Origin of the sequence: Pseudomonas sp. Irchel 3H3 (assembly GCF_900187635.1) — a bacterium.
In the GTDB taxonomy this organism is placed as follows: domain Bacteria; phylum Pseudomonadota; class Gammaproteobacteria; order Pseudomonadales; family Pseudomonadaceae; genus Aquipseudomonas.
The window spans coordinates 1-57,168 of record NZ_FYEC01000003.1; the positions used below are offsets into that span (position 1 = coordinate 1).

Annotated in this window: 53 protein-coding genes and 1 tRNA gene; 23 read left to right on the forward strand and 31 right to left on the reverse strand. The window is 59.9% G+C overall.

Annotated features, from left to right (window positions below):
- The first annotated feature begins 801 nt into the window (after positions 1-801).
- The 6 genes from gcvH to CKW24_RS04630 all read left to right on the forward strand — a co-directional run bounded on the left by gcvH (position 802) and on the right by CKW24_RS04630 (position 7,997).
- Positions 802-1,185: a glycine cleavage system protein GcvH gene (gene gcvH / locus CKW24_RS04605; RefSeq protein WP_095165658.1), complete on the forward strand. Its 384-nt coding sequence runs from the start codon at positions 802-804 to the stop codon at positions 1,183-1,185.
- Between the two features lie 11 nt (positions 1,186-1,196).
- On the forward strand, positions 1,197-4,049 hold the full coding sequence (gcvP, locus tag CKW24_RS04610; RefSeq protein ID WP_095165660.1) for an aminomethyl-transferring glycine dehydrogenase: 2,853 nt from the start codon (positions 1,197-1,199) through the stop codon (positions 4,047-4,049).
- A gap of 204 nt (positions 4,050-4,253) precedes the next feature.
- Positions 4,254-5,630 (forward strand): L-serine ammonia-lyase, encoded by a 1,377-nt coding sequence (locus CKW24_RS04615; protein WP_095165661.1) that lies wholly within the window; start codon positions 4,254-4,256, stop codon positions 5,628-5,630.
- Between the two features lie 42 nt (positions 5,631-5,672).
- Positions 5,673-6,797, forward strand: a complete 1,125-nt coding sequence (gcvT, locus tag CKW24_RS04620) for a glycine cleavage system aminomethyltransferase GcvT (protein WP_095165663.1) — start codon at positions 5,673-5,675, stop codon at positions 6,795-6,797.
- A gap of 401 nt (positions 6,798-7,198) precedes the next feature.
- On the forward strand, positions 7,199-7,411 hold the full coding sequence (locus tag CKW24_RS04625) for a cold-shock protein (RefSeq protein ID WP_003175786.1): 213 nt from the start codon (positions 7,199-7,201) through the stop codon (positions 7,409-7,411).
- A gap of 97 nt (positions 7,412-7,508) precedes the next feature.
- The gene (locus CKW24_RS04630) at positions 7,509-7,997 is read left to right on the forward strand and encodes an RDD family protein (protein ID WP_095165665.1); all 489 of its coding nucleotides are present in this window, start codon (positions 7,509-7,511) and stop codon (positions 7,995-7,997) included.
- A 188-nt stretch (positions 7,998-8,185) separates the two neighbouring features.
- On the opposite strand, the gene nadA is transcribed toward CKW24_RS04630, so the two are convergent.
- The 19 genes from nadA to CKW24_RS04725 all read right to left on the reverse strand — a co-directional run bounded on the left by nadA (position 8,186) and on the right by CKW24_RS04725 (position 23,440).
- Entirely contained in the window at positions 8,186-9,244 is a 1,059-nt protein-coding gene (nadA, locus tag CKW24_RS04635) for a quinolinate synthase NadA (RefSeq protein ID WP_095165666.1), read from the reverse strand.
- 273 nt (positions 9,245-9,517) lie between these two features.
- Positions 9,518-9,593 (reverse strand) — tRNA-Lys (locus tag CKW24_RS04640).
- Between the two features lie 63 nt (positions 9,594-9,656).
- Positions 9,657-10,349 carry a 7-cyano-7-deazaguanine synthase QueC gene (gene queC / locus CKW24_RS04645; protein ID WP_095165668.1) on the reverse strand — a complete coding sequence of 231 codons (693 nt, stop codon included), beginning with the start codon at positions 10,347-10,349 and terminating at the stop codon, positions 9,657-9,659.
- Position 10,350: 1 nt separating this feature from the next.
- Complete coding sequence (gene queE / locus CKW24_RS04650) at positions 10,351-10,998, reverse strand: 7-carboxy-7-deazaguanine synthase QueE (protein WP_095165669.1); 648 nt, start codon at positions 10,996-10,998, stop codon at positions 10,351-10,353.
- 167 nt (positions 10,999-11,165) lie between these two features.
- On the reverse strand, positions 11,166-11,987 hold the full coding sequence (gene ybgF / locus CKW24_RS04655; protein ID WP_095165671.1) for a tol-pal system protein YbgF: 822 nt from the start codon (positions 11,985-11,987) through the stop codon (positions 11,166-11,168).
- 6 nt (positions 11,988-11,993) lie between these two features.
- Complete coding sequence (pal, locus tag CKW24_RS04660) at positions 11,994-12,491, reverse strand: peptidoglycan-associated lipoprotein Pal (RefSeq protein WP_003178634.1); 498 nt, start codon at positions 12,489-12,491, stop codon at positions 11,994-11,996.
- A 52-nt stretch (positions 12,492-12,543) separates the two neighbouring features.
- Positions 12,544-13,824, reverse strand: coding sequence for a Tol-Pal system beta propeller repeat protein TolB (tolB, locus tag CKW24_RS04665; protein ID WP_174244593.1), 1,281 nt, complete (start codon positions 13,822-13,824; stop codon positions 12,544-12,546).
- Between the two features lie 17 nt (positions 13,825-13,841).
- Positions 13,842-14,921, reverse strand: coding sequence for a cell envelope integrity protein TolA (gene tolA, locus CKW24_RS04670; protein ID WP_095165674.1), 1,080 nt, complete (start codon positions 14,919-14,921; stop codon positions 13,842-13,844).
- On the reverse strand, positions 14,921-15,373 hold the full coding sequence (gene tolR, locus CKW24_RS04675) for a protein TolR (RefSeq protein ID WP_162530237.1): 453 nt from the start codon (positions 15,371-15,373) through the stop codon (positions 14,921-14,923). The genes tolA and tolR overlap by 1 nt, the downstream gene beginning before the upstream one ends.
- 23 nt (positions 15,374-15,396) lie before the next feature.
- A complete protein-coding gene (tolQ, locus tag CKW24_RS04680) occupies positions 15,397-16,092 on the reverse strand; it encodes a protein TolQ (RefSeq protein ID WP_034149144.1) in 696 nt (231 codons plus the stop codon).
- Positions 16,082-16,549 (reverse strand): tol-pal system-associated acyl-CoA thioesterase, encoded by a 468-nt coding sequence (ybgC, locus tag CKW24_RS04685; protein WP_095165676.1) that lies wholly within the window; start codon positions 16,547-16,549, stop codon positions 16,082-16,084. Before ybgC ends, tolQ begins: the two co-directional genes overlap by 11 nt.
- 137 nt (positions 16,550-16,686) lie before the next feature.
- Positions 16,687-17,748, reverse strand: coding sequence for a Holliday junction branch migration DNA helicase RuvB (gene ruvB, locus CKW24_RS04690; RefSeq protein WP_095165677.1), 1,062 nt, complete (start codon positions 17,746-17,748; stop codon positions 16,687-16,689).
- The gene (gene ruvA / locus CKW24_RS04695) at positions 17,749-18,360 is read right to left on the reverse strand and encodes a Holliday junction branch migration protein RuvA (protein ID WP_095165679.1); all 612 of its coding nucleotides are present in this window, start codon (positions 18,358-18,360) and stop codon (positions 17,749-17,751) included.
- A 119-nt stretch (positions 18,361-18,479) separates the two neighbouring features.
- Positions 18,480-19,004 (reverse strand): crossover junction endodeoxyribonuclease RuvC, encoded by a 525-nt coding sequence (gene ruvC, locus CKW24_RS04700; protein WP_095165681.1) that lies wholly within the window; start codon positions 19,002-19,004, stop codon positions 18,480-18,482.
- 190 nt (positions 19,005-19,194) lie between these two features.
- Positions 19,195-19,941: a YebC/PmpR family DNA-binding transcriptional regulator gene (locus CKW24_RS04705; RefSeq protein ID WP_095165683.1), complete on the reverse strand. Its 747-nt coding sequence runs from the start codon at positions 19,939-19,941 to the stop codon at positions 19,195-19,197.
- 113 nt (positions 19,942-20,054) lie between these two features.
- Positions 20,055-21,830, reverse strand: a complete 1,776-nt coding sequence (gene aspS / locus CKW24_RS04710) for an aspartate--tRNA ligase (protein WP_095165685.1) — start codon at positions 21,828-21,830, stop codon at positions 20,055-20,057.
- 107 nt (positions 21,831-21,937) lie between these two features.
- On the reverse strand, positions 21,938-22,159 hold the full coding sequence (locus CKW24_RS04715) for an FmdB family zinc ribbon protein (RefSeq protein WP_010457489.1): 222 nt from the start codon (positions 22,157-22,159) through the stop codon (positions 21,938-21,940).
- A gap of 177 nt (positions 22,160-22,336) precedes the next feature.
- Positions 22,337-22,672: a ribbon-helix-helix domain-containing protein gene (locus tag CKW24_RS04720; protein ID WP_095165686.1), complete on the reverse strand. Its 336-nt coding sequence runs from the start codon at positions 22,670-22,672 to the stop codon at positions 22,337-22,339.
- A 294-nt stretch (positions 22,673-22,966) separates the two neighbouring features.
- Entirely contained in the window at positions 22,967-23,440 is a 474-nt protein-coding gene (locus tag CKW24_RS04725) for a Dps family protein (protein ID WP_095165688.1), read from the reverse strand.
- A 380-nt stretch (positions 23,441-23,820) separates the two neighbouring features.
- On the opposite strand from CKW24_RS04725, the gene CKW24_RS28575 reads away from it, so the two are divergent.
- Positions 23,821-24,426, forward strand: a complete 606-nt coding sequence (locus CKW24_RS28575; RefSeq protein WP_095165690.1) for a cold-shock protein — start codon at positions 23,821-23,823, stop codon at positions 24,424-24,426.
- Positions 24,427-24,521: 95 nt separating this feature from the next.
- Here CKW24_RS28575 and CKW24_RS04735 read toward each other — a convergent pair whose 3' ends face one another.
- Together CKW24_RS04735 and CKW24_RS04740 are read right to left on the reverse strand one after the other, a co-directional pair.
- Complete coding sequence (locus tag CKW24_RS04735) at positions 24,522-24,728, reverse strand: SlyX family protein (protein ID WP_095165691.1); 207 nt, start codon at positions 24,726-24,728, stop codon at positions 24,522-24,524.
- A 3-nt stretch (positions 24,729-24,731) separates the two neighbouring features.
- Positions 24,732-25,157: an HIT domain-containing protein gene (locus CKW24_RS04740; RefSeq protein WP_095166122.1), complete on the reverse strand. Its 426-nt coding sequence runs from the start codon at positions 25,155-25,157 to the stop codon at positions 24,732-24,734.
- Between the two features lie 910 nt (positions 25,158-26,067).
- Between CKW24_RS04740 and CKW24_RS04745 the strand changes: the two genes are divergently transcribed.
- Positions 26,068-27,366: an OprD family porin gene (locus CKW24_RS04745; protein WP_095165693.1), complete on the forward strand. Its 1,299-nt coding sequence runs from the start codon at positions 26,068-26,070 to the stop codon at positions 27,364-27,366.
- A gap of 247 nt (positions 27,367-27,613) precedes the next feature.
- Here CKW24_RS04745 and CKW24_RS04750 read toward each other — a convergent pair whose 3' ends face one another.
- Together CKW24_RS04750 and CKW24_RS04755 are read right to left on the reverse strand one after the other, a co-directional pair.
- A complete protein-coding gene (locus CKW24_RS04750) occupies positions 27,614-28,450 on the reverse strand; it encodes a mechanosensitive ion channel family protein (protein ID WP_095165695.1) in 837 nt (278 codons plus the stop codon).
- A 136-nt stretch (positions 28,451-28,586) separates the two neighbouring features.
- Positions 28,587-29,072, reverse strand: coding sequence for a YajQ family cyclic di-GMP-binding protein (locus CKW24_RS04755; protein ID WP_095165697.1), 486 nt, complete (start codon positions 29,070-29,072; stop codon positions 28,587-28,589).
- Positions 29,073-29,216: 144 nt separating this feature from the next.
- On the opposite strand from CKW24_RS04755, the gene CKW24_RS04760 reads away from it, so the two are divergent.
- The 3 genes from CKW24_RS04760 to CKW24_RS04770 are packed head-to-tail and all read left to right on the forward strand — an operon-like array spanning position 29,217 to position 32,800.
- Positions 29,217-30,134: a putative 2-dehydropantoate 2-reductase gene (locus CKW24_RS04760; protein WP_095165699.1), complete on the forward strand. Its 918-nt coding sequence runs from the start codon at positions 29,217-29,219 to the stop codon at positions 30,132-30,134.
- A 45-nt stretch (positions 30,135-30,179) separates the two neighbouring features.
- Positions 30,180-32,216, forward strand: a complete 2,037-nt coding sequence (locus CKW24_RS04765; protein WP_095165700.1) for an ATP-binding protein — start codon at positions 30,180-30,182, stop codon at positions 32,214-32,216.
- A 2-nt stretch (positions 32,217-32,218) separates the two neighbouring features.
- Positions 32,219-32,800, forward strand: a complete 582-nt coding sequence (locus tag CKW24_RS04770; RefSeq protein ID WP_095165702.1) for a cob(I)yrinic acid a,c-diamide adenosyltransferase — start codon at positions 32,219-32,221, stop codon at positions 32,798-32,800.
- 96 nt (positions 32,801-32,896) lie between these two features.
- Here CKW24_RS04770 and CKW24_RS04775 read toward each other — a convergent pair whose 3' ends face one another.
- The 4 genes from CKW24_RS04775 to secA all read right to left on the reverse strand — a co-directional run bounded on the left by CKW24_RS04775 (position 32,897) and on the right by secA (position 38,662).
- A complete protein-coding gene (locus CKW24_RS04775) occupies positions 32,897-33,841 on the reverse strand; it encodes a Nudix family hydrolase (RefSeq protein WP_095165703.1) in 945 nt (314 codons plus the stop codon).
- Positions 33,838-34,470 carry a glutathione S-transferase family protein gene (locus CKW24_RS04780; protein ID WP_095165705.1) on the reverse strand — a complete coding sequence of 211 codons (633 nt, stop codon included), beginning with the start codon at positions 34,468-34,470 and terminating at the stop codon, positions 33,838-33,840. Before CKW24_RS04780 ends, CKW24_RS04775 begins: the two co-directional genes overlap by 4 nt.
- A gap of 100 nt (positions 34,471-34,570) precedes the next feature.
- The gene (gene argJ, locus CKW24_RS04785) at positions 34,571-35,788 is read right to left on the reverse strand and encodes a bifunctional glutamate N-acetyltransferase/amino-acid acetyltransferase ArgJ (protein WP_095165707.1); all 1,218 of its coding nucleotides are present in this window, start codon (positions 35,786-35,788) and stop codon (positions 34,571-34,573) included.
- Between the two features lie 138 nt (positions 35,789-35,926).
- The gene (gene secA, locus CKW24_RS04790) at positions 35,927-38,662 is read right to left on the reverse strand and encodes a preprotein translocase subunit SecA (protein ID WP_095165709.1); all 2,736 of its coding nucleotides are present in this window, start codon (positions 38,660-38,662) and stop codon (positions 35,927-35,929) included.
- Positions 38,663-38,969: 307 nt separating this feature from the next.
- Here secA and CKW24_RS04795 point away from each other — a divergent pair, with 307 nt between their 5' ends.
- Positions 38,970-39,425 carry a DUF721 domain-containing protein gene (locus CKW24_RS04795; RefSeq protein WP_095165711.1) on the forward strand — a complete coding sequence of 152 codons (456 nt, stop codon included), beginning with the start codon at positions 38,970-38,972 and terminating at the stop codon, positions 39,423-39,425.
- Positions 39,426-39,548: 123 nt separating this feature from the next.
- On the opposite strand, the gene CKW24_RS04800 is transcribed toward CKW24_RS04795, so the two are convergent.
- The gene (locus CKW24_RS04800; protein WP_095166124.1) at positions 39,549-41,036 is read right to left on the reverse strand and encodes a helicase HerA-like domain-containing protein; all 1,488 of its coding nucleotides are present in this window, start codon (positions 41,034-41,036) and stop codon (positions 39,549-39,551) included.
- A gap of 191 nt (positions 41,037-41,227) precedes the next feature.
- On the opposite strand from CKW24_RS04800, the gene CKW24_RS04805 reads away from it, so the two are divergent.
- Positions 41,228-43,117, forward strand: a complete 1,890-nt coding sequence (locus tag CKW24_RS04805; protein WP_095165712.1) for a methyl-accepting chemotaxis protein — start codon at positions 41,228-41,230, stop codon at positions 43,115-43,117.
- Positions 43,118-43,135: 18 nt separating this feature from the next.
- Here CKW24_RS04805 and CKW24_RS28230 read toward each other — a convergent pair whose 3' ends face one another.
- On the reverse strand, positions 43,136-43,309 hold the full coding sequence (locus CKW24_RS28230; protein ID WP_177440587.1) for a hypothetical protein: 174 nt from the start codon (positions 43,307-43,309) through the stop codon (positions 43,136-43,138).
- A gap of 71 nt (positions 43,310-43,380) precedes the next feature.
- Positions 43,381-44,229 carry a formyltetrahydrofolate deformylase gene (gene purU / locus CKW24_RS04810; RefSeq protein WP_095165714.1) on the reverse strand — a complete coding sequence of 283 codons (849 nt, stop codon included), beginning with the start codon at positions 44,227-44,229 and terminating at the stop codon, positions 43,381-43,383.
- Positions 44,230-44,575: 346 nt separating this feature from the next.
- On the opposite strand from purU, the gene mvaT reads away from it, so the two are divergent.
- Positions 44,576-44,950 carry a histone-like nucleoid-structuring protein MvaT gene (mvaT, locus tag CKW24_RS04815; RefSeq protein WP_005790963.1) on the forward strand — a complete coding sequence of 125 codons (375 nt, stop codon included), beginning with the start codon at positions 44,576-44,578 and terminating at the stop codon, positions 44,948-44,950.
- 99 nt (positions 44,951-45,049) lie between these two features.
- On the opposite strand, the gene sbcB is transcribed toward mvaT, so the two are convergent.
- Positions 45,050-46,477 carry an exodeoxyribonuclease I gene (gene sbcB / locus CKW24_RS04820; RefSeq protein ID WP_095165716.1) on the reverse strand — a complete coding sequence of 476 codons (1,428 nt, stop codon included), beginning with the start codon at positions 46,475-46,477 and terminating at the stop codon, positions 45,050-45,052.
- A 185-nt stretch (positions 46,478-46,662) separates the two neighbouring features.
- Between sbcB and CKW24_RS04825 the strand changes: the two genes are divergently transcribed.
- The 9 genes from CKW24_RS04825 to CKW24_RS28340 all read left to right on the forward strand — a co-directional run bounded on the left by CKW24_RS04825 (position 46,663) and on the right by CKW24_RS28340 (position 57,164).
- Positions 46,663-47,388: an RDD family protein gene (locus tag CKW24_RS04825; RefSeq protein ID WP_095165718.1), complete on the forward strand. Its 726-nt coding sequence runs from the start codon at positions 46,663-46,665 to the stop codon at positions 47,386-47,388.
- Positions 47,385-48,365, forward strand: coding sequence for a stage II sporulation protein M (locus tag CKW24_RS04830; protein WP_095166126.1), 981 nt, complete (start codon positions 47,385-47,387; stop codon positions 48,363-48,365). Before CKW24_RS04825 ends, CKW24_RS04830 begins: the two co-directional genes overlap by 4 nt.
- On the forward strand, positions 48,352-49,893 hold the full coding sequence (locus tag CKW24_RS04835; protein ID WP_095165720.1) for a DUF4129 domain-containing protein: 1,542 nt from the start codon (positions 48,352-48,354) through the stop codon (positions 49,891-49,893). Before CKW24_RS04830 ends, CKW24_RS04835 begins: the two co-directional genes overlap by 14 nt.
- On the forward strand, positions 49,890-51,050 hold the full coding sequence (locus tag CKW24_RS04840; RefSeq protein WP_095165722.1) for a DUF4350 domain-containing protein: 1,161 nt from the start codon (positions 49,890-49,892) through the stop codon (positions 51,048-51,050). Before CKW24_RS04835 ends, CKW24_RS04840 begins: the two co-directional genes overlap by 4 nt.
- Before the next feature lie 141 nt (positions 51,051-51,191).
- Complete coding sequence (locus tag CKW24_RS04845) at positions 51,192-52,337, forward strand: site-specific integrase (protein ID WP_095165724.1); 1,146 nt, start codon at positions 51,192-51,194, stop codon at positions 52,335-52,337.
- Positions 52,337-54,016 carry a hypothetical protein gene (locus CKW24_RS04850; RefSeq protein WP_095165726.1) on the forward strand — a complete coding sequence of 560 codons (1,680 nt, stop codon included), beginning with the start codon at positions 52,337-52,339 and terminating at the stop codon, positions 54,014-54,016. Before CKW24_RS04845 ends, CKW24_RS04850 begins: the two co-directional genes overlap by 1 nt.
- Positions 54,013-55,893 (forward strand): integrase, encoded by a 1,881-nt coding sequence (locus CKW24_RS04855; protein ID WP_095165728.1) that lies wholly within the window; start codon positions 54,013-54,015, stop codon positions 55,891-55,893. Before CKW24_RS04850 ends, CKW24_RS04855 begins: the two co-directional genes overlap by 4 nt.
- On the forward strand, positions 55,890-56,330 hold the full coding sequence (locus CKW24_RS04860; protein ID WP_095165730.1) for a TetR family transcriptional regulator: 441 nt from the start codon (positions 55,890-55,892) through the stop codon (positions 56,328-56,330). Before CKW24_RS04855 ends, CKW24_RS04860 begins: the two co-directional genes overlap by 4 nt.
- Positions 56,331-56,609: 279 nt before the next feature.
- Complete coding sequence (locus CKW24_RS28340; RefSeq protein WP_256585400.1) at positions 56,610-57,164, forward strand: hypothetical protein; 555 nt, start codon at positions 56,610-56,612, stop codon at positions 57,162-57,164.
- Positions 57,165-57,168: the final 4 nt, after the last annotated feature.

Consider the following 57,168-nt stretch of genomic DNA (forward strand, 5'->3'; position numbering starts at 1 on the left):
ACACCGCGCATGCTCTAGCGATCAGGTCGGCTCTAAGGCCGCCTCGCTTTGTTTTTGATCCTGGGCGCCCCGTTAACCACGCTGGCCGGAGTCCGATATTGATTTGGGGGGTAAACCGGCAGGACGCCGGTTTAGCCGCACTGGGCCAGGGAGGGCCCATTGCGGCGGCCCCCCAAATCAATGTCGGAGTACGGGCATGCCGAGCCTAAGCGAGGCACCGAGTGGTGGGGTAAAAGCGTTTTGCTTACTTTTGCGCTGTTCAAAAGTGAGCCGCCGTCAGGCGGAACCCATATCAGCCGTTACCGCAAGAATGGATATGTACTCGGTCTTATACCTATGCTCATCGCGGGCAAGCCCGCCCCCACAGTGATTGAGGTTGTTCGCAACCCCTGCATACACCCACCAGGGTGGGAGCGGGCTTGCCCGCGATGGACGCAAGGACACCGCGCTGAATCAAGCTTGGCGTGTCATCGATGGCAACCATTGCTCCCATAGATCACCTACCGCAAAAGCGACCTCCACCTGTACTGAAAGCGCTACAGCGGAACGATATCGCTACACAGGCTTTCCGCCAGCATTGTGCAAGGCTTTGATCCTCATGGGCTTTTTTCCTCGTGTCAGACTGTAGCGATATCGCTACAGCTGCGCTTGTTCCCCTTCTCGCAATAATCCGTAACTTATTGATTAGTAACAAATAAAAAATACTGGCCGCGATTTTGCTAGGTAACCCTCCATAAAGCAGGGCTATGCCCGAGCATTCCATCGCGTCCACCAGACCTGTCTGGCCCCTGAGGAGTTTCCATGAGCGAGTTGCGTTTTACTGAAGATCACGAATGGCTGCGTACCGAAGCTGACGGCAGCGTTACAGTCGGCATCACCGCCTTCGCCCAGAATGCTCTTGGCGACGTGGTTTTCGTACAACTGCCTGAGCTGCAGTCCTACGACAAAGGCGCTGAAGCCGCCACCGTGGAATCGGTAAAAGCCGCGAGCGGCGTGTACATGCCGCTGGACGGTGAAGTGCTGGAAGTGAACCCGGCGCTGGACAGCAGCCCTGAACTGGTCAATGAAGATCCGCTGGGCGAAGGCTGGTTCTTCCGCTTCCAGCCAACCGATGCATCGGCTGTCGCCAAACTGCTGGATCAAGACGCCTACGACCGTCTGATCAAAGCCAACGCGCAAGCCTGAGGAGCGCTGACATGACTCAAGTAAGCCTGACCACTGCCAACGAATTCATCGCCCGCCACATCGGCCCGCGCGCCGGCGACGAGCAAGCCATGCTCAATAGCCTGGGCTTCGACTCCCTGGAAGCCCTGAGCGCCAGCGTCATTCCCGACAGCATCAAGGGCACCAGCGTGCTTGGCCTGGAAGACGGCCTGAGTGAAGCCGATGCCCTGGCCTTGATCAAGTCCATCGCCAGCAAGAACCAACTGTTCAAGACCTACATCGGCCAGGGCTACTACAACTGCCACACGCCATCGCCGATCCTGCGCAACCTCCTGGAAAACCCGGCCTGGTACACCGCCTACACCCCGTACCAGCCAGAAATCTCCCAGGGTCGCCTGGAAGCCCTGCTGAACTTCCAGACAATGATCAGCGACCTCTCCGGCCTGCCGATCGCCAACGCCTCGCTGCTCGACGAAGCCACCGCCGCTGCCGAGGCCATGACCTTCTGCAAGCGCCTGAGCAAGAACAAAGGCAGCCACGCCTTCTTCGCCTCCGTGCATTGCCACCCGCAAACCCTCGACGTGCTGCGCACCCGTGCCGAGCCGCTGGGGATCGAGGTGGTGGTGGGCGACGAGCGTGAACTGAGCGACGTGACGCCCTTCTTCGGCGCGCTGCTGCAATACCCGGCCAGCAACGGCGACCTGTTCGACTACCGCGAGCTGACCGAGCGCTTCCACGCCGCCAATGCCCTGGTCGCCGTAGCGGCCGACCTGCTGGCTCTGACTCTGCTGACTCCGCCGGGCGAGTTTGGTGCCGACGTCGCCATCGGCAGCGCGCAACGCTTTGGTGTACCGCTGGGCTTCGGTGGCCCGCACGCGGCGTACTTCTCCACTAAAGATGCGTTCAAGCGCGATATGCCGGGCCGTCTGGTCGGTGTCTCGGTCGACCGCTTCGGCAAGCCGGCCCTGCGCCTGGCGATGCAGACCCGCGAGCAACATATCCGCCGCGAGAAAGCCACCAGCAACATCTGCACCGCCCAGGTACTGCTGGCCAACATCGCCAGCATGTACGCCGTGTACCACGGCCCGCAGGGCCTGACCCAGATCGCCCAGCGTATTCATCACCTGAGCGCGATCCTGGCCAAGGGCCTGAGCGCCCTGGGCCTGGTTGTCGAACAAGCGCATTTCTTCGACACCCTGACCCTCAACACCGGCGCCAACACCGCCCAACTGCACGACAAGGCGCGGGCGCAGCAGATCAACCTGCGGGTGATCGACGCCGAGCGCCTGGGCCTGTCCCTCGACGAAACCACCTCGCAAGCCGACGTGGAAAACCTCTGGGCATTGCTGGCCGACGGCAAGACCCTACCGGACTTCGCTGCCCTCGCCGCCGCCGTGCAAAGCACCATCCCGGCCGCCCTGGTTCGTCAATCGCCAATCCTCAGCCACCCGGTGTTCAACCGTTACCACTCGGAAACCGAGCTGATGCGCTACCTGCGCAAGCTGGCCGACAAGGACCTGGCACTCGACCGCACCATGATCCCGCTGGGTTCGTGCACCATGAAACTCAACGCCGCCAGCGAAATGATCCCGGTGACCTGGGCCGAGTTCGGCGCACTGCACCCGTTCGCCCCGGCCGAGCAAAGCGCCGGCTACCAGCAACTGACCGACGAGCTGGAGGCGATGCTCTGCGCCGCCACCGGTTACGATGCGATCTCCCTGCAACCGAACGCCGGTTCCCAGGGCGAGTACGCCGGCCTGCTGGCGATCCGCGCCTACCACCAGAGCCGTGGCGATGATCGCCGCGATATCTGCCTGATCCCCTCCTCCGCCCACGGCACCAACCCGGCCACCGCCAACATGGCCGGCATGCGTGTGGTCGTGACCGCCTGCGATGCCCGCGGCAACGTCGACATCGAAGACCTGCGCGCCAAGGCCATCGAACACCGCGAGCACTTGGCGGCCTTGATGATCACCTACCCGTCCACCCACGGTGTGTTCGAGGAAGGCATCCGCGAAATCTGCGGGATCATTCATGACAACGGCGGCCAGGTGTACATCGACGGCGCCAACATGAACGCCATGGTCGGCCTCTGCGCCCCGGGCAAGTTCGGTGGCGACGTGTCCCACCTGAACCTGCACAAGACCTTCTGCATCCCCCACGGCGGTGGCGGTCCGGGCGTCGGCCCGATCGGCGTCAAGTCGCACCTGACCCCGTTCCTGCCCGGCCACGCCGCCATGGAACGCAAGGAAGGCGCGGTCTGCGCCGCACCGTTCGGCAGCGCCAGCATTCTGCCGATCACCTGGATGTACATTCGCATGATGGGCGGCGCCGGCCTCAAGCGTGCTTCGCAGTTGGCGATCCTCAATGCCAACTACATCTCCCGCCGCCTGGAAGAGCACTACCCAGTGCTGTACACCGGCAGCAACGGCCTGGTGGCCCACGAATGCATCCTCGACCTGCGCCCGCTGAAAGACAGCAGCGGCATCAGCGTCGATGACGTCGCCAAGCGCCTGATCGACTTCGGTTTCCACGCCCCGACCATGTCGTTCCCAGTGGCCGGCACGCTGATGATCGAGCCGACCGAAAGTGAATCCAAGGAAGAACTCGACCGCTTCTGCGACGCCATGATCCGCATCCGCGAAGAAATTCGCGCGGTGGAAAACGGCACCCTGGACAAGGACGACAACCCGCTGAAAAACGCCCCGCACACCGCAGCGGAAATCGTCGGCGAGTGGACTCACCCCTACAGCCGTGAACAGGCGGTGTACCCAGTGGCGTCGTTGATCGAAGGCAAGTACTGGCCACCGGTTGGCCGGGTCGACAACGTGTTTGGCGACCGCAACCTGATCTGCGCCTGCCCGTCGATCGAAAGCTACGCTTAACCCAATGAGGGGGCGGGTTTACTCGCCCCACTTCTAAAGGACATCACAAAACCCTGTGGGAGAGAGCTTGCTCGCGATGACGGACTGACATTCGCCGGATGTCGACTGAACGACCGCTATCGCGAGCAAGCTCGCTCCCACAAGGATCAGTGCCAGTTCTCAGAATCTGTGCCGCCCCTCATAACAAGAAACCGGAGAACAACCATGTCGTTAAGTGTGTTCGACCTGTTCAAGATTGGTATCGGCCCTTCCAGCTCCCACACCGTCGGCCCGATGCGTGCCGCTGCGCGGTTTGTCGAAGGCCTGCGGCGGGACAACCTGCTGGCGGTCACCACCTGCGTCAAGGTCGAGCTGTATGGCTCACTCGGCGCCACCGGCAAGGGCCACGGTAGTGACAAGGCGGTGTTGCTCGGCCTGGAAGGCGAACACCCGGACACCGTAAACACCGAGAACATCGCTGCGCGCCTGCACGACATTCGCAGCAGCGGGCGCTTGAACCTGCTCGGCGAGCACCCGATCGACTTCAATGAAAAGCTGCACCTGGCGATGATTCGCAAGCCACTGGCCTATCACCCCAACGGCATGATCTTTCGCGCCTTCGATACCGCCGGCCTGCAAATCCGCAGCCGCGAGTACTACTCGGTCGGTGGCGGTTTTGTGGTCGACGAAGACGCCGCCGGCGCTGACCGGATCGTCGAGGACGCCACGCCACTGACCTTCCCGTTCAAAAGCGCCAAGGACTTGCTCGGGCATTGCACCACCTACGGTTTGTCGATCAGCCAGGTCATGCTCACCAACGAAAGCGCCTGGCGCCCCGAGGCTGAAACCCGCGCCGGGCTGCTGAAGATCTGGCAAGTGATGCAGGACTGCGTCGATGCCGGTTGTCGCAACGAAGGCATCCTGCCGGGCGGGCTCAAGGTCAAGCGCCGTGCGGCGGCCTGGCACCGGCAACTGTGCAAGAACCCGGAGTCGTCACTGCGCGACCCGCTGTCGGTGCTGGACTGGGTCAACCTGTATGCCCTGGCGGTCAACGAAGAAAACGCCAACGGCGGGCGCGTGGTAACGGCCCCCACCAACGGCGCGGCCGGTATCGTCCCGGCCGTCCTGCATTACTACATGCGCTTCATTCCAGGTGCCAGCGAAGACGGTGTGGTGCGCTTTCTGCTCACCGCCGCGGCCATCGGCATCCTGTACAAGGAAAACGCCTCGATCTCCGGGGCCGAAGTCGGCTGCCAGGGTGAAGTCGGCGTGGCCTGCTCGATGGCTGCCGGGGCTCTGTGCGAAGTACTGGGCGGCAGTGTCCAGCAAGTCGAAAACGCCGCCGAGATCGGCATGGAACACAACCTTGGCCTGACCTGCGACCCCATTGGTGGCCTGGTCCAGGTGCCATGCATCGAGCGTAACGCCATGGGCTCGGTCAAGGCCATCAACGCGGTGCGCATGGCCTTGCGTGGCGACGGTCAGCACTTCGTCTCCCTCGACAAGGTGATCCGCACCATGCGCCAGACCGGCGCCGACATGAAAAGCAAATACAAGGAAACCGCCCGTGGCGGTTTGGCCGTCAACATTATCGAATGCTGATGCGTGCTCCCCCGCATCCGCTGACTTTTTCAGGAGCTGAATATGTCCACCGAAACCCTGTCGAAAACCCCGCTGCACGCACTGCACATCGAATTGGGCGCGCGCATGGTGCCGTTCGCCGGCTACGACATGCCGGTGCAGTACCCATTGGGCGTGATGAAAGAACACCTGCACTGCCGTGAGCAGGCCGGGCTGTTCGATGTCTCGCACATGGGGCAGATCCGCCTGACCGGCGCCAATGCGGCCAAGGCCCTGGAAACCCTGGTGCCGGTGGACATCATCGACCTGCCGGTGGGCATGCAGCGCTACGCCATGTTCACCAACGAGCAAGGCGGCATCCTCGACGACCTGATGGTCGCCAACCTGGGCAACGACGAACTGTTCCTGGTGGTCAATGCGGCCTGCAAGGACCAGGACCTGGCTCATCTGCGCCAGCATCTGGGCGATCAGTGCCAGATCGAGCCGCTGTTCGAGGAACGCGCCCTGCTCGCCCTGCAAGGCCCGGCAGCGGTGACCGTGCTCGCCCGCCTGGCGCCGCAGGTGGCGCAGATGACCTTCATGCAGTTCACCCGCGTATCCCTGCTGGGGGTCGAGTGCTTTGTCAGTCGCTCGGGCTACACCGGCGAAGACGGTTACGAGATCTCCGTGCCCGCCGCCAATGCCCAGACCCTGGCCCGCGCCCTGCTGGCCGAGCCGGAAGTGGCCGCCATCGGCCTCGGCGCGCGTGACTCGCTGCGCCTGGAAGCCGGCTTGTGCCTGTATGGCCATGACATGAACAGCGCCACCACCCCGATCGAAGCCAGCCTGCTGTGGGCCATCTCCAAGCCACGCCGTGCCGATGGCGCGCGTGCCGGTGGATTCCCCGGAGCCGAAACGATCTTCGCCCAGCAACAAAACGGTGTCAGCCGCAAACGTGTCGGCCTGCTACCCCAGGAACGCACTCCGGTGCGTGAGGGCGCAGAAATCGTCAACGCCGCCGGCGAAATCATCGGCAGCGTCTGCAGCGGTGGTTTCGGCCCTTCCCTCGGCGGTCCATTGGCGATGGGCTACCTGGACAGCGCCTACCTGGCACTCGATACCCAGGTCTGGGCGATCGTACGCGGCAAACAGGTGCCATTGCTTGTAAGCAAAATGCCATTCGTTCCACAACGCTACTATCGTGGTTGATAGACTGTTCCGATAAGTAACGCAGTTGCGTAACAGTGCACTAATCTGTAACGCAACTGCCATAAAATAGTGCAGTTTTTTGACTATAAGCTTCGATTTTGAACTTACCTTATAACAATCGAAAACAATTGAACGAGCCTATCGAATAAGCCCCATGGGCAAGCCCAAAAACCGCCACAGGCCTAGCTATACAAGGCTTGCAGGGGGGCTTGTTTTTTCTGCCGTAGTTGGCGTAGAGTTTGTCCACTGTGTTTGCATGGGTCGCTTGGAATCGTGACCTGGGCAGTAGCCAACAAGTTTGCTACACCCGTTCTACGTCTTCTTCTTTCCTGCAACCAGCCCCAGTACTCTTTCATGAGAAAGAGGCTGTCATCAATTTTTTGCGTCAAAGGAAATAAGAAATGTCCCAACGTCAGAGCGGCACCGTCAAGTGGTTTAACGACGAAAAAGGTTTTGGTTTTATCACTCCAGAAAGCGGCCCGGATCTGTTCGTGCATTTCCGTGCCATCCAGGGCAACGGTTTCAAGAGCCTGAAAGAAGGCCAGAAAGTGACCTTCGTTGCGGTGCAGGGCCAAAAAGGCATGCAGGCTGACGAAGTTCAAGCAGAAGCCTAATCTTCTGTAACGAAAAAGCCCCTGATGCTGACATCAGGGGCTTTTTTGTGCGCGCAAACCCGTAAAATGGCTTCTTTTTTCAATCGAGAGCCACTCCATGTCGAAACGCCTGCTAAGCCCCCAGGGTGAATTCCCCGTCGCCGGCCTGGGGCGTCGCCTGGCAGCGATGTTCTACGATTTCCTGTTGTGCACTGCCCTGATGATCGTCACCGGCGGCCTCTACAAGATGGTGCAGATGGCAATCATCGGCGAGGAGCGGATGCGTGCGTTGACCGATGCCGGCGCACTGGATGGCGACCCCTTGCTCTCCACCGTATTGCTGTTTGTGCTATTTGGTTTTTTTGCCAAGTTCTGGACCTACTCCGGCCAAACCCTGGGCATGCAGGTGTGGTGCATCCGCGTGCAGAACGCCGACGGTTCGGCCATTAGCCTGTGGCAGGCCTTGCTGCGCTTCGTGGTATCGATTGCGTCACTGCTGTGCGCCGGCCTGGGCTTCTTCTGGACACTGTTCGACAAACAGCAACGCAGCTGGCACGACATGTACTCCAATAGCCAGTTGGTTCGAGTCCCGAAGAAAACCAAGTAATTTCAGCAGACAGAAATCACTGTGGGAGCGAGATTGCTCGCGATGGTCGCCAACGATGACGCGCACTGCCTGATGCACCGCGCCGTACTTGCGATCATCGCTGGCAAGCCAGCTCCCACAGGTCCCTGCATACACCAGACCCTGAGCAAGCTCGCTCCCACAGGTTTTGTGTGCCTAGCTGACAGACCTCAGGCGTTGCCGGCGAGCTTCATCCGCGCAGCCGCCGTGAAGTCGAGCATGCGCTTCAACGGGCGAATCGCCTGTGGGATCAGCGCCGGCTCGACGAAGATCTCCCCCGAACCCTCACGCAGGCACTGTAGCGTGCGCTCCAGGGTGTTCATCGCCATCCACGGGCAATGCGCGCAACTGCGGCAGGCCGCGCCGTTGCCGGCCGTAGGGGCTTCGATAAACACCTTGTCCGGGCACAGCTGCTGCATCTTGTAGAAAATCCCGCGATCGGTGGCCACGATCAGCGTCTTGTGCGGCAGGCTCTGTGCTGCTGCGATCAACTGGCTGGTGGAACCCACCGCGTCGGCCAACTCGATCACCGCCGTCGGCGATTCCGGGTGCACCAGGATCGCAGCGTCCGGGTACAGCGCCTTCATGTCTTCGAGCTGCTTGGCCTTGAACTCTTCATGGACGATGCAGGCACCGTCCCAGAGCAGCATGTCGGCGCCGGTCTTGCGCTGGATGTAGGTACCCAAGTGCTTGTCCGGGCCCCAGATGATCGTCTCGCCGTTGTCCATCAGGCTTTCGACAATCTCCAGTGCACAACTGGAGGTCACCACCCAGTCCGCCCGCGCCTTGACCGCCGCCGAGGTGTTGGCATACACCACCACGGTGCGTTCCGGGTGCTGGTCGCAGAACGCCGAAAACTCGTCGACCGGGCAACCCAGGTCCAGCGAGCAGGTCGCTTCCAGGGTTGGCATCAGCACGCGTTTTTCCGGGTTGAGGATCTTCGCGGTCTCCCCCATGAACTTCACGCCGGCTACCACCACGGTCTTGGCCGGGTGCGCATTGCCGAACCGGGCCATCTCCAGGGAATCGGAAACACAGCCGCCAGTTTCTTCGGCCAAGGCCTGAATGATCGGGTCGCAATAGAAGTGAGCAACCAGCACCGCGTCCTGAGCCTTGAGCTCGGCGGCGATGGCGGCGCGGTAATGGGCCTCCTCTGCGGCGGTCAGCGGCTTGGGCTGCTTGGCGTCGAGGTGGGCTTGAACCAGAAGGCGTTCGGAAATTTGCGTCATGATCGCAAGACCTGCGGGCGCTTTCGCGCGAAAGTCGAGTATACACCCGGCTCCGGACCGATCAGGGTACCGCCGGGAGAGTGAGTATTCATCAGGCACGGACAGCGTTGAAGCTGCGCAAGGCTACAGAATATCCCCGAGATGCAAAAGATCATTCTGCAGCCAGGCGCGCGGTGCAAGCATTGCGATTGCCCGAGACAGGAATCGCAGGCAAAAAAAAACCCGGAAATCCTCACTTGCGTGGGCCTTCCGGATTTTCTAAACCGCCAAATATGGTGGGTCGTGTGGGATTCGAACCTACGACCAATTGGTTAAAAGCCAACTGCTCTACCAACTGAGCTAACGACCCGCTTCGTTGTGGTGCGTATAATACTGATTTTTAAGGACTATTCAACACCTAAGTGAAAATAAATCAAAAATAGTTGGTTGGGTCGCTGATTCCGGCTGCTGCGAAGCCTTCAGCACGCAGGCGGCAGCTGTCGCACTTGGCGCAGGCACGGCCTTGATCGTCCGCCTGATAGCAGGAAACGGTCAGCGCATAGTCGACCCCCAGCTTGACGCCAGCCTCGACGATTTGCGCCTTGCTGAGGTTTTGCAGCGGAGCCTGGATGCGGAAGCCATTGCCCTCGACCCCGGCCTTGGTCGCCAGGTTGGCCATGCGCTCGAAAGCCTCGACGAACTCCGGACGGCAATCCGGGTAACCCGAGTAGTCCACGGCGTTGACCCCAATGAAGATGTCCCGCGCGCCCAGCACTTCGGCCCAGCCCAGGGCCAGGGACAGGAACACCGTGTTGCGAGCCGGCACATACGTCACGGGGATACCTTCACCCGGGGTCTCTGGCACATCGATGCTGCTGTCGGTCAGGGCCGAGCCGCCGATGCCGTTCAGGTTCAGGCCGATCACTTTGTGCTCGACCACCCCCAGGTCCCGGGCCACCCGCGCAGCGGCGTGCAATTCGGCCTGGGAGCGCTGGCCGTAGTCAAAACTCATGGTGTAGCAGCTGTAGCCTTCGGCACGGGCCATGGCCACCACGGTCGCCGAGTCCAAGCCTCCGGACAGCAGGATGACCGCACGCTTTTCTACCGTATTCAGTTGTTCACTCATGTCAGCGCCCCGGCTCGTCGTTCCAAAGATATTTGTGCAGTTGCAATTGCAAGCGCACTGGCAGGTTGTCGGCAACTACCCAGTCCGCCAGGTCACGTGCATTGAGATCGTGATGACTCGGTGAGAACAGGACTTCACCAGCCCGCCGGTCAAGACCGTACTGGATCAGCTTGGAGACAGCCCAGTCGTAGTCCTCGCGGGAACAGATCACGAACTTGACCTGGTCGTTGGACGTCAGCAGCTCGATATTCTCGTAGCGGTTACGGTGTGCTTCCTTCGAGCCCGGGGTCTTCAGGTCGACCACGCGGCTGACCCGCGAATCTACCGCCGAGATGTCGATGGAACCACTGGTTTCCAGCGACACTTCGTAACCGGCATCACACAACTGCTTGAGTAGAGGGATGGCGTTAGGTTGGGCCAGCGGCTCGCCGCCGGTCACACAGACATAACGCGGGCGGAAACCGGCCACCTGCTCGAGGATCTCGTCGAGTGGTCGCACAGTTCCGCCGGTAAAGGCGTAGGCACTGTCGCAGTACTGGCAACGCAACGGACAACCGGTCAGGCGCACAAAAACAGTGGGCAGCCCGGCAGTGCGCGTTTCACCCTGCAACGAGTAAAAAACTTCGGTAATTCTCAATGTATCTTGCATAGTCGCCACGGGCGTAACAGCTAAACAGGCTGTCCGCCTCCGTCAGGCACTTGATGGAACCCCGCCAACGCGCAGATCCCAAAAAGCGGTGTTGCTAAAAAGGGCGTGAATTCTAACGAAAAAACCCGCGACAAGCGCGGGTTTCTTGAAACACGGGTCAAACTGCCTTACATGCGCTGCAGATCACGCTGGGCCAGCTGCGCGGCGGAGGTGCCAGGATACTGGCTGACCACCTGCTGCAAAATGCCCTTGACCTTGTCGGCGTGCCCCAGGCGACGCTCGACATCGGCCAGCTTGTACAGCGAGTCCGGCACCTTGTTGTGCTTGGGATACAGCTGCGAAACCTTGGCGAAAGCCTGGCCGGCGCCTTGCAGATCACCTTTGGCCAGGTTCACTTCACCCAGCCAGTATTGGGCATTGCCCGCGTACTGGCTGTTCGGGTATTTGCGCAGGAACGCGGCAAAAGCCAGGCTGGCCTTGTCGAAGTCCTTGGCTTTGATCAGGTCGAAGGCAGCATCGTAGTAGAGCTTTTCCTTCGCCGGATCACCCGGTTCGCTGCTGGCGGCAGGGGCTTGCGCCGCAGCGCCCGCACCTGCACCGGCGGCGCTATTGCCACCGGCTGGAGAATTTTCAGGAGCCGCAGCGGGTGCACCGCCCGATCCTATGCGCCGGTCAAGATCCTGGTATCGCTCCAGGGATTCTTGCTTCATGCGCGAAACATCATTTTGCAAAACTTCAATCACGCCTTGTTGGCGCGCGATCTGTTCCTGCATCTGTTGCAGTTGGTTGAACAGCTCGCCCTGTGCCGAGACAGGGGCCGAAACCCCTCCCCCGGCATAGGCGCCGTTCGTACCGTAACCCGCAGGCGGATAACTGCTCCCGCTATTGTTATAACCGGAATCGTTATCGACCACAGGAACCGCAGCCCACGCCAGCAATGGCGCGAGGCTGAGAGCCAGGACAGTTACAGCACGACGGCACGTTCGCATGACGAATTACTTACGCAGTTCGACGCGACGGTTTTGAGCCCAGGACTGCTCGTCGTTGCCGGTAGCAACTGGACGCTCTTCGCCGTAGGAAACCAGTTCCAGCTGAGCTGGGGAAACACCTTGCAGTACCAGGTAGCGTTGAACGGCTTTCGCACGACGCTCGCCCAGTGCCATGTTGTACTCACGAGTACCACGTTCGTCGGTGTTGCCTTCCAGAACAACGCGAGCGCCGTTTGCTTTCAGGTCTTTGGCGTGAACGTCCAGAGCGCGCATGGCTTCTGGCTTCAGGTCCGAGCTGTCGTATTCGAAGTAGAAGGTGGTGATTGCGCGCAGAGCAGCTTCTTCGCTCAGGGAGCCGTCAACAGCACCAGTGTTAGCGCCGTAACCAGCGTTTGGATCAACAGCGCCTTCACCGGCGTTGTCGCCGCCTTTGGACGAGCAACCTACAGCTACAGCCATGGCCAGGGCCAGCGCAGCAAACTTACCAAACTTCAGCATTTCCATCGTGAAACTCCTAATGAACCCCAATGTGTTAAGTACAACGTATAGCGCCGCGTCAGTTCAGGTAAGGGGACCAGGAAGGTTCTCTGACTTCGCCTTGTGCGGTAGGAAGCGGGAGCCTTACGCGTCCATTGATGGACACGAGCATCAAGACTCCCCGGCCCTGCTGGCGGGTGGCGTAGATTACCATGGTGCCGTTGGGCGCAACAGTAGGCGACTCGTCCAGAGTGCTATCAGTTAGGATTTTTACACTACCGCGCTGCAAATCCTGGGCCGCCACCTTGAAATTGGTGAAACCTTGCTGGCGATGGATCATCACCAGAGTCTTTTCGTCGGCCGACAATTTCGGGTTGGCGTTGTAGTTGCCGATAAAGGTTACGCGCTCGGCACCGCCGCCACTGGCGCTGGTCTTGTAGATCTGCGGCTTGCCGCCACGGTCGGAGGTGAAGTAGATGGTCGAGCCATCCTTGCCCCAGAACGGTTCGGTGTTGATGCCAGGCCCTGCAGTCACGCGGGTGATCTGGCGCGACCCGAGGTTCATCACGTAGATATCCGGGTTACCGTCCTTGGACAGTACGAACGCCAGGCGCGAACCATCCGGCGACCAGGCTGGAGCACCGTTGAGGCCTTCGAAGTTGGTGATCTGCTCACGACGACCAGTGTCGATGTTCTGCATGAAGATCCGCGGACGCTTCTGCTCGAAGGAGACATAGGCGATACGCTTGCCATCGGGGGCAAAACGCGGCGACAGGATCGGCTCGCGGGACTGTAGCAGGGTCACTGCACGCGCACCGTCATAGTCCGAGCGTTGCAGGGTGTAGCGAGTGTTCTTCTCGGAGAAACGCTCGGCCGTCACGTACAGCAGACGGGTCGAGAACGCGCCCTTGATGCCCACCAGCTTCTCAAAGGACTGGTCCGAAATGTAGTGCGCCATGTCGCGCAACTGGTCAACGCCGCCGGAAACGCTGCCGGTCAGCACTTGCTGCTCGGTGTTGACGTTGAACAGGGCGTACTGCACCTGCAGGCGACCGCCGGCCGGAACAATGCTGCCGACCATGATGTACTGGGCGCCCAGGGCCTTCCAGTCGCGGTAGATGACTTCGCTGGCCTGGGTCGGCTGGCTGATCATGTTCTGCTTGGGAATAGGCGAGTAGTAACCCGAGTTGCGCAAATCGTTACCAATGATTTCCGCCATGTCGTCCGGCAGCACGCTGCCGCCCTGCCAGCCGAACGGCACTACCGCGATCGGGGTCGCCCGATCACTGCCGCTGGTGACCAGAATGTTCTTTTCATCCGCCGCCGCTATCCCTGCCATGCAGCAAATAACGACAAGCATTCCTCGAAGAAGGTTTCTCACAAGGCTAGATCCTCAGGTGTGAATGTCATCTTGAATGAACGATAGGGAGCGAAATCGCTCGGCTTCATTCCCTGCATTTCTGTCAAACGTCCAATGTTTTTGACCGCTGCTACAGCCGAGCTGTCGAACGGACCATCGCCACTGGACTTGGCTACCGTGACCGAAGTCACCGTACCATCGGGCAACATGCCAATTTGCAGCACGACCGTCATGTTCTTGCGTGCCGAAGGAGGACGCGCCCAGCCTTCCGCTGCACGTGCACGAATCAGGTCGTCGAAACTGCCCGCGACTTCATCGCCTCGTTCATCGGCCAAGGCCTGCTGACGCTGCGGCGTGTCGGAAAGCAAATCTGCCAGGGCCTGGGCCTTTTTCTCTTCGGCGGATTTACGTGCCGCTTCCTGCGATTTTTTCTTCGCAGCATCGGCAGCAGCTTTCTTCTTCGCATCATCGGCGACTTTCTTCTTCGCCTCGTCCGCTTCAGCTTTCTTCTTGGCGTCGTCCGCGGCTTTTTTCTTCGCGTCTTCGACTACTTTCTTCTTCGCTTCTTCAGCGGCCGCTTTCTTGGCCTCTTCTTCAGCTTTCTTCTTGGCTTCTTCTTCGGCTTTCTTCTTGGCTATATCAGCCAATTGTTTCTCTTCTGCCTTCTTGGCCTCGGCGGTCTTCTTTGCTTCATCGGCTTTCTTGGCTTCATCAGCCTTTTTCGCTTCTTCGGCTTTCTTCGACTCGTCGGCCTTCTTGGCTTCCTCGGCCTTTTGAGCCGCCTCTTCTTTCTTTTGTTCCGCAGCCTTCACCGCTTCCTGCTCGACCTTCTTCTGCTCCATCTGTTCGACTTCGGTCTGGCGCGCAGCGGATTTCTTCGCTTCACCCGCAATCTTCTGATTGGTCTGGGTGGTCGCCTGACTTTTCGATTTCAACTGGTACAGGGTCGCCTGGACAATCGGCTTGGCCGGCGGCAGCTCCGGGGTAAAGGCAAAGCTGACGAACAGCATGCCGAACACCAGCACGTGCAAGCCAATTGCCCAGACACTAGGCCAGAAGTAGCTTTCCGAGGCTGTTGGCTCTCGCTGTTGCTGCATCAGGGCGCCTCGGTAATCAAGCCAACGTTACCGACTCCGGCTTTCTGCAACCCACCCATCGCGCCCATGACGGCGCCGTAGTCGACGGTCTTGTCGCCACGAATGAACACTTGGGTGTGCTTGCCACCTTCGTTGCCGGCGCGAATGATCTTGGTCACCGCATCAGTCATCTGCGGCAGGGTCATTGCCCGGTCCTGCTGCTTCTCGGTGTCGACTTCACTGCCAAGGTTCCAGTAGTAGGTCTTGTCAGCCTTGATCGAAATGGTCAGGACCTGGGTGTTGTTGTCTTGCGGCAAGGCTTCGCTGGAAACCTTGGGCAAATCAACTTTCACGCCCTGATTGAGCATCGGCGCGGTCACCATGAAGATGACCAGCAGTACCAGCATCACGTCGATGTAAGGTACTACGTTCATCTCGGCGACCGGCTTGCGCTTTTTGCGAGCTCGAGCGATTAAAGCCATTGGGAAATACCTGCTTATTCTTCGCTGGTGTGCACTTTACGGTGCAGGATCGCCTGGAATTCATCGGCGAAGGTGTAGTAGCGGCTGATCAGGGTTTCGCTGCGCGCGGCAAAGCGGTTGTACGCAATGACGGCCGGAATGGCGGCGAACAGGCCGATGGCGGTGGCGATCAGTGCCTCGGCGATACCCGGGGCCACGGTGGCCAAGGTCGCTTGCTGGGCAGTGGCCAGGCCGCGGAAGGAGTTCATGATGCCCCAGACGGTACCGAACAGGCCGATATACGGGCTGACCGAACCAACGGTAGCGAGGAATGGCAGGCTCTGCTCGAGCTTCTCTTCTTCGCGGGAAATGGCCACGCGCATGGCACGGGCAACGCCCTCCATGACCGCTTCCGGATCAACACCCGGTTGCTGGCGCAGACGGGAGAACTCCTTGAAGCCGGCACGGAAGATCTGCTCGACGCCCGAATCCGGATCAGGGTTGCTGCCCGCCTGACGGTACAGCTTGGACAGGTCGATACCCGACCAGAAGCGCTCCTCGAAGCTCTCCAGGGCACGTCGACCGGCACGCAGCAGGTTGCTGCGCTGAAAGATCATGATCCATGAGGTCACCGATGCGGCTACCAGGGTCAGCATTACCAGTTGCACCACGATACTGGCATTGCTAACCAGGCTCCACATGGAGGAATGGTCGACGACGTTAGCTTCCACGCTTTATCTCCTGCTTTGAGTGTGTACCCGCGCCGCTCACGTCGGCAAAGGCCGCACGTAGAGCTTCGGGAATGGCCCGGGGTTTCAAACTATGGGTGCGCACACAGGCCACCAAAAACTGCCCTTCGCAGAGCAGTGCATTATCCGCGGCTCGCCTGACCTGCTGCTTGAAGCGCAGGCTGACACGGTTCAATTCGATTACTTCAGCACTTACCACAAGCTCGTCGTCCAGTCGCGCCGGCGCGTGGTAGCGCGCTTCGCTGGAATGCACGACAAACAACAGGTCCTCGCCTGCCAGCTGTGACTGGGCAAAGCCCAACTCACGTAGCCGCTCGGTCCGAGCCCGTTCCATAAACTTGAGGTAATTAACGTAATACACGATGCCGCCAGCATCGGTGTCCTCGTAATAAACGCGACAACGATGTGCGAACGACTCTAGCCCGTTTTGCGCGCGCATACTCTAGTGCTTACTCCTCAGGTTGCCAATCCAGCCAGGCAACTGTTTTTTCATTCTTCTGCGCCTTTGCTGCCAAACAAGGGTTCGCCAGCCACCTAGGACCACACAAAACCCGAATAAATCGGCGCAGACCGTCATTAATCGTCCACTGCATCCAGAAATGCGTCTACTGCGGGCATTTCACCCATGCGCGTCGGAATGTTCAGGCCAAAGTGCAAATAAGCATGCCGGGTCACTACCCGCCCACGGGGAGTGCGCATGATGTAGCCCTGCTGGATCAGGTACGGCTCCAGTACGTCTTCAATGGTGTGCCGCTCTTCACTGATGGCCGCCGCCAGACTGTCGACCCCCACCGGGCCGCCATCGAACTTCTCGATCATGGTCAGCAGCAAACGCCGGTCCTGGTGATCGAAACCACGCTCATCGACGTCCAGCAGGTTGAGCGCCAGGTCGGCGATCGGCTTGGTGATGTGGCCCTTGGCCCGGACTTCGGCGAAATCCCGCACCCGCCGCAGCAGGCGGTTGGCGATACGTGGCGTGCCGCGGGCCCGGCGGGCGATTTCGAACGCCCCTTCAGGGTCCAGCGGCAGCCCGAGGATACCGGCCGAACGACTGACGATCGTCGCCAGGTCGGCGGTGCTGTAGAACTCCAGGCGCTGGACGATGCCGAAGCGGTCGCGCAGCGGGTTGGTCAGCATGCCGGCGCGGGTGGTCGCCCCCACCAGGGTGAACGGCGGCAGGTCGAGCTTGATGGAACGTGCCGCCGGGCCTTCGCCGATCATGATATCGAGCTGGAAGTCCTCCATGGCCGGGTACAGCACTTCCTCGACAATCGGCGACAGGCGATGGATTTCATCGATGAACAGCACGTCATGGGGTTCGAGGTTGGTCAGCAGTGCCGCCAGGTCGCCGGGGCGCTCCAGGACCGGCCCCGATGTACTTTTGATCGACACGCCCATTTCCTGGGCGATGATGTTGGCCAGCGTGGTTTTACCGAGGCCCGGCGGACCGAAGATCAGCGTGTGGTCCAGGGATTCGTTGCGCCCGCGCGCCGCCTGGATGAACAGCTCCATCTGCTCGCGAACGGTCGGCTGGCCAATGTATTCGGCCAGGCTGACCGGACGAATGGCCCGATCCTGGACTTCTTCGCGGTCACGCGGGCCACCGGTGGCGGTAATCAGACGATCAGCTTCAATCACTTAGATCATTCCCTTCAGGGCACGACGAATCAGGTCTTCACTGCTCAAGCCTTTCTCCTTGATCGCGGAAATCGCCTTGCTGGCTTCCTGCGGCTTGTAGCCCAGGGAGATCAGCGCGCTGACCGCGTCGTTCTCCGCCGAAGCCACCGGTTGCGCAGGGCCATCAGGCTGGTTCGGCACCAGGGCAAACATGCTCGGCACGGCTTCCCAGGCCTTGAAGCGGTCCTTGAGTTCCACCAGCAAGCGCTCGGCGGTCTTTTTGCCGACACCCGGCACCTTGGTCAGCGCCGAAGTGTCCTGGGCCTGCACGCAACGCACCAGCTCATCGACTTCAAGGCTCGACATCAACGCCAGCGCCAGTTTCGGACCGACCCCATTGAGGCGGATCAACTCGCGGAAAAAGTCCCGATCACGCTTGCCGATGAAACCATAAAGCAACTGGGCATCTTCGCGCACCACCAAATGGGTGTGCAGGGTTATCGGCTCTCCGATCGACGGCAGTCGATAGAGGGTGGTCATCGGCACTTCCAGCTCATAGCCCAGGCCATTGACATCCAGTATCAGGTGCGGCGGCTGTTTCTCAGCCAAGGTGCCGCGCAAACGTCCAATCACGTTTCAAATCCTTAAGCGTTAGCCAGATCAGGCGCTCGAAGAGCAAAGTGAGCGAGGTCGCCGACAGTCCAGGCGCAAATCGCTCAACCAATAAAATCTCGTGGGTGGATGCTATCAGATCACAGGCGCAGGCGACCGCCACGACTGCGCGCCGTCCCCAGCCCATGGGGCAACAGGCTGGAGCGGGTATGGGCATGGCAAATGGCAATGGCCAGGGCGTCCGAGGCATCGATTTGCGGTTTGCTGGTGAGCTTGAGCATATGCATGACCATCATCTGCACCTGCTCCTTGTTGGCTGCACCGGTACCGGTGACCGCCTGTTTGACCTGGGTAGCGGTGTATTCGGCGATCTCCAGGCTCTCTTCGGCCCCCGCGACAATCGCCGCGCCACGGGCCTGGCCGAGCTTCAGCGCGGAGTCGGCGTTGCGGGCCATGAAGACCTTCTCGATGCCCATGGTCACAGGACCGTAGGTCTGGATCACCTCACGCACGCCGCGATAAACAATTTGCAACCGTTCATGTAACTCACCGCCGCCGGTGCGAATGCAACCTGACGCCACATACACACAGCCACGACCGGTATCGCGTACCACGCCATAACCGGTAATGCGTGAACCGGGGTCGATACCAAGAATTAATGTCATAACGCCTGCGGGTTAAGAGAGTGAGGCCAGCATAGAGTAGGCTGTGCCGGATGCACACTTTGTAGCCCTACCGAGAACCCTGTGGGAGCCGGGCTTGCCCGCGATAGCGGTAGAACATTCAACATCAATGTCGAGCCTGCCGACGTCATCGCGGGCAAGCCCGACTCCCACACTAGATCTGCGTCGCCCTTCAGCCGAGCTGTTGGGCCACCGACTCGGGGATGTCCGCATTGGAATAGACGTTCTGCACATCATCCAGGTCTTCGAGCATGTCGATCAGCTTGAGCACCTTCTCGGCGCCTTCCAGGTCCAGTTCGGCACTGGTGGTTGGCAGCATCACGATTTCCGCATCATCGGCCTTGAAGCCCGCCGCTTCCAGAGCGTTGCGCACGGCATAAAAACCGGCGAACGAGGTGAATACGTCGATTGAACCGTCTTCGTTGGTCACCACGTCGTCGGCATCAGCCTCCATCGCGGCTTCCATCAAGGCGTCTTCGTCGATACCCGGGGCAAAGGAGATCTGCCCCTTGCGTTCGAACAGGTAAGCCACCGAGCCATCCGTGCCCAGGTTGCCGCCACACTTGCTGAAGGCGTGTCGAACCGCCGCCGCCGTGCGGTTGCGGTTATCGGTCATGCACTCGACCATCACCGCCACGCCACCGGGGCCATAACCTTCGTAGCTCAGTTCGACCATGTCATCGGTGTCGGCAGCGCCAGCCCCACGGGCCACGGCGCGATCGATGATGTCACGGCTCATGTTCGCGCCCAGGGCCTTGTCCAGGGCCAGTCGCAGCCGTGGGTTGGAGCCAGGATCGCCGCCGCCCTGACGGGCCGCGACTGTCAGCTCACGAATCCACTTGGTGAAAATCTTGCCTTTCTTGGCATCCTGACGTTCTTTGCGGTGCTTGATGTTCGCCCACTTGGAATGACCCGCCATAACTCGCTCCGAATTCTCTTTAAAACAATGCCCGCACACCCTGGAAGGCGAGCGGGCAATACACGCTGGATCTGACCCCTGGCGTATCCACGGATACGCCAGGGTGGCCAGCCTTACTCAGCCTTTGGCTGCTCGCGCAAACGGATGTGCAGCTCGCGCAGTGCCTTGGCATCCACCAGGCCCGGGGCCTGGGTCATCACGCATGCCGCGCTCTGGGTTTTCGGGAACGCGATCACTTCACGGATCGACTGGGCGCCGGTCATCAGCATCACCAGACGGTCCAGGCCAAAGGCCAGGCCGCCGTGGGGCGGTGCGCCGTACTTCAGGGCGTCCAGCAGGAAGCCGAATTTCTCTTCCTGTTCCTCTTCGCTGATACCCAGCAGGCGGAACACCGATTGCTGCATTTCCTTGCGGTGGATACGGATCGAACCGCCACCCAGTTCGGTGCCGTTGAGTACCATGTCATAGGCACGCGACAGCGCGGTCGCCGGGTTGGCTTCCAGCTCTTGCGGCGTGCACTTCGGTGCGGTGAACGGGTGGTGCAAGGCGGTGAAGCTGCCGTCGTCGTTCTCTTCGAACATCGGGAAGTCGACAACCCACATCGGTGCCCACTTGCAGGTCAGCAGGTCCAGGTCGTTACCAACCTTGATCCGCAGCGCACCCAGGGCTTCGCTGACGATCTTGGCCTTGTCGGCACCGAAGAACACGATGTCGCCGTCAACCGCACCAACGCGATCGAGAATCACATTGAGGTTAGCTTCAGGAATGTTCTTGACGATAGGCGACTGCAGGCCTTCGACGCCCTTGGCGCGCTCGTTGACCTTGATGTACGCCAGGCCCTTGGCACCGTAGATGCCGACGAACTTGGTGTAGTCGTCGATCTGCTTGCGCGGCATGCTCGCTGCACCAGGAACGCGCAGTGCGGCAATCCGGCATTTCGGATCGTTGGCCGGGCCGCTGAAGACTTTGAAATCGACTTCTTTAAGCTGGTCGGCAACGTCTACCAGTTCCAGCGGGTTACGCAGGTCCGGCTTGTCGGAACCGTAACGGCGCATGGCTTCTTCGAAGGTCATGTGCGGGAATTCACCGAATTCCAGATCCAACACTTCCTTGAACAGGTTGCGGATCATTTTTTCGGTGATGCCCATGATCTCGTTTTCATCGAGGAAACTGGTTTCGATGTCGATCTGGGTGAATTCCGGCTGGCGGTCAGCGCGCAGGTCTTCGTCACGGAAGCACTTGGCGATCTGGTAGTAGCGGTCGAAGCCAGCGACCATCAGCAGTTGCTTGAACAGCTGTGGCGATTGCGGCAACGCAAAGAACGAACCGGCGTGGGTACGGCTCGGGACCAGATAGTCACGAGCGCCCTCTGGCGTCGCGCGGGTCAGGATCGGCGTCTCGACGTCGAGGAAGCCGTTCTCGTCGAGGAAACGACGAATGCTGGTGGTCATGCGCGAACGCAGACGCAGCTTCTCGAGCATTTCCGGGCGACGCAGGTCGAGGAAGCGATAACGCAGGCGGGTTTCTTCGCCGACGTCGGAGAACTCGTTGAGTGGGAACGGCGGGGTTTCCGCTTCGTTCAGCACTTCAAGCTCGTAACCCAGGACTTCGATCATGCCCGAGGCCATGTTGGCGTTGGTGGCACCGGCCGGACGCAGGCGTACCTTGCCGGTGATCTTGACCACGTATTCGCTGCGCACGCGATCGGCGGCGGCGAAGCTCTCGGCGCGATCCGGATCGAATACCACTTGGGCCAGACCATCACGATCACGGATGTCGAGGAAAATCACCCCGCCGTGGTCACGACGACGATGGACCCATCCGCAAAGGGTAATTTCCTGACCTTCCAGGCTTTCGTTCAGTTGGCCGCAATAATGGCTGCGCATCATGGTAGTGGTTTCACTTCTCGTAATTCGAAATTCGATGGGAGGTCTTGCTGCACCGCCGCACTTGAATGAAGTGCCAGATAATGCAAGAGCTCGGTGTGTCGTTCAACTTAGTCAGCTTTGTCGCCACCGGCCAGATTCTTCTTCGACCCGGTCTTGAAGTCGGTTTCGTACCAACCGGTACCGCTCAGGCGGAAGCCCGGCATCGACAACATTTTTTTCAGTTCGGGTGCCTGGCAGGCAGGGCAGTCGACCAACGGTGCTGCGCTGATCTTCTGAATGGCTTCCAACTGATGACCACAGGAAGCACATTGATAGTCGTACATCGGCATGGGGTTGTCTCGGCGATCAGGTTCATCCCGCGCAAACAATGGGTTTGGCGGCAAAGAGCGGGATTATATCGATTAAATCGAGCCTGTGCAGCCGTAACGCTGCACAGGGACCGCATCCGGGGCAGATGGACGGCCGGCACTTGGGCGTGCCGGCCGTCCTGCCCCGACACTCCAGCGTCATTCAACGCCCACAGCACCCTGGTTCAAGCTGTGCACTACACACATCACCCGGACCAGGCCACTGAAGTTCTTCACCCCGCCATGACGCAGATGTACTTCGCGATCAACCCGGGACAGCAAGGCGTTGACCGAACAGCAATTATTCCTCGCAATACTGCCCAGGATATTCCAGTAGACCTGCTCCAGCCGCAGGCAGGTGGCGAACCCATTCAAGCGCACCGACCTGGCCTGCGGCTGTGCCAGGCCCATGTCAAACTCACGAACGAAGGGATCAATCTTTATATCCTGAGGCCTAGCAACTTCATCGGCTTCTGACGCTAAGATTCCAATCATATAACTGACACTCCTTTGCCATTCCATTTATAACAACGCTCCGTGTCGCTATAAAAACGTAAGCAAAAACATATTTCCATATGCCTTTATAACCACTGATGTAGGACAAGCCGACAGCAGCAACAAGACTATTAACACTCCCCTACGTGCAACAACGAAACGGAAAGACGGCGCAGGAAGAGTCCCGCAAGAGCCTGGGAAACGCGCCATCAACACCCGGGAGCTTTCATAGGTCCGGGCACGACACCCCACGCTGATGGTGCCGACAAGCCGACACCATCAGCCAGGCCGGGACTACTGGCCGTCCAACAGCGAGCGCAGCATCCAGGCAGTTTTCTCATGAACTTGCATGCGTTGCGTGAGCAGATCTGCGGTGGGTTCGTCGCTGACTTTTTCCAGCAGCGGGAATATCCCGCGTGCTGTACGGGTGACCGCTTCCTGCCCCTGGACAAGTTGCTGGATCATCTCTTCGGCGCTGGGCACCCCCTCCTCTTCTTTAATGGAGGAAAGTCGCGCGTAGATTGAATAGGCGCCAGGGGCCGGAAAACCCAATGCACGAATACGCTCGGCAATCAGGTCCACGGCCAGGGCCAACTCGTTGTATTGTTCTTCGAACATCAAATGCAGGGTACGAAACATCGGCCCTGTGACATTCCAGTGGAAGTTATGGGTTTTCAGATAGAGCACATACGTGTCCGACAGCAAGCGCGAAAGCCCATCGACGATGGACTTGCGATCCGTCTCGCTGATACCAATATCAATTGCCATGCTGTTCCCCTTGTCGGTGATGAAGTCCGTTGCACAGGTGCGCCCTCACTGTAGCAAGAGTCCCGGCTCTGTGCCGGTCGCGCCTGTGATGACCGATCGGCGCCCGTAAATACGGCTTGAAGCGTCTAAAACAAGCCTTCGGCCACCACCGCCCGATGCCCTCGCGCAAATCGCCGGCCACCCCGGAGCACGCGCCCTCCGCGCTGATTTGAGAAGGTACGGTCTTTGCTGTTAAATAGACGCCGTGTCACTGCCGCTATTTCCCCGCGTGCTGTGCATAGGCTGATACCGGGTGCGTGTCCACCGCCTCCCATTGTTCAGAAGCGAACCGTACTCAATCAGCTCTTCCTTGCGATCCGTCTTAACGTGAGTCAATTAAAATGTTGAAAATCGTCCACCTGCTAACGGGCGCAGCAGCTTTGCTGTTGTCCTTCATTCCTAGCTTGCGAACCGAAGCCGTACCTTACCTGCAACAACCTGACGCGCTGTACCTGGCGTTCTTCGGCCTGCTCAACCTGACCCTCGCTCCGGTGATCCCGTACTGGAACAAAGGTCCTCGCCATCAACTGCAAAACCTGGTCAGCGCCTTGCTGGTGCTTGCCGTTGTCCTGCAAACCCTGACCCTGCTGGCACCGATGCCGGAAATCGGCGGTCACCCCGCGGTGCTGTTCAGCCTCATCGTTGCATTGGTCGCAGTCCTGCTGCATCTGGCCACCAGCTTCTACAAGTCTTCACCCGCTGCCGCGACTCATCAAAACTACGACATGACCAACCGGGATACCGGCACCGTGAAGTGGTTCAACACCTCCAAGGGTTTCGGTTTCATTTCCCGCGACTCCGGGGATGATATTTTTGTGCACTTTCGCGCCATTCGTGGCGAGGGTCACCGCGTCCTGGTCGAAGGCCAGCGCGTGGAGTTCTCGGTGATGAACCGGGATAAAGGCCTGCAAGCGGAAGACGTGATCGCGGCCCTGCCGCGTCGCTGATCCCGACCTCGTTACCCGCTCGAAAAAAAAACCGCGATACAGCCCAGCTGCTCGCGGTTTTTTATTGCCTGCCAATCGGTATTGGCCACTGACACTCAATAGTGCGGCGGCGGCGCGTCCTCTTCGAACGTCTCGAACTGGCCGGCCATTTCTTCCTGACGCTTGAGCAGCGCGCTCATCTGCAACTGCAGTCGCTCGACAACCCGCTGCTGGGTCACCAACACATCATTCATCGCCTCGATGGCGTCATCCTGAAACGCCAGGCGACTTTCCAGGTCCATAACGCGCTCTTCCAGGCTCATGACTCAACCCTCCAGAAACGTGAAACCATCGCTCAACACCAGACGCAGCCGCTCACGAATCGCCGCCACTTGCTCGGCGGTATAGGGGCGTGCCGGGTGCTTGCCCCAGACCGGAGCCGGCCAGGCAGCGTCCTCACGTTTACGCACGATGACATGCATGTGCAACTGACTGACCACATTACCCAAGGTCGCCACATTCAACTTGTCGGCGTCGAACGAATCCTTGAGTGTTTCGGCCAACAGTGTTGTTTCCCGCCACAACTGCTGTTGATCGGCCGCCTCTAACTGAAACAACTCACTGATATCCGCACGGCGCGGAACCAGGATGAACCAGGGATAATTCGAGTCATTGGACAACAGCAAGCGGCTGAGCGGGAAATCCCCAATGGTCAGGGTGTCTTGTTCAAGTCGTGAATCCAAAGCAAACACCGCGGGCACTCCTGCATAGTCGATGATTGGGGCCTGGCGCCAGCCCTCGAGGCTGCTGCGCCGGCCATACATGCGCAGCATACCCGCGAACCCGATACGGTTCACGGCGAAAAATCAGCGCCACACGCGTAAAACCAGACGCCGTGGGGCTCCCTACCCGGTAAACGCCCCAGCACAGGACATTTGCCATCTGCACGCACCATGAAGGAACTACCGCCGTGCAGCCCCAACAGCGCCCCCCCCTCCTGGACCCGGGCCAACCTCGGCAAAAGTGTGAAGCCCATGCAAATGCCGAAAAAAAACCGGCAAAAATTCCATCCACGTCTAAGCTGATTTCTCCGAGCATCCGCCGTTTACACACCCCAAAGGGTGAACCGGTAACATTCTGGGTTCTCACCCATGCACAGTCATGGTGCAACACCAGATGAGCTACGGAGTCAAGCGCAAACAAAACGGTCTCGAAGACCCCGTGTTTATTCGGTTTTGTGAGTTAAAACGGGCGTTTCAGAAAAAAACGCAGGCAAAAAGCCGATTTGTGCACGCTTGTTGCATTCATTCCCACATCGTCTATAAGGCGTCCGCTGGAAGTGGAACCCTTTAGACCCATAACAATAGCGGCACGGAAGCCCACGGAGATTCAAGTGCAAGACAAGGACACTTTTTCTGACGTACAAGCCTTGTAAAACAACGCTGAAGTTGTCAGTCCGAATGCACAGATTTTGCAAAAATACGACCTCCAACGCGCATATTGCGACAGGGCCGTAAAGAAGCTGAAAGGTTGAAAGCGCAAGTATCGCCAACATTGTCGGCGTGATATAAGTTTGCGCCGACACAAAAAGAAAGAGCCGCCCAGATAAAAAAACAGGTGGGACGGCAGAACTCTTCAAAAAAACCAAAGGAGCAAATCACGATGCGCGTGATGAAGTGGAGCATGATCGCACTGGCTGTTTCAGCAGGCACCTCGCAGTTCGCAATCGCGTCCTCCCAGGACGAAGCCAAAGGCTTTATTGAAGACCAAAGTCTGAAAGCCAAGACTCGTATCGAGTACATGAACCGCGACTTCCGTAACGGTGCTGGCAACATTGCCAAGCCAGGTGGCGGCTACAAGAGCGGCTATCGTCAGGACACCGGTATCAGCGAACTGATCACCTACGAGTCCGGCTTCACTCAAGGCACCATCGGCGTAGGTCTGGACGCCATGGTAATGGGTACTGCCAAGCTTGATGGCGGTGCAGGTCGTGCTGGTAACGGTCTGTTTGCCCGCGACAGCGATGGCAACCCGGAAGACACCCAATCGAAAAGCGGCGCGGCAATCAAGTTCCGTCTCTCCGACACCACTCTGAAATACGGCCGTCAATTCGTTGCCAGCCCGGTTTTCTCGACTGACGACAGCCGCCTGCTGCCAGAAGTTGCTGAAGGCACCATCATCACCAGTAAAGAAATCAAGGGCCTGGAAGTCAACCTGGGTCGCTTGACTGCGCTGAGCTCGCAGACTGGCATGGGCAAGGACAGCATCAACGGTGCACACACTCCTGGCCTGACCAGCGCCAACATCGGTGGTGCTACCTACCAGTTCACCGATAACTTCGTAGCCGGCTTTGCTGCTTCCGACGTAGACGACTACTTCAAGAAGCAATACATCAACGCCAACTACACCCTGCCGATCAATGACGATCAGTCGCTGAACTTCGACCTGAACGCCTACAAGACCAAAGACCAGGGCGCAGCGCTGTACGGCCCTCTGGACAACAAACTGTGGAGCTTGGCAGCTGCCTACAGCCTGGGCGCGCACAAATTCACCCTGGGCTACCAGCAGTCCTCCGGTGACACCAACTACCTGTACGGCGTTGATGGTAACGGCACGATCTTCGTAGCCAACTCCATCCAGATCTCCGACTTCATCGGCAAGGACGAGAAGTCGTACCAGGCTCGTTATGACCTGAACATGGCCACCTACGGCGTGCCCGGCCTGAGCTTCATGTCCCGTTATGTCTACGGTAACAACATCGATACCGCTGGCGGTTCCGAAGGTAAGGAACACGAATTCAACTTCGAAACGAAGTATGTGTTCCAGGAAGGTCCGGCCAAGGATCTGTCCCTGCGTCTGCGTAGCGCAATCTACCGTGCAAACAACGCTTACAACGCTGAATACACCGCCGACAACAACGACGTGCGTATCATCGCTGAATACCCTCTGAACATTTTGTAATCAGTGGTTATTGCCTAGCGTCTTGAGCCTGGCTCAAATAAAAGCCCCTCACCTGAAAAGGTGGGGGGCTTTTTTATTGCAACTTGATGACAAGAGCGAACATTCATCAAGAGCAATTGAGTAGCAAGCTAATAGTAAGCAGCCACTCTATTTGCAAACTACCGATATAAAAAAACCCAAGGGGTTTATCGCCCCTTGGGTTCTAACTCACTGCCTGACCAGCAAGCCAAGCTGTAGAGCTTTTACTTTACGCAGTTTCTTGAACTACTCGAATCACGCGTTGTGGAAACGGAATATCAATACCCGCCGCTTTCAAGCGATCACGGGAGTGTTCATTAAAGTGGAACATCACATCCCAGTAGTCTGCGGTCTTCACCCAGACTCGCAGCGATAATGTGATCGAGCTGTCACCCAGGACCGAAACCACGGCCACCGGCTCAGGATCGGCCAGTACCCGCGCGTCCTTGGCCAGTTCCAGCAGTACGGCACGCGCCTTCTGCAGGTCCGCTTCGTAGTCCACGCCCACATCGAACACGACTTTGCGAGTCAACTGACGGTTGGTGTTGGTGATGATGCCGTTGGACAGCACGCCGTTAGGCACGATGACTGTCTTGTTGTCGCCAGTACGGATGATCGTGTGGAAGATCTGGATGCTGTCGACAGTACCCGCCGTGCCCTGGGCTTCAATGAAGTCGCCGATACGGAACGGGCGGAACAGCAGAATCAGCACCCCACCGGCGAAGTTCGCCAGGCTGCCTTGCAACGCCAGGCCAATGGCCAGGCCTGCGGCACCGATGGCAGCGACAAAGGAGGTGGTCTCGACACCGATCATCGACGCGACACTGACGACCAGCAGTACCTTGAGGACGATGTTCGCCAGGCTGCTGATAAACCCCTGCAAAGCCAGGTCGGCATTGCGCAGCGCCAGCAGTTTGCCGACCTTGTGGGTCAGCTTGTTGATCAACCACCAGCCAATGGCCAGGGTAAGGACCGCCAGCAGCACCCGGCTGCCGTATTCCATGATCATCGGGATCCAGGCCTGGGAAGCCTTGACCAGGTTGTCCACTTCAGCATTCAAATCCATCTTTCTCTCCTGATTCCCGGCTACCCGGCACTTAAAAACCAAGCAGCAGAAAGATCGAACCGTTCAGGGCTCAATCATTTCTGCTGTTGCTTGGGCCTCGGACGTCAATTACGCCGAGAGGTTCCCCGATGACTGATCAGTCGCGGAAGTTGTTGAACTGCAGCGGCATGCCGAATTCCTTGGCGCGCAATGCGGCGATCGCATCTTGCAGGTCATCACGCTTCTTGCCGGTGATGCGTACCTGCTCGCCCTGAATGGCAGCCTGGACCTTGAGCTTGGCGTCCTTGACGTGAGCCACGATCTTCTTCGCCAGCTCTTTGTCGATGCCTTCCTTGAGGACGGCTTCCTGCTTCACCAGCTTGCCAGAGGCGTAGGCGTCCTTGACCTCAAGGCACTGTACGTCGATCTTGCGCTTGACCAGTGCCAGCTTGAGGATCTCGATCATCGCCTCGAGCTGGAAGTCGGCCTCGGCGGTCAGGTTGACGGTCAGGTCCTTTTCCTTGAACTCGAAGCTGCCTTTGCCTTTCAGGTCATAACGACGGTCGAGTTCCTTGACGGCGTTTTCGACCGCGTTGGTGACTTCGTGTTTGTCCAGTTCGGATACCACGTCGAACGACGGCATGTAATCTCTCCAATAAAAAATGGCCGCGCACAATAACTCAGGTGCACGCCTGGCTTGCGGTTAAAATCCGCGCTGATTATAACGGGTCTTGCCCATTCGAATCTGCGAGCCGCACATGCACCTGCCAATCAGAGCACAAAACTGATGTCGACCACCTGGCATATCCTCGGCGCAGGCAGCCTCGGCACCCTGTGGGCCACTCGCCTGGCGCGCGCCGGCCTGCCGGTGCGGTTGATCGTGCGCGATAGGGCACGCTTGCAGGCATATCAGGCGGCCGGCGGCCTGACCCTGGTGGAACAGGGCCAGGCCCAGCGTTATCCGGTGCCGGCCGAAACCCTCGACAACGACGCGCCGATCGAGCGCCTGCTGGTGGCTTGCAAGGCCTACGACGCCGAGGCCGCCGTCGCGCAACTGGCCCATCGCCTGACCCCTGACGCCGAGTTGATCCTGCTGCAGAACGGCCTCGGCAGCCAGGACGCCGTCGCCGCACGGGTGCCCCAGGCGCGCTGTATTTTTGCCTCAAGTACCGAAGGCGCGTTTCGTGATGGCGATTGGCGGGTAGTGTTCGCCGGCCATGGCTACACCTGGCTCGGCGATAGCAGCCACCCAGTGGCACCGATCTGGCTCGACGACCTTGATGCCGCCGGCATCCCCCATGCCTGGAGCGTGGACATCCTGACCCGGCTGTGGCGCAAACTGGCGCTCAACTGTGCGATCAATCCGTTGACGGTGCTCCACGATTGCCGCAATGGCGGCCTGCAGCAGCACCAGTGCGAAGTCGCCACCCTGTGCAGCGAACTTGCCCAGTTGCTCGAACGCTGTGGCCAGCCCGCGGCGGCGCAAGACCTGCAGCAGGAAGTCGAACGGGTGATCCTGGCCACCGCAGCCAACTACTCGTCCATGTACCAGGACGTGGCCAACCAGCGCCGCACCGAAATCAGCTACCTGCTGGGCCACGCCTGCGAGGTCGCCACACGCCACCAACTGGTGCTGCCACACCTCAACCAGCTGCAGCAGCGCCTGATGGCCCACCTGCGTACACGCGGATTGCCCAGCGACTGAGCAGCGGCTACGCTGGCCTCCTGTTCTACTTCAGCGACGACCCCGATGCCCTTGCGCCAGCGCCTTGAAAACCTACCGGTCGGCCAGAAACTGCTGGCTGCCCTGTTGGTGCTGTTGATCACCGTCCTGCTGGTGGCCAACCTGACCTTTATCAGCGCCGCCTATTGGATCTCCCAGGAAAGCATGGCGCCACAAGCCCTGCAGACCATCGGCCGGTTGGTCGCCAACCCGTCGATCGCCAGCCAGGCCCTGAACTCGCCCGCTGATGGGGAAAAACTGCTCAACGAACTCAACAGCTATACGCCGTTGCGCGCCGCCGCGCTGTACGACGCCCAGGGTCGACTGTTGGCCCAGGTGCAACGGGGCGACCCCCTTGAGCTGCCCAAGCGCTATCGCCATATCGAAGGCTGGCAAGCCACCGAGTTTCGCAGCAATCAAGTGATCACCCTGCTGCGCCCGGGCCAGGAGCCCGGTCATTTGCTGCTGGTGGCCAGTAGCGAATTGCCGGTGGCGTTCTACACGGGCACGTTCACCGCCAGCCTGGGGATCCTGATTTTCAGCGTGCTGCTGTGGCTGCTGATCGCCCAGCAGATCAAACGCCTGATTACCCAGCCCATCCATCAACTCGAAGAGCTGTCGCGCCAGGTCACCCGCGAGGAGAACTACGCACTGCGTGCCTCCCGGGGCAACCTCGATGAAATCGGCAGCCTCGCCGAAGCCTTCAACACCATGCTTTCGCGTATCGAAGCCCGTGAACAACAACTCAAGCGCGCCCGCGACGACTCACAGGCCGCCTACGACCAGGCCCAGGGCCTCGCCGAGGAAACCCGGCACACCAACCGCAAGCTGGAGCTGGAAGTCCAGGTACGCAGCAAGATCGAGAAGAAGCTCACCGGGTTCCAGAACTACCTCAACAGCATCATCGACTCCATGCCCTCGGCGTTGATCGCCCTCGATGAGCAACTTTACGTGACCCAGTGGAACCAGGAGGCCAGCGCGCTTTCCGGGACCCGCCTGGACGAAGCGCTGAACCAGCCAATCTTCCTCGCCTTTGAGCCGCTCAAGCCGTTCCTGCCGCAGCTCAAGGAAACCGTCGAGCAGCACAGCGTGGTCAAGATCGAACGGGTCACCTGGGTCAAGGACGATGAAGCCAAGCACTACGCCCTGACCTTCTATCCGCTGATGGGTGGGGCTGGGCGCGGCGTGGTGATTCGGATCGACGACATCACCCAGCGCCTGTCCCTGGAAGAAATGATGGTGCAGTCGGAGAAGATGCTTTCGGTCGGCGGCCTGGCGGCGGGTATGGCCCACGAAATCAACAACCCCCTGGGCGCCATCCTGCACAACGTGCAAAACATCCGCCGCCGCCTGTCGAACGAGTTGCCAAGAAACCTCGAGACCGCCGAGCAGGTTGGTGTCGAACTGGATAACGTCAATCAGTACCTGCAAAGCCGGGAAGTCCCACAACTGCTGGATGGCATCCAGCAGGCCGGAGCCCGCGCCGCGAAGATCGTCACCCATATGCTCAGCTTCAGCCGCCGCAGCAACCGGCAGATGGCCCCTTGCGACCTGCCGGCCCTGATCGACCAGGCCGTGGAGATTGCCGGCAACGACTTCGACCTGGCCATTGGCTTCGACTTCAAGGGCCAGGCCATCATTCGCCAGTTCGACCCGCAACTGGGGCCGGTGCCCGGCACTGCCAACGAGCTGGAACAAGTGCTGCTCAACCTGCTGAAAAACGCAGCCCAGGCGATTCACCTGCGCGAAGACGACAGCGAACCCGGGCGCATCATCCTGCGCACCCGCCTGAACCCGCCCTGGGCCGAGATCCAGGTCGAAGACAACGGTATCGGCATGAGCGAAAACGTGCGCAAACGCACCTTCGAACCCTTCTTCACCACCAAGGAAATCGGCCAGGGCACAGGCCTGGGGCTTTCGGTGTCGTACTTCATCATCACCAACAACCACAAAGGCCAGATGGAAGTGCAGTCGACCCTGGGCCAAGGCACCTGCTTCACTTTGCGCCTACCCCTGGCCGGCTCCCCCCTCGCCTCTCACGAACTCAAACAACTGGAGCGCTAAGCATGGGCTTTCGCCTGTCGAAGATTTACACCCGCACCGGCGACGCCGGCGAAACCGGGCTGGGCGACGGTCGCCGCGTACCCAAGGACCATCCGCGCGTCGAAGCCATCGGCGAAGTCGACACCCTCAACAGCCAGCTCGGCCTGCTGCTGGCGGCACTGGCTGAGCAGAGCGAGGTCTATCCTGGCCTGAGGCAAGTCAGCGAAGTCCTGGAGCCGTGCCAGCATCGCCTGTTCGACCTCGGTGGCGAACTGGCGATGCCGGTGTACCAGGCACTGAATGGGGCGGAAGTCGAACGCCTGGAGTCGGCCATCGATAGCTGGAACGAGGAACTGGGGCCACTGGAGAATTTCATTTTGCCAGGTGGCTCGGCGCTGATCGCCCAGGCCCACGTCTGCCGCAGCCTGGCCCGCAGTGCCGAACGCCGTTGCCAACAGTTGAATGCAATCGAGCCTTTGGCCGGGGTGGGCCTGGCCTACATCAATCGTTTGTCGGATCTGCTATTCGTGGCGGCACGCCTGATTGCCAAGCGCCAGGGGGTCAGCGAGATTCTGTGGCAGGCGGCGGCTAAACCTGAGGCTTAGCCCCCTAGATTAGCCGCGTATTCAAGGCCGTCATCGCGGGCAAGCCCGCTCCCACAATAGGAGCGGCTTGCCGGCGAAGAGGCCCGCAACACCCCATCAGGCCCCAGGCCAGAACGCCCGAATCCCTGCGACACCCTGGGCCCCTGCGTCCCAGGCCTTCTGCCGTTCTTCAGGACCGACCCCGCCCAGCAGGAACACCGGCTTGCTGAAACCGGCGATCAACTGCGAAGCCTGCTCCCAGCCCAATGGCACAGCGTCAGGATGAGTCTGGGTCGGTTGTACCGGCGACAGGGTGACAAAGTCCACGCCCATCTGCTCGGCCAGGCTCAACTCCTCAGCGTTGTGACAGGACGCCGCCAACCAGCGCGAAGCCGGTAGCGGACGCCCGGCACTGGCGTACTTGCGCAGTTGTGCCGCCGTGATATGCCAACCGGCCGAGGGGAAATCCCCCAACCACTCGAACGGCCCCTTGAGCATCAATTGTGCCTTGCCAGCGCACAAGCCCACCGCATCCACCGCCAGATCGCGGTACTTGGGGTCGTAACCGTTGGGGGCCCGCAGCTGGATCAGCTTGATGCCGCCGGCGATGGCTTTCTGGATTCCGCGCAGCAGGGCCGGGGTTTCCAGGTCCCCTGGGGTAATCAGATATTCAGCGGGCAAGCGCGCCGCCGCAACGATCGGCTGGTTGGCCGCGGGAAATTCGTAGTCGCCCAGCTCCCGTGCAGTGACCCAGGCCAATGGCTGGCCTTCGGCACCGTGGGGTTCGCCGTTGAAGGCCGACACCTCCCAGACGTCCAGCAGCACCTGCTTATCGGGATAATCATGCTGGACCTTGATCAACGGCCGCGCGGCCGTGACGCCGATACCCAGCTCCTCCTGCAATTCGCGGGCGAGCGCGGCCTGAACCGACTCGCCCTCCTCGACCTTGCCCCCGGGAAACTCCCAAAGACCGCCCTGGTGCTGGCTATCGGCGCGACGCGCGATCAGGATCTTGCCGCTGGCATCGCGGATCACCGCTGCGGCTACATGGACTCGTTTCACCGCGCTACTTCCTCCAGGCCGGCTTGCTGCCAGGCCTTGAAGGCTGGCCATTGGTAAATCGTCTCGACATAGGCCGCGTCGGCCGCCGGCAGTTCGACCCGATAGGTGCGCAAACGCACGGCAATCGGGGCAAAAAACGCATCGGCCAGGCTGACCGTGCCGAACAGGAACGGCCCGGCTTCAGTGGCGGCGGCGCGGCACTCGGCCCACAGCGCCAGCATCCGCTGGATCTCTGCCTGCACCTCGGCCGGCATCGGCGTCAGTGGCGCGTCACGGCTCAGGTCAAACGGCATGTTGCCGCGCATGGCAAAAAAGCCGCTGTGCATCTGTGCACACGCCGAACGCGCCTGGGCGCGAGCAGCGATGTCCTTGGGCCAGAGCCCAGCATCCGGGAAACGCTCGACCAGGTACTCGGCAATCGCCAGCGAGTCGGCAATGGTCCCGTGCTCGGTCTTGAGCAGAGGCACCTTGGCCGTCGGCGAATGCTTGAGCAGCCGCTCACGGGTATCGGGTTGGTTGAGTTTGATCAGTTCTTCGGTATAGCTCGCGCCAGCGAGATCCAGTGCCAGGGCACCGCGCAGGGACCAGGAGGAATGCAGTTTGTCGCCGATGATCAGGTGGTAGCTCATGTTCGGGGACCTTTGGCTGAGGGGACAAGTGGGAGGCCTGCGGCCTCCATCGCGGGCAAGCCTTGCTCCTATAGGAGGAGCAAGGCTTGCCCGGAGTGCGTCAGGTGCGGTATTCGGCGTTGATCTTCACGTATTCGTGGGACAGGTCGGTGGTCCAGATGGTTTCGCTGCAGTCACCACGGCCCAGTTCGATGCGAATGGTGATTTCCTCACGCTGCATCACCGCCGAGCCCTGGGCTTCGGTGTAGCTGGCTGCGCGTGCGCCACGGCTGGCGATGCACACTTCGCCAAGGAACACGTCGATCTTGCTCACGTCCAGGTTCGGCACGCCGGCACGGCCGACAGCGGCGAGGATCCTGCCCCAGTTCGGGTCGGAGGCGAACAGCGCGGTCTTGATCAGCGGCGAGTGCGCCACGGTGTAGCCGACGTCCAGGCATTCCTGGTGATTGCCACCGCCGTTGACTTCCACGGTGACGAACTTGGTCGCCCCTTCGCCGTCACGCACGATGGCCTGCGCCACGTCCATGCACACCTCGAACACCGCTTGCTTGAGTGCCGCGAACAACGGACCGCTGGCCTCGGTGATTTCCGGCAGGGCCGCCTGGCCGGTAGCGATCAGCATGCAGCAGTCGTTGGTCGAGGTATCGCCATCGATGGTGATGCGGTTGAACGACTTGTTCGCGCCGTCCAGCAGCAGGTTCTGCAGCACTTCGCGGGACACCTTGGCGTCGGTGGCGATGTAGCCCAGCATGGTCGCCATGTTCGGACGAATCATCCCGGCGCCTTTGCTGATGCCGGTTACGGTGATGGTCACGCCGTCGTGCTGGAACTGCCGGCTGGCGCCCTTGGGCAGGGTGTCAGTGGTCATGATCCCGGTGGCCGCGGCTTCCCAGTTGTTTTGCGACAGGTCATCGAGGGCCGCCTGCAACGCGCCTTCGATTTTCTCCACCGGCAGCGGTTCGCCGATCACCCCAGTGGAGTACGGCAGCACTTGGCTCGCGTCGACGCCGGTCAGTTGGGCCAGTTTGGCGCAGGTCCGCTCGGCGGCCGCCAGGCCCGGCTCACCGGTGCCAGCGTTGGCGTTGCCGGTGTTGGTCAGCAGGAAACGCACCGCGCCCTGGACCCGTTGCTTGGCCAGGATCACCGGCGCGGCGCAGAAGGCGTTCAAGGTGAACACCCCGGCGACGGTCGAGCCTTCGACACAGCGCATGACCACGACATCCTTGCGCCCAGGGCGCTTGATGCCAGCCGAAGCGATACCGAGTTCAAAACCGGCAACCGGGTGCAACGTAGGCAAAGGACCAAGACCAACAGCCATGAATGCGCTCCTAACTAGATAATGTCTGCACCCGGATCGCCACGCTTTTCGGCGCGCGGCGTTGGTGCTTCGAATGGTAAAACGCCGCGACGGCTGATGCCGGTCGCGGCGCGGGTATTTCAGCGTTGACGACGGGTTTTACTGGATCTGCCCGTGGCAATGCTTGAACTTCTTGCCCGAACCGCAGTAGCACAGCTCGTTGCGGCCCAGCTTCTGCTCGTTGCGTACCGGCGCGGTGGCGAGGGCCACATCGACCTCTTCACCCAACAGCTCCGGTTGCTCCAGGCCAGGCGCTTCGTCGTGCAGGAACTGCATGCGGGCGGCCAGCGCCTCGGCTTCCTGCCGCAGGCGTTGCTCTTCTTCGATCGGATCTTCGCGGCGTACCTGAACGTGGGACAGGACCCGGATCGAGTCGCGCTTGATCGAATCCAGCAGCTCGGAGAACAGCGTGAACGACTCGCGCTTGTATTCCTGCTTCGGGTTCTTCTGGGCGTAGCCACGCAGGTGGATACCGTGACGCAGGTGGTCCATGGTCGACAGGTGGTCTTTCCACAGGTCGTCCAGCACGCGCAACACGATTTGCTTCTCGAAGGTGCGCAGGGCTTCGGCGCCCGCCTGGTCTTCTTTTTCGTTGTAGGCGGCGATCAGCTCTTGCATCAGCTTCTCGCGCAGGGTCTCTTCGTACAGGTGATCGTCTTCGTCGAGCCATTGCTGGATCGGCAGCTTCACCCCGAAACCGCTTTCCAGTTCTGCTTCCAGACCGGCAACGTCCCACTGCTCAGGCAGCGACTGCGGAGGAATGTGCGCCGAAACGGTGGCGTTGAGTACGTCCTGGCGGAAGTCGGCGATGGTCTCACCGATGTTGTCGGCGGCCAGCAACGTGTTACGCATGTGATAGATCACTTTACGCTGTTCGTTGTTGACGTCGTCGAACTCCAGCAATTGCTTGCGGATGTCGAAGTTACGACCTTCAACCTTGCGCTGGGCCTTTTCGATGGCGTTGGTCACCATGCGGTGCTCGATCGCTTCGCCAGGCTGCATGCCCAGGGCCTTCATGAAGTTTTTCACCCGGTCAGAGGCAAAAATACGCATCAGGCTGTCTTCCAGCGACAGGTAGAAGCGGCTGGAGCCCGCATCACCCTGACGACCGGCACGACCACGCAACTGGTTGTCGATACGGCGCGATTCGTGACGTTCCGAGGCAATCACCTGCAGGCCGCCCGACTCGAGCACTTGCTGGTGACGCTTCTGCCAGTCGGCCTTGATCTGGGCGATCTGTTCCGGCGTCGGGTTTTCCAGGGAAGCCACTTCCACTTCCCAGTTACCGCCCAACAGGATGTCGGTACCACGACCGGCCATGTTGGTGGCAATGGTCAGCGCGCCTGGGCGACCGGCCTGGGCAATGATCTCGGCTTCCTTTTCGTGGAACTTGGCGTTCAGAACCTTGTGCTCGATGCCTTCCTTATCGAGCAGGCGCGACATGTGCTCGGAAGTTTCGATGGTCGCGGTGCCCACCAGAACCGGGCGCCCCGCGGCCATGCTTTCCTTGATGTCGGTGACGATGGCGGCGTACTTCTCGTCCGCGGTGAGGAACACCAGGTCGTTGTAGTCTTTACGCGCCAGCGGCTTGTTCGGCGGGATGACCATGACCTGCAGGCCATAGATCTGATGGAATTCGAACGCTTCGGTGTCGGCTGTACCGGTCATGCCGGACAGTTTGTTGTACAGACGGAAGTAGTTCTGGAAGGTGGTCGATGCCAGGGTCTGGCTCTCGGCCTGGATGTTCAGGTTTTCCTTGGCCTCGATGGCCTGGTGCAGGCCTTCGGACAAACGACGGCCCGGCATGGTACGGCCGGTGTGTTCGTCGACCAGGACTACCTGGCCATCCTGCACGATGTATTCGATGTTGCGGTGGAACAGCTTGTGTGCGCGCAGGCCGGCATACACGTGGGTCAACAGGCCCAGGTTGTGCGCCGAGTACAGGCTCTCGCCTTCAGCCAGCAGGCCGATGCGTGTCAGCACTTCTTCGATGTATTGGTGACCGGCTTCGTTGAGTTCGACCTGGCGGGTCTTCTCGTCGACACTGTAGTGACCGGCCTTGGTGACGACGCCTTCCACTTCCTCGACATGCAGCTCCAGTTGCGGGATCAGCTTGTTGATCTCGATGTAGAGCTTGGAGCTGTCTTCGGCCTGACCGGAAATGATCAGTGGGGTACGGGCTTCGTCGATGAGGATCGAGTCGACTTCGTCGATCACGGCAAAATTGAGTTCGCGCTGGAATTTTTCTTCCATGCTGAACGCCATGTTGTCGCGCAGGTAGTCGAAACCGAATTCGTTGTTGGTGCCGTAGGTGATGTCGCAGGCGTAGGCCGCGCGCTTTTCTTCCGGCGGCTGGAACGGCGTGACCACGCCGACCGTCAGGCCGAGGAATTCATAGAGCGGACGCATCCAGTTGGCATCGCGGCGGGCCAGGTAGTCGTTCACCGTGACCACGTGCACGCCTTTGCCGGACAGTGCGTTGAGGTAAACGCCCAGTGTCGCCACCAGGGTCTTGCCTTCACCGGTACGCATTTCGGCAATCATGCCTTCGTGCAAGGTCATGCCGCCGATCAACTGGACGTCGAAGTGGCGCATGCCCATGACGCGCTTGCCGGCTTCGCGGGCTACCGCAAAGGCCTCTGGCAGCAGCTTGTCGAGGGTCTCCCCTTTGGCGAAGCGGGCCTTGAACTCGTCTGTCTTGGCACGCAATTGATCGTCCGAAAGGGCCACCATTCGCTCTTCGAAGGCATTGACGAGTTGCACCGTCTTGAGCATGCGTTTGACTTCACGCTCATTCTTGCTTCCAAAAAGTTTCTTTAACAAAGGCGCAAACATATCGGCAGGATCTTCCACACTAAAGGGATGGAGGGCGGCCCCGTGAGTCGCCCGAGCAGCCCTCATGGCCGCATGCGAACGAGCATTCTACCCGGAAACGATGGTGAGGAAAGTGGCGTTATTCCACGATGCTGGCACAGCGTTGTGACGGGGCTCACTTAAAATAAGGGCTTTTTACTGAACTTCAAGCCATTTGCAGCAGAAGTTACTCATTGATTTAATGAGTAAAGCGGTAACAAAGCAATGGCTCGGGCGGATCCGGCGCTTTCTGCTACCATGGCGGCTCTGTTACTTCAGGTGTCTGATCATGGCATTTCGCCCTCTTACGGCCAGAGCACCCGCCGTTCTGCTACGCGAAGCCAAACCGTTAAAAGCCATATTTGGCCACGCACAACGCCTGGGTCATTTGCAGCGCTTGCTCGAAAGCCAATTACAGCCGGCAGCCCGCGAACATTGCCACGTCGCCTCCTGGCGCGAAGGCAGCCTGCTGTTGATCGTCACCGACGGACACTGGGCCACCCGCTTGCGCTACCAGCAAAAACGCCTGCAACGTCAATTGCAGGCATTCGACGAGTTCGCCAGCCTGACGCGGATTCTGTTCAAGGTTCAACCGCCCACCGTGCAGCAAGGAGCGGCCGGCCACACCATGGACCTCTCCAGCGACGCGGCGGCCACCATCCAGGCCACGGCCGACGGGATTACCGACCCCAATCTGCGAGCAGCCCTGGAGCGCCTGGCGGCACACGCCAAGCCCAAGGCCTGAGCACAATTCATTTATGAAGGTGGGAGCAGGCTAGCGATAACGCTAGACCCGCCACCTTTGCGGTGACACGGCGAAAGCCATCACGAGCAAGCGGAGCGCCGCCCGGCGCTCCGACAAACACCGTCAGCGACGCTTGCTGCCCCCCAGTAACGATCCCATCAACCCGCGCACCAACTGCCGGCCCAACTGGTTAGCCGCCTGGCGCATCGCCGACTTCAGCGCTTGCCCGGCGGCGGTGCCGAGAAACTCGCCGGCCTGCTCAGTGAAGCTCGGCTCCTCTGCCGCCGGCTTGTCCGGCACGGCCTCGGCCTCCGGCGCCAGGCCCTTGCGCCCCACCAGCACTTCATAGGCCGACTCGCGGTCGATCGGCTTGTCGTAACGCCCGACCAACGGTGAGCTGGCAATCAGCGCGGCACGCTCAGCTTCGCTCAATGGCCCGATACGCGATTGCGGCGGTGCCACCAGCACCCGCTGGACCATCTCCGGCGTGCCCTTCTCTTGCAGGGTCCCGACCAATGCCTCGCCAATCCCCAGGTCGGTCAGCACTTGCAGGGCGCTGAACGCCGGGTTGGGGCGGAAACCGTCCGCCACCGCCTTCAGGGATTTCTGCTCCTTGGCGGTAAATGCCCGCAACCCGTGCTGGATGCGCAAACCCAGCTGGGCCAGCACGTCATCCGGCAAGTCGCCCGGCGACTGGGTGACGAAATACACCCCCACGCCCTTGGAACGGATCAACCGCACCACCTGCTCCAAACGTTCCTGCAAGGCCTTGGGCGTGCCGGCAAAGAGCAAGTGCGCCTCATCGAAAAACAACGCCAGCAACGGTTTCTCGGCGTCGCCGCGCTCCGGCAGTTGCTCGAACAGTTCGGCCAGCAACCACAGCAGGAAGGTCGCGTAGACCTTCGGCGCCTCATGCACCAGGCGGCTGGCGTCCAGCAGATGGATGCGCCCGCGACCATCGCTGGCCGGGGCGAGGATGTCCTGCAGTTGCAACGCCGGCTCGCCGAACAGCGCCTCGGCGCCCTGCTGCTCCAAGGTGGCCAGGCGCCGCAACAGCGCCTGACTGGAACCGGTGGTCATCAGGGCGGCGTCATCGCCAAGCAGTTCGGGGTTGTCCTTGAGGTGGTTGAGCAGGGCCTTGAGATCCTTGAGGTCGAGCAGCAACAAGCCCTCGCGATCGGCCACCTTGAAGGCGGCATACAGCGCCGACTGCTGGCTGTCCGTCAGTTCCAGCAGACTGCCGAGCAACAACGGGCCCATTTCACTCAAGGTTGTACGCAACGGATGACCAGACTGCCCGTGGATATCCCACAACGTCACTGGATAGGCCGCCGGCTGGTAGTTGAGCCATGGCATGCCGGCAATCCGCTCGGCCACCTTGCCCTGGGGATTGCCCGCCGCCCCCAGCCCGCAGAGGTCGCCCTTGATGTCAGCGGCAAACACCGCGACCCCGGCATCACTGAACGCCTCTGCCAGGCGTTGCAGGGTGACGGTCTTCCCGGTCCCGGTGGCGCCCGCCACCAATCCGTGGCGGTTGGCCAGGCGCATGGCCTGGGCAATCGGCTGGCCCTGAAGGTCGGCGCCAATAACGAGTTTTAATGAATCAGGCATTTTGTCACCCATGATTAAGCTTTGGTCCTACACAGCCGATAGAGATAAGCGAGAGACCAGACTGAATATCAGGTCAGATAATTCCCTAAGGATCCACGGAAATATCAGCTTATGTGCCACAGCGCCTATCGTGCGCGCTTTTTTGTCGCAACACGCCCCACACAATAAGACATTAGCGGACACCACAAGCCATGAACAACAATCTGCGCTTCAGCCACAAAATCCTGCTTGCCGCCGCCCTTATCGTCATTGCCGCGTTCGCCACATTTACGCTGTACAACGATTATCTGCAGCGCAATGCAATTCGCCAGGACCTCGACAGCTACCTCAATGAAATGGGGGATGTCACCGCGAGCAACATTCAGACCTGGCTGTCCGGGCGCATTCTTCTGATCGATAACCTGGCGCAGAACATCGCCATCAATGCCGATGATGCGCACGTCGCCGAGCTGCTGGAACAAAAAGCCCTGACTTCGACCTTCATGGCCTCCTATCTGGGCAATGCCGGTGGCAGCTTCACCATCCGTCCCGATGTAAAAATGCCCGACGGCTTCGACCCGCGTGGACGGCCCTGGTACACCGGCGCGCAGAACAGCGCCAGCGCCACGCTGACCGAACCGTATGTCGATGCGGCCACCGGCCAGACCATCATTTCCATTGCCAGCGCCTCGAAAAAAGCCGGCAGCAATGTCGGGGTGGTGGGCGGCGACCTGAGCCTGCAGACCCTGATCGACAACCTCAAGGCCGTGGACTTCGACGGCATGGGTTATGCCTTCCTGGTCAACGCCGACGGCAAGATCCTGGTGCACCCGGACAAATCCCTGGTGATGAAGTCCCTCAGCGAGGCTTATCCGCACAGCACCCCGCGCATCGGCAGCGACTTCAGCGAAGTCGAGGTGGACGGCAAGACGCGCATTTTCACCTTCAGCCAGATCAAGGGCCTGCCATCGGTCAACTGGTACATCGGCCTGTCCGTGGACAAGGACACCGCCTTCGCGATGCTCAGCGAGTTCCGCACTTCGGCAATCGTCGCCACGGTGATTGCCGTGACCGTGATCATCGCCCTGCTCGGCATGCTGATCCGCTTGTTGATCCAGCCATTGCACGTCATGACCCGCGCCATGCAGGACATCGCCGACGGTGAGGGCGACCTGACCCGCCGCCTGACCATCCAGAACCATGATGAATTCGGCACCCTGGGCGTTGCGTTCAACCGCTTCGTCGAGCGCATCCACGGCTCGATCCGCGAAGTCTCGTCAGCCACCGAGCAGGTCAACGAAGTGGCCTTGCGGGTGGTCAGCGCCTCGAACTCGTCGATGCTCAACAGCGATGAACAATCGAGCCGCACCAACAGCGTCGCGGCCGCCATCAACCAGTTGGGCGCCGCCACCCAGGAAATCGCGCGCAACGCCGCGCAAGCATCGCACCAGGCCAGCGATGCCCGCAGCCTGGCCGAGGATGGCCAGCAAGTGGTCGATCGCAGCATCGCCGCGATGAATCAACTGTCGAGCATGCTCAGCGCTTCCAGCAGCAACATCGAGTCGCTCAACAGCAAGACCGTGAACATCGGGCAGATTCTCGAAGTGATCACCAGCATCTCCCAGCAAACCAACCTGCTGGCGCTCAACGCGGCGATCGAGGCCGCACGGGCCGGTGAGGCCGGACGCGGTTTTGCAGTGGTGGCCGATGAGGTGCGCAACCTGGCGCACCGCACCCAGGAGTCGGCGCAACAGGTGCAGACCATGATCGAGGAGCTGCAGGTCGGCGCCCGCGAGTCGGTCAGCACCATGGGCGACAGCCAGCGCCATAGCCAGGACAGCGTGGAGATCGCCAACCTCGCCGGGGAGCGCCTGAATAGCGTGACCCTGCGCATTGGCGAGATTGACGGCATGAACCAGTCGGTGGCCACGGCCACCGAGGAACAGACTGCCGTGGTGGAGTCGATCAACGTGGACATCACCGAGATCAACACCCTCAATCAGGAGGGTGTGGAAAACCTGCAGTCGACCTTGCGGGCCTGCTCCGACCTGGAACAACAGGCGGCGCGCCTCAAGCAACTGGTGGGCAGTTTCCGTATCTGAATGCGCTGGCAGGATCTGTCAGGACTTGTCTTCAGGTTCCGGCTGGTCCTGTAACTGCTGCCACAACTCGGCCGCACCGGGAAACTCGGTGCCGTCCTCGCTACTCAAGTCATCGGGGTCGTAACGGCTCAGGCAGCCTTCACCCAGGGTGGCGGGGGCTGTGGAGGTGGCCTTGTCCAGTGGATCGCTCATGGTCCGCACCTTCAATAAAAAAGGGCCTCAAGCGTACAACGCTTGAGGCCCTCGTGCCTGTCGGCGGCGAATCAGAACACCACGGTCTTGTTGCCATGCACCAGCACGCGGTCTTCCAGGTGATAGCGCAGGCCGCGGGCCAACACCATCTTCTCGACGTCACGGCCGAAACGCACCATGTCTTCGATGCTATCGCTGTGGCTGACGCGCACCACGTCCTGCTCGATGATCGGACCGGCGTCCAGCTCTTCGGTGACGTAGTGGCAAGTGGCGCCAATCAGCTTCACACCACGCATCGAGGCCTGGTGGTAAGGCTTGGCCCCCACGAACGACGGCAGGAAGCTGTGGTGGATGTTGATCACCTTGTGCGCGTACTCGCTGCACAGCTCAGGCGGCAGGATTTGCATGTAGCGCGCCAGCACCACCACTTCAGCATCGTGCTGCTTGACCAGGCGCGACACTTCGGCAAACGCCGGCTCTTTGTTCTGCGGATCCACCGGCACATGGTAGTAAGGAATGCCGTGCCACTCGACCATGCTGCGCAGGTCGTTGTGGTTGGAGATCACACAGGAAATTTCGCAGTCCAGCTCGTCGCTGTGCCAGCGGTGCAGCAGGTCGGCCAGGCAGTGGGATTCACGGCTGGCCATCAACACCACGCGTTTTTTCTGCGCGGTGTCGGTGATACGCCAGTTCATCGAGAACTCTTCGGCGATCGGGGCAAATGCCTCACGAAAAGCCTCCAGACCAAACGGCAAGGAGTCGGCCCGAATTTCGTGACGCATGAAGAACCAGCCACTGAGATTGTCCGAGTGATGGCTCGCTTCAGTGATCCAGCCATTGTGTGACGCCAGAAAGTTACTGACCTTAGCAACGATGCCGACGCCGTCCGGGCAAGCGATCACTAGCCGAAAAGTGCGCATAGGGGAAAAACTCCAGAACTTCGCAAAGGCCGCCATTCTAGCGATTGCGCAGAAAAACTGCAGTATTGATCAGCAATTGCCCCATCTGCCGCCTGCGCAAGCAGGCCGTCGTCGACCGATTAGCAGCACTGCATGCTGGCGCAGGACGCCTTGTGAGAATACGCAAGAAGGCCTTTGTGAATAACTGTGATCATTACCGCTGATGTTTTAACTGTCAGTGTATTTGTCTGCCATTGACTCTAATCAAATCAAATAAAAGTTCGCTTATATGTTTACTTGATGAAACACCCTGACTATTATTGCGCCACTGTCCCCTGCATCCTGCGCCTAACATAAGGTAGTCCTCATGTCCCTGATCAACGAATACCGCGCCACCGAAGAAGCTATCAAAGAGCTGCAAGCCCGTTTGAAGAACCTGTCCCAAGACGACAAACTGCAAACCGAGCTGGAATTCGAAGGCAAACTGCGCACCCTGATGGGCGAATACTCCAAATCCCTGCGCGATATCATCGCCCTGCTGGATCCGGAATCTAAAGTTAAAGCCCCACGCGGCGCAGTGAAAACTACCGGCACCAAGCGTGCACGCAAGGTTAAACAATACAAGAACCCGCACAACGGCGAAGTCATCGAAACCAAAGGTGGCAACCACAAGACTCTGAAAGAGTGGAAAGCCAAGTGGGGCGGCGACGTGGTTGAAGGCTGGGCAACCCTGCTGGGCTAAGCCGCGACCCGTCTCGCAGGTTCACTTGCGAACAAAAAAACGCCAGCTTTCGCTGGCGTTTTTTTTTCCATGTTATTCAACACATTTCATCAGGGCATTTCAAATATCCAAACGTTTGCGCAATAGCGCCACGTACTCGCGCCATTCCTGCAGAACCTCAAGCGTTCCGCCCGCGGCATTCTGCGACCATTGCTCGCAGGCTTGATCAAATGCCTGCACGGTATTGGGCGCTCCCCATCGAGCATCGCTCAAACGCTGCTGGCAAAATAATTTCCAGCGTTCTTGCTCCTGTTCATTCAAGGTCTCGGGGAAGTTACGCGCGCGATATCGAAATAATAATTCCGGTAAACGTTCATCATCGAACGGCCATTGTTCTTGCGCTAATTGCTGTGGGTCGGCCGCTCTCACTTGCTCGCATAAACGTCGGTCACGGTCACCAATGAAACCATCGTACAACTGTTGCTCAGGGTCATCGCTGGGGGTGAAGTCGTCCTGGGCATAAATGGCTGGAACTTTATCTCGCCAAAGTTCCTGTGCGTCACTTAGCCGCAGCGCGCGCGCCTGATACAGCGCCATGTCCAATTGCAGTCGTTGCTGATCCTCGGCCCGCAATACCGACAACGGCGCCACTACCGGGCAGCGGTTGATGTGAATCAGTTTGAGCGGCACCGCAAGCGCCCCCTCGGGCAAATCCGCATGGCGGGTGTACAGGCGCTGACGCAGGGTTTCGACGTCATCTGCCAGCAGGCCCTCGGGGTCCAGGTGCAGGTCGCAGACAATCAGTGCATTACGATTGCGCGGATGCCAGGCCAGCGGCAGGACGACGCCCACATAACTGCGCTCGGCAGAAAAGCGCCCGGAGATATGCACCATCGGTTGCAGCAGGCGAATCTGGTCCATGACTTTTTGTTTGCTGCGCAACTTGAACAGCCAGTCATAGAGCTTGGGCTGACGGTCACGAATCAGCCGCGCCAGGGCAATGGTGGCGCGCACATCGGACAAGGCTTCGTGGGCCTGGCCATGGTCCAGGCCGTTGGCGACCGTCAGGCGTTCGAGCTTGAGCGTGACACGCCCTTCTTCCTGCGGCCAGACGATGCCGTCCGGGCGTAATGCATAGGCCGCACGCACCACGTCGATCAGGTCCCAGCGGCTGTTGCCGCCCTGCCATTCGCGAGCATAGGGGTCGAAAAAATTGCGGTACAAGCTGTAGCGCGTCATTTCATCGTCGAAACGCAAGGTGTTGTAGCCGGCGCCGCAGGTCCCCGGGGCTGCCAGTTGGGCATGCACCCGGGTCATGAAGTCGGCTTCGCTCAAGCCCTGCTCGGCCAGGCGACTCGGGGTGATCCCGGTGATCGCGCAGGCGGCCGGATGCGGCAGGATGTCGTCGCTGGGCTGACAGTAGAGATTGACCGGCGCATCGATCTCGTTGAGGTCGAAGTCGGTGCGGATCCCGGCCACTTGCAGCGGGCGGTCGCAGCGCGGGGTGATCCCGGTGGTTTCGTAGTCGTACCAGAAGATAGAGGTCACGGGCTGTTCCTGAACTTGAGACCGACGAAGTCTAGGCGCTCAAGCGCTGCGCCGGCCAGCTATCTTGCTTTAGAACGTTACGTGGCAAAGTCAGGATCGCCCAGACACAGGTCGTTTGCGCTGGCGAAGGCTGCTAGCATCGAGCCCAGGTAACGTCCCGAACTGGCTCCATCACCAGGCTGCCCATGATCCCTACCTCAGCACTGCCAAGGAAAGCACCGCTGCCCCCGCCTCTGGATACGCGGTACCAGGTCGAAACGCCCGAAGGCATCGACTTGCCACTGCGCCCGGCCGGATTGCCGCCCCGCGCCCTGGCATTTGCCATCGACCTTGGGCTGCGCGCCTTGATACTGGGCCTGCTGTTCCTCGGCCTGGGGTTTCTCGGCAAGCTGGGCATGGGGCTGGGCTCGCTGCTGCTGTTTGTCGTCAGTTGGTGGTACATGGTGCTGTTCGAAGTCCTCAACCAAGGCCGTTCGCCCGGAAAACAACTGCTGGGATTGCGCGTGGTGCAGGACGACGGTACCCCGGTCGGCTGGTCGGCCTCGCTGATCCGCAACCTACTGCGGTTCGTCGATATGCTGCCCCTGGGCTACGCCCTGGGCGCCATTAGTTGCCTGCAGCATCCGACCTTCAAGCGCCTGGGCGACATGGCCGCCGGCACCCTGGTGATCTATCGCGAACAGCCGGTACACCGCCCGCAGTTGCCAGCCGCCCAGCCCCTGCGCGCGCCTTTTACCTTGAGCCTGAATGAGCAACGCGCAGTGCTGGGTTTTGCCGAACGCCAGGCGCAGCTTTCCAGCGCACGGGTCACTGAACTGGCGACGCTGCTCGCCGAGCCACTGCAGGTCGCGCCGACGCAGGCAGTCGCCGAGCTCAATGGCATCGCCCGTGGCTTGTTGGGGCCGACATGAAGCAAAGCCAGTTCGAAATCCGCCATCAAGCCTACTGGCAGCAGTTCGCCCACCGGCTCGATCTACTGGAGCGCGGCAAGGCCAACGCCGAGGAGGCCCGCGCATTCCCCAGGGACTATCGGCGCCTGTGCCAACACCTGGCGCTGGCGCAGGAGCGCGGCTACAGCAGTTACCTGGTCGACCCCTTGCAGCACCTCGTGCTGCGCGGACACCAGCAGTTGTACCGCCATCGCAGCCACCTCGGCGCCGAGTTGCTAGCCTTTGTCCTGGCCGGCTTTCCGCGCCTGGTGCGTGAGCAATGGCCGTTCGTGCTGGCGGCCGGCCTGTTGTTTTTCGGCTCGCTGCTGGGCACCGCCTTGTTGGTGTACCTGTTTCCCGACCTGGTCTACAGCATCATGCCGGGCGATCAGGTCGCGCAGATGCAAGGTATGTACGACCCGGCCGCCGGACACCTGGGCCGCGACACCGAGCGCGCCGCCAGCGATAACTGGGTGATGTTCGGCTACTACATCATGCACAACATCGGCATAGCCTTTCAGACCTTCGCCAGCGGCCTGCTGTTTGGCCTGGGCAGTGTGTTTTTCCTGATGTTCAACGGGCTGCTGATCGGGGCCATTGCCGGCCACCTGACGCGCATCGGCTACGGCGAAAACTTCTGGTCGTTCGTCGTCGGCCACGGTGCCTTTGAACTCAGCGCCATCGCCCTGGCCGGTGCGGCTGGCTTGCAACTGGGCTGGGCGCTGATCGCCCCCGGGCGGCTACCCCGAGGTGAAGCCCTGCGTCTGGCCGCGCGCAAGAGCGTGCTGATGATTTGCGGGGTGATGCTGTTCCTGCTGATTGCTGCGTTCATCGAGGCCTATTGGTCGGCACGCACCGGGCCGGCGCCGCTGAGCAAATACCTGGTAGGGGCGGCCCTGTGGTTACTGGTGGGGCTCTACCTGTTCGGTGCGGGACGGGGTCGCCATGCGCCTGAATGACGCCAGCGTCGTGATTCGCCCACGCACCACCTGGGAAGCCATGGACCTGGGGATCCTGCTGAGCCAGCGTCATCGCCGGGTGCTGATGAGCAGTTGGGCGCTGGTCACCGTGCCAGTGTTTGTCCTGCTCAGCGTGCTGCTGTGGGAATCCCCCGCACTCGCCCTGGGGCTGTTCTGGTGGCTGAAGCCGGCGTTCGAGCGCCTGCCGTTGTACATCCTTTCCAGCGCGTTGTTCGGCCAGGCGCCCAGCGTGCAGCAGGCCTTGCGCCAATGGCCACGCCTGCTCAAGCCACAGTTGCTCGCCAGCCTGACCTGGCGACGCCTGAGCCTGAGCCGCAGCTTCACCTTGCCGGTGCTGCAGCTAGAGGGACTGGGCGGCGTGGCGCGCCAGCAGCGCCTGGCGGTGTTGCAGCAACGCGACGCCGGGGCAGCGCGCTGGCTGACACTCATTGGGATGCTGCTGGAAAGCGTGCTGTGGATCGGCACCATCAGCCTGTTCTACCTGTTCCTGCCTGGGCAGATCGAACTGGATTGGGATTGGCAAACCATGATCGCCAGCAGCGCTCAGGACTGGCTGTGGCTTGAGCACCTGAGTAACGCGCTGTACGTGCTGATCCTGATCGTCTGGGAACCGGTGTATGTCGCCTGTGGTTTCAGCCTGTACCTGAACCGGCGCACCACGCTGGAAGCCTGGGACATCGAGCTGGTATTCCGGCGCCTGCGCCAACGCCTGAGCGCGGTGGTCGCCAGCGTGCTGATCCTCGGCCTGCTGCTGGTAGGGCCTGCCGGGCAACCGCTGCTGGCCGCCGAATCGAGCGCTGCGCCCGCCAGCCCACGCCTGCTCCAGCAACCCCTCAACAGCCAGGCTGCCAGCAGCGCCGTCAATGCCATACTCGACGCCCCACCGTTCAAGAACACCGAGACCCTGACCCGCTATCGCCTGGGTGACGGCGAGCCCGAACGAACCCAGGCGGGCCAGGCACCCGGCTGGCTCAAGGCGTTGCTCGAGTTGTTCGACACCCCGCGCTTGACCAGCCTGGCGTCTATCATCGAAGTCCTGTTGTGGGCAACGGTCATCGGCCTGCTGGTGTTACTGGCCTGGCGCTACCGCGAGTGGCTGCAAACCTTCGTCAGCCGCCGCCCAGCACCGCAACTCAGCCCCCAGCGCCCGCTGCCGGCGCAACTGTTCGGCCTCGACCTAGGCCGTGACTCCCTGCCGGACGACGTCGCCGCCGAGGTCGAGCGGCTCTGGGCGAGCCAGCCTCGTGAGGCCCTCGGCTTGCTGTATCGGGCGCTGCTGGTGCGCTTGCTGCACGACTACGCGTTGCCGTTGACCAGTGCCGACACCGAAGGCCAGGTGCTGGACCATGTCCAGCGTCTGCAGCAGCCGCAACTGCATGCCTTCAGCAGCACCCTCACCGTGCATTGGCAAAATATCGCCTACGGTCACCGCGTCCCGCCACTCGCCCTGCAAACACAACTCTGCGCAGGTTGGCGCGCGCTGTTCGGCCACGGAGTGGGTCAATGAACCGGCTGCAGATGGTTCTCGGCACACTGCTGGCCGGGCTGCTAGCGGCGGTCGCGGTCTACCTGTTCCTACAGGCCACGCCCTATGCAGAAACCATCGACCACGGCCCCTCCCCCGAAGCCCAGGCCAACCCGTACCTGGCCGCCGAGCACTTTTTGCGCCAGCAAGGGCTGCGCGTCAGCCACGCCAACAGCCTCGATACCCTGCCCCCGCTGCCCTCCCGGCAACACAGCCTGTTGCTCCTGGGGGAGCGCGTCGACATGACACCGGCGCAGGTCGAGCAAGTGCTGGCCTGGGCCCACGCCGGCGGCCGCCTGCTGCTGGTTGCCGAGGCCCTGTGGGACGCCAAGGCCGGCAAAAGCGCCGACCTGCTGCTGGACCGGGTCCAGGTGCAGCAATCCATGAGCAAGGACCTCAAGGAGCCACCGCCCGAGGCTACGACAGACCCCTATCCCACCCTGACCAAGCTTTACCTGGAAGACGAACAAGCGCCGGCCTATGCCAGCTTCGATCCGCAGTTCCACCTCGAAGACCCGCACAACCTGGCCCAGGCCTGGGCCAACAGCGCCCTGGCCACGCACATGATGCAACTGCCCTACGGCGAAGGCCTGATCACGGTGATCACCGATGCCGACCTGTGGAAAAACCCCAACATCGGCCACTATGACAACGCCTGGCTGCTCTGGTACCTGAACGCCGACACCGAAGTCACCCTGCTGTTCGACATTGCCCACGACCACCTGCTGACCCTGTTGCTGCGGTATTTCCCCCAGGCGCTGGTGGCCCTCGCTGCATTGCTTGGCCTCTGGTGCTGGCACGTCGGCTGGCGCCAGGGCCCATTAATCGCCCCAGCGACCAAGGCTCGCCGGCAGTTGCAGGAGCACGTGGGCGCCAGTGCTGACTTCCTGCTGCGCAACGCCGGGCAACACAGCCTTCTGCAAGGCCTGCAACACGATGTGCAACGCCGCGCCCGGCAGCGGCACCCGGGCCTGGAACAGCTGGAAACTGCCGAACAATGGCAGGTCATCGCACGCTTGACCGGCCACCCGGCCGACACCATTGGCCAGTTGCTCGGCCCCTTGGCGAAACGACGACTGTCCAGCAGCGAATTCAGCCGCCAGGTCGCCCACCTGCAAACCCTCAGGAATGCCTTATGATCTGGATCCTTGCGGCAGTTAGATCTGCATGGTAGTTAGAGTCTTAGATCTATCTGACAGGGAGTGAAGGGCTTCCGCAACAGCCTTCACACAATCGATGCAGACAGAGCAAAAAGTGATCTGTTGATAAATGGGTGGTAGATGGAGCTTGTGTGGGGCACAGAGGATTTCCTGATCGCAGGACAGCCGTACCGAGGGTTTCCGATTCTGCTGTGGGATTCGATGGAGAGCTGCACCCAAGCCAATCAGTTCTTCCGCCATTACCTCCTTCGCGGGGAGATCGGCTCGAAGGAATCCTGGCCGAGTACCGGACGAGCGCTGTACGATTACTTCAGCTTCTTGCAAGCCCATGATCTTGATTGGCGAGACGTAGCCCGTGGTGAAGCCAAAAGCCTTGTGGCTGCCTACAGGGACTACTGCCTGGTGACATGCGAACTGGCGCGCAACACTACTCGCCAGCGACTGACGTACATCTGCAAGTTCTACGAATTCGCTCTGGATAAAGGCTGGGTGAGGCGCCTACCGTTTGGTCACGAAGAACGCACCGTTCCACGCGATACGAGCCTCTTAGAGCATGTTGATGCCAGTGGAGGCAAAGCCTTGGTGAACGATGTGATGCCGCGCCGTCACAGGCCCCTGCCCAAATTCCTGAGCATGTCTCAGACCAAGTCACTTCTGGCCGTCTCGGACAATCCACATCACCGAATCATGATTCAGCTGGCTCTACGCACAGGCATGCGTCGTAACGAACTGGCGACCTTCCCGGTGGCGTACATTTTCGACCCAGATAAAGCTGGGCGAACCGAACGTAATCTTTGCATTCGGCTTGATCCTTTCGACGGCAGCGGCATGGAGACCAAGGGTAGCAAGGAGCGAGAGATCCGTATAAGTCGCAAGTTCATGGTCGAACTCTACCGCTACGTGAGCAAAATGCGCGGCGAACGCGCGTCTCTAGGTAAAGATCAGAAGGCCCTCCTTCTTAACCATCTAGGAGAAACCTATGGCAGCGCCGGCAAGAGCCTGAACCGGATTATTAGTGAGACAGGTAAACTGGTTGGAGTAGAAGTCCACGCGCACATGCTGCGCCACACCTACGCCACCCACACTTTAGTAAACCTCCAGCGTAACCCACAGAATGGTATCGAGCCTCTGGTATTCCTCCAGCGGCAACTCGGCCACAGTTCGATCCAGACCACCATGGTGTACTTGCACCTGATCAACGAAATGGCCGATGAGGCCGTGTTGGCATATGACGATGAGCTAAACGAAATGGCTGGAGCAGTTTGATGGGGAAGCGCAAGGTATTTACCAAAACTGACCTAAGCGTCCCGCAAGTCGAGCACAGCATCGATATGGCAGGCAATGTGATCATTTTGCCCGAGGTAGTGCCTCCGGCTAATAGTGTGGTCAAGTTCGGTCGCAACAGCACCAGTCTCCGGAGTTTCGATTTTGGCCGATGGTATGGCGCTGGAATTGATGTCATAGCGTATGCATGTCAGCGTCAGATTGAGCGATTTCTAGCTGGACAGGACAATCCTGTATCCGCCACCACCATAGTGAGCTACTGCAACATTGGGCTGCGACATTTTCTTGAATACTGCATGCTCCAGGCGACAGCTTTTGAGCGTTGCTTGACGCTGGATGATGTGAACCGGCGCCTCATCGATGGCTATATAAGCCATCTGGCTGGACTGAACATAGAGACAACCAGCCAAAAAAACACCTACGCAAAGACGAAGTCGGTGCTTAACGCCCTCGCCCAGCGCGGCATATTGCATTGGATCACGTCCGGAGATGAGGCCACCTTCCCAAGGAACCCATTTCCAAATTCCAATCGAAAGTTCAAGGGTGAGACAGCACTATCCAAGCGTGAACGGCAAGAGTTCACGGCGGCATTGCGGCAGGCGATCAGGCCAATTTGGGCGGATGGAACCGCGATAACAAGCGACTTATTGATCTACGCTCTTTTGGTAGTAGCACTGCATACCGGACGTAACACGACTCCCTTGCTGGAAATGGGCCGCAATTGCCTGCGCCCCCATCCCAAAGACGACACCGTTTTCCTAGTGCTGTGGAAGCGACGTGGTTACAACACGAGCAAAGTGGCTCTGCGGGCCGAATCAAAAACCGAACGTGAGCTGGAAGCAACTCCCAGCGTCAGGACTAACGTGGAACGACTAATACGTCGGGTGATGGTACTGACTGAGCCCTTAGATTCAGAGGCACCGGACGACCTCAAGGGGCGCGTATGGCTGTACCGCATCCGCGCTTCGGCTTCAAAAGGCCAAGTCTCAGCACTGCATATTAACTTATTGAAACAAGGGATAAGCCGCCTCGTAGCTGAGTATAGCTTGAAGGACATCGACGGAAATCCGTTACGCATCAACATCTCACGCCTCCGTAAAACCTTCGCTAACCGCATCTTCGAGTTGGCAGATGGCGATCTCGCAACCACTGCTGCCGCGCTTGGTAACTCCCCAAGGGTAACGGATCAAAGTTATCTGGCGCCCACCGAAGATGCTCGCCGAAACTGGCAATTCATGGGAGAGGTGCTGGTGCAGGAGTTGCTGACGGCGACCATCGGCGCGACCTACAAAGACACTCCGTTAGCCCGCTGTGCTGATCCACACAATGGTCAGTTTGCCCCGAAGCGTGAGGGGGCAACTTGCATGAACTTTGTGAACTGCCTGCGCTGCAAACACTTCGCGGTGACCGCGGAAGACCTGTACAAGCTTTTCAGCTTCTACTTCCGAGTGCTGGCAGAACGCTCCCGCATGGATAAGCGCCGTTGGACACGTGAGTACGCCCACATCCCTCGCCTAATCGACCATTACATCGTTGCCGAGGCGATACGTCGTGGCGCCTTCAAAGCTGCCGCCGTGGACGTCGCTCGTGAGCGTGCCCGTATCCAACCACATCCATTCTGGTCAGTTGAGTTCATCAACAGCCTTGAGGTTTTTTCATGAACGACAGAACCTCGGTAGCACTACCCTTTGAGTCCATTACCGCCCAGCCTGGCGATGTACGCGGCCTTTCCGAAAATGAGCGTGACAACCTCATCATCACTGCAACCCAGGTCGATGGGCACTGGGTGATCCTCAGTCGCTACGGTGATGACATATGGCAAATCGACGGCTTTCCTAGCAACGTTTCCACGAGCACCAGACAGCTGAACTTTGGCAACCTGCCACAGACATTTAGATCGATGATGAAGGCATTGCTCTATCGCTACATGAGGCGAGGCCGTCGTGATGGTGTACAGCCAAAAGGCGCGTCTATTCGTGATTTATTTAGCACTGCAACGCCATTTCTGCGGCACCTAGATACGCTTGGGATCAAACATTTAGGTGGGGTTACTCCAATGATCGCAGCAACCTATGTGGCCGCCTGCAAGGCACACAGGTTCGGCAGCGCTAGCAAGCCTCTATCGATAGAGACACTACGTGCGCGTTACAGCGCGGTGGAGGCGATCTATGAGCTAAGCCACTACACCGATAATGGGATGCCGCAACATCCATGGCCAGACACTTCACCAGTATCAATGGCAGGAGGTTTCGGCGGGATCACTGGGGGAAAGACGCCGCTAATCCCTGACGACGTGTTCTGCAAATTGTTCGAGCGTGCTGATATCCAATTGGAACGAGGAAAGAAATTACTCGACCTTCGCGATGACTTAGACTCTATCGAGGCGAAACTCAAAGGCTTAAGTAACGAAGGCATAATCTTGCGTAAAAACCGACACCTGGAGGCTATGGGCTGGGAGGGAGGTTTAAGAGTATTCAATGCTTCGCTAATAGACCTGCGGACAGCCTGCTACATCGTTTTGGCAAGCACCTCTGGCTGTCGGAACCACGAGTTGGCCAACTTGCAGTCGGGCGCACATCATCGTACCGAAGACGACCATGGCACCGTCTACCACTGGATGCGCGCTCTATCTGAAAAGACCGACGCCGGGATGCATGATTGGATGATTCCCGAGGCCGCAGTGCGCGCCCTGCGCGCCATAGAGCGCTGGGCTGCGCCCTACCAAGCGATGATTGCCGACGAGATTATCAAGCGACGTCGCGTTAACCCCCTGGATCCTCAGATCGCAGAAGCAAAAAAACACCGCCATTCGCTTTTTCTCAGTGTGCATGCGAGCACACGCTATCAGGTGCGGACTTTAACAGGTAGCACTTGGGACATCTACATTAAGAAATTCGCTAAAGATTGCGGACTTAGTTGGCGCCTTGCCAGCCACCAATTTCGGCGCAAGTTCGCAAACTATGCGGCACACAGCCGCTTCGGCGACTTGCGCTACCTCAAGGAGCATTACGCACACTGGTCACTGGACATGACCCTCGGATACGCCATGGACGAAAGCTGGGGACAGCATCTGGATCTTGAACTGTACTCGGAAATCCAAGATGAGCTGGAGGACATCAAACTCGGCGTCGTCGACAACTGGATGGGCGATGAGTCGTTGGCAGGAGGCTATGGACGCTCCATCAAGGGGTGGAAGCGGGAGCCGGAGAACCTGCTGATCTTCAAAGATCGCGCCTCTATGCTGAAATCCATTTCCGAGAGCACAGCCATCCGCAGCAATGGCCACGCCTGGTGTACAGCGGACAATGACGGCTGCGTTGGCAATACCCTTGAACGCACCCGCTGCACTGGCTGCGACCACTCGGTGATCGGGAGTACCCACGCCCCCATCTACCAGCGACTCTACGATGATCTGAAAGGGCTGCTGCTCTGCAAGGACATTGGCGAAGGAGGTCGCCTACGCGTGGAGCGCGACCTGAACCGCTGCCGGGAGGTGTTAGTACAACTGGGTATGCCTCCTGAGGATCTGAGTGCATGAAGATCAAGGACAAATCATCCAATTACAAGCCTGCTGTGGATCGAGCGAAGGATCTGAAGCTAGCCATCTATGCCATCCAGAAAGGTCGGGCTCGTACCGGTGAAACTAAGGTGACCATCGCCGCTGTGGCCCGTGAGGCGGGAGTATCGACGGCGCTCATTCATAATCATTACGCAGCAATCGCTGAGGAGATACGACAGATCCAGGGGCGATCTAGTCGCGCCATGCGAGATGTCAAACATCAAGATCTTATTGCCGAGCGTCAGAAGTCTAAGGGCTACCGTCATGAGATTGAGGAGCTTCAGGCCAAGCTCGCCAGGCTCGCATCCATCAATGAGGTACTGCTGTACGAGAACGAGACGCTAAAGGCTAAGATGAAAGAACGAAACGTGGTGGAACTGGTTTCGTCCGCCCGTATAGATAAGTCTCGCATCTGACGGAGGTCTCCGCTCATTGACATCAAACAAATCCGATTAGTCATCAACGCTACCGTTGTCGTGACATGCCCCTCCAGGGACGGCTGTCATTAACATAGCCTGGCTACGACGAGTTTTGGCCCTGCGGGCTCCCAGCCTCACGCCTGCACGCTCCACTTGCTCTAAGTGATGAGCATTCACCATACATGCCGTTCTAGCATTCAAAGTTCTCCCTATCAGCTCAAGGTTTTCCGAAACCAACCGTTTGTTATGGGTAAGTACCCTTTTTGAGCGCCGGCTTTGACCCGATCTACACATGACTTCGCACAGCGCCTGAGCGGCGCCTTATTGTTCCCCTTCACGATTCTCGGCAACCGCCAACGGCGCACATGGGAGCGGCTGATCAGCTACATCGAATCCTCAGCCTGCACATCCGAATTCAACAAAGCGGCAGCCTATGCCGAGGGTTATGCCCATGCTATGGCCGATAGCGGACAGATCGATATCTCCACAGATCGGGATCTGCTGATCATTGCAACGGTAGATGCATGGCGATGCGCCCGTACTAAGCTACCGCTCCCACATACTTCTGAGCATCCGATCAAAGATGAGGCCGGGCAAATGGGTTGGGGTTGGCTATTCTGGAAAGACAAGCGCCCCGCGTGGGTTCAGGCAGAAGAACGGGAATTCATCAAAGCTGCGAACCGCCTGAAGTCGCTTCAGGCAACGCCTCGCGGCGGCATGCGAGTTGGCCCCGAGGAGCTCAGTGATCAGATCCTTGATGCCCGAGAGCGGTATAAAGACCTGGTTAAAAGGCCGCATCAAGGTCATGCGCTAGGTGCTGTAGAGTCATGAAGCC

What these genes read in the sequence shown, in the direction of transcription:
- gcvH (WP_095165658.1), top strand. Translation starts at nt 802, where the DNA reads ATGAGCGAGTTGCGTTTTACTGAAGATCACGAATGGCTGCGTACCGAA.
- gcvP (WP_095165660.1), top strand. Translation starts at nt 1,197, where the DNA reads ATGACTCAAGTAAGCCTGACCACTGCCAACGAATTCATCGCCCGCCAC.
- CKW24_RS04615 (WP_095165661.1), top strand. Translation starts at nt 4,254, where the DNA reads ATGTCGTTAAGTGTGTTCGACCTGTTCAAGATTGGTATCGGCCCTTCC.
- gcvT (WP_095165663.1), top strand. Translation starts at nt 5,673, where the DNA reads ATGTCCACCGAAACCCTGTCGAAAACCCCGCTGCACGCACTGCACATC.
- CKW24_RS04625 (WP_003175786.1), top strand. Translation starts at nt 7,199, where the DNA reads ATGTCCCAACGTCAGAGCGGCACCGTCAAGTGGTTTAACGACGAAAAA.
- CKW24_RS04630 (WP_095165665.1), top strand. Translation starts at nt 7,509, where the DNA reads ATGTCGAAACGCCTGCTAAGCCCCCAGGGTGAATTCCCCGTCGCCGGC.
- nadA (WP_095165666.1), bottom strand. Translation starts at nt 9,244, where the DNA reads ATGACGCAAATTTCCGAACGCCTTCTGGTTCAAGCCCACCTCGACGCC.
- queC (WP_095165668.1), bottom strand. Translation starts at nt 10,349, where the DNA reads ATGAGTGAACAACTGAATACGGTAGAAAAGCGTGCGGTCATCCTGCTG.
- queE (WP_095165669.1), bottom strand. Translation starts at nt 10,998, where the DNA reads ATGCAAGATACATTGAGAATTACCGAAGTTTTTTACTCGTTGCAGGGT.
- ybgF (WP_095165671.1), bottom strand. Translation starts at nt 11,987, where the DNA reads ATGCGAACGTGCCGTCGTGCTGTAACTGTCCTGGCTCTCAGCCTCGCG.
- pal (WP_003178634.1), bottom strand. Translation starts at nt 12,491, where the DNA reads ATGGAAATGCTGAAGTTTGGTAAGTTTGCTGCGCTGGCCCTGGCCATG.
- tolB (WP_174244593.1), bottom strand. Translation starts at nt 13,824, where the DNA reads ATGCTTGTCGTTATTTGCTGCATGGCAGGGATAGCGGCGGCGGATGAA.
- tolA (WP_095165674.1), bottom strand. Translation starts at nt 14,921, where the DNA reads ATGCAGCAACAGCGAGAGCCAACAGCCTCGGAAAGCTACTTCTGGCCT.
- ybgC (WP_095165676.1), bottom strand. Translation starts at nt 16,549, where the DNA reads ATGCGCGCGCAAAACGGGCTAGAGTCGTTCGCACATCGTTGTCGCGTT.
- ruvC (WP_095165681.1), bottom strand. Translation starts at nt 19,004, where the DNA reads ATGACATTAATTCTTGGTATCGACCCCGGTTCACGCATTACCGGTTAT.
- CKW24_RS04705 (WP_095165683.1), bottom strand. Translation starts at nt 19,941, where the DNA reads ATGGCGGGTCATTCCAAGTGGGCGAACATCAAGCACCGCAAAGAACGT.
- aspS (WP_095165685.1), bottom strand. Translation starts at nt 21,830, where the DNA reads ATGATGCGCAGCCATTATTGCGGCCAACTGAACGAAAGCCTGGAAGGT.
- CKW24_RS04715 (WP_010457489.1), bottom strand. Translation starts at nt 22,159, where the DNA reads ATGCCGATGTACGACTATCAATGTGCTTCCTGTGGTCATCAGTTGGAA.
- CKW24_RS04720 (WP_095165686.1), bottom strand. Translation starts at nt 22,672, where the DNA reads ATGATTGGAATCTTAGCGTCAGAAGCCGATGAAGTTGCTAGGCCTCAG.
- CKW24_RS04725 (WP_095165688.1), bottom strand. Translation starts at nt 23,440, where the DNA reads ATGGCAATTGATATTGGTATCAGCGAGACGGATCGCAAGTCCATCGTC.
- CKW24_RS28575 (WP_095165690.1), top strand. Translation starts at nt 23,821, where the DNA reads ATGTTGAAAATCGTCCACCTGCTAACGGGCGCAGCAGCTTTGCTGTTG.
- CKW24_RS04735 (WP_095165691.1), bottom strand. Translation starts at nt 24,728, where the DNA reads ATGAGCCTGGAAGAGCGCGTTATGGACCTGGAAAGTCGCCTGGCGTTT.
- CKW24_RS04745 (WP_095165693.1), top strand. Translation starts at nt 26,068, where the DNA reads ATGCGCGTGATGAAGTGGAGCATGATCGCACTGGCTGTTTCAGCAGGC.
- CKW24_RS04750 (WP_095165695.1), bottom strand. Translation starts at nt 28,450, where the DNA reads ATGGATTTGAATGCTGAAGTGGACAACCTGGTCAAGGCTTCCCAGGCC.
- CKW24_RS04755 (WP_095165697.1), bottom strand. Translation starts at nt 29,072, where the DNA reads ATGCCGTCGTTCGACGTGGTATCCGAACTGGACAAACACGAAGTCACC.
- CKW24_RS04760 (WP_095165699.1), top strand. Translation starts at nt 29,217, where the DNA reads ATGTCGACCACCTGGCATATCCTCGGCGCAGGCAGCCTCGGCACCCTG.
- CKW24_RS04765 (WP_095165700.1), top strand. Translation starts at nt 30,180, where the DNA reads ATGCCCTTGCGCCAGCGCCTTGAAAACCTACCGGTCGGCCAGAAACTG.
- CKW24_RS04770 (WP_095165702.1), top strand. Translation starts at nt 32,219, where the DNA reads ATGGGCTTTCGCCTGTCGAAGATTTACACCCGCACCGGCGACGCCGGC.
- CKW24_RS04780 (WP_095165705.1), bottom strand. Translation starts at nt 34,470, where the DNA reads ATGAGCTACCACCTGATCATCGGCGACAAACTGCATTCCTCCTGGTCC.
- argJ (WP_095165707.1), bottom strand. Translation starts at nt 35,788, where the DNA reads ATGGCTGTTGGTCTTGGTCCTTTGCCTACGTTGCACCCGGTTGCCGGT.
- secA (WP_095165709.1), bottom strand. Translation starts at nt 38,662, where the DNA reads ATGTTTGCGCCTTTGTTAAAGAAACTTTTTGGAAGCAAGAATGAGCGT.
- CKW24_RS04795 (WP_095165711.1), top strand. Translation starts at nt 38,970, where the DNA reads ATGGCATTTCGCCCTCTTACGGCCAGAGCACCCGCCGTTCTGCTACGC.
- CKW24_RS04800 (WP_095166124.1), bottom strand. Translation starts at nt 41,036, where the DNA reads ATGCCTGATTCATTAAAACTCGTTATTGGCGCCGACCTTCAGGGCCAG.
- CKW24_RS04805 (WP_095165712.1), top strand. Translation starts at nt 41,228, where the DNA reads ATGAACAACAATCTGCGCTTCAGCCACAAAATCCTGCTTGCCGCCGCC.
- CKW24_RS28230 (WP_177440587.1), bottom strand. Translation starts at nt 43,309, where the DNA reads ATGAGCGATCCACTGGACAAGGCCACCTCCACAGCCCCCGCCACCCTG.
- purU (WP_095165714.1), bottom strand. Translation starts at nt 44,229, where the DNA reads ATGCGCACTTTTCGGCTAGTGATCGCTTGCCCGGACGGCGTCGGCATC.
- mvaT (WP_005790963.1), top strand. Translation starts at nt 44,576, where the DNA reads ATGTCCCTGATCAACGAATACCGCGCCACCGAAGAAGCTATCAAAGAG.
- CKW24_RS04825 (WP_095165718.1), top strand. Translation starts at nt 46,663, where the DNA reads ATGATCCCTACCTCAGCACTGCCAAGGAAAGCACCGCTGCCCCCGCCT.
- CKW24_RS04830 (WP_095166126.1), top strand. Translation starts at nt 47,385, where the DNA reads ATGAAGCAAAGCCAGTTCGAAATCCGCCATCAAGCCTACTGGCAGCAG.
- CKW24_RS04835 (WP_095165720.1), top strand. Translation starts at nt 48,352, where the DNA reads ATGCGCCTGAATGACGCCAGCGTCGTGATTCGCCCACGCACCACCTGG.
- CKW24_RS04840 (WP_095165722.1), top strand. Translation starts at nt 49,890, where the DNA reads ATGAACCGGCTGCAGATGGTTCTCGGCACACTGCTGGCCGGGCTGCTA.
- CKW24_RS04845 (WP_095165724.1), top strand. Translation starts at nt 51,192, where the DNA reads ATGGAGCTTGTGTGGGGCACAGAGGATTTCCTGATCGCAGGACAGCCG.
- CKW24_RS04850 (WP_095165726.1), top strand. Translation starts at nt 52,337, where the DNA reads ATGGGGAAGCGCAAGGTATTTACCAAAACTGACCTAAGCGTCCCGCAA.
- CKW24_RS04855 (WP_095165728.1), top strand. Translation starts at nt 54,013, where the DNA reads ATGAACGACAGAACCTCGGTAGCACTACCCTTTGAGTCCATTACCGCC.
- CKW24_RS04860 (WP_095165730.1), top strand. Translation starts at nt 55,890, where the DNA reads ATGAAGATCAAGGACAAATCATCCAATTACAAGCCTGCTGTGGATCGA.